Source organism: Brucella sp. NBRC 113783, from assembly GCF_040372265.1.
In the GTDB taxonomy this organism is placed as follows: Bacteria; Pseudomonadota; Alphaproteobacteria; order Rhizobiales; family Rhizobiaceae; genus Brucella; species Brucella teleogrylli.
This window is the reverse complement of the sequence record NZ_BAABRX010000001.1, coordinates 169,535-225,897: the sequence shown is the minus strand read 5'-3', so window position 1 is coordinate 225,897 and position 56,363 is coordinate 169,535. Positions and strand designations below refer to the sequence as shown.

Here is a 56,363-nt window from a genome sequence, read left to right as displayed (position 1 = left end):
CGATGGCAAGGCCGAGCCCGGCACCGCGCTTGCGCCCGCCATTCGGATAGGATTGGAAACGCTTGAAGACAGTATCCAGAACTTCCGGCGGCATGCCGTGGCCATCGTCATGGACAGAGAAGACCACTTCAGACCCTTCGCGCGCCACCTGCAAGGTGACGGTCGAACCTTCCGGCGCGTAATTGGTCGCGTTGGACAGAAGGTTGAAAAGCACCTGACGTACGCGATTGGCGTCTGCCTTGAAGACATCCACATCATCGGCAATATCGACATCGAGGCCGATATCATGGTCGCGCAAGCGCTCGCTCACGCGGGAAGCAGCTGCGGAAATCGCCTCCACCACCGAAACATCGCCGATTTCCAGTTCCATGATGCCGGCATCGACGGTCGCGAGATCGAGAATATCGTTCACAATGGTCAGCAGAACCGACGACGACGTGCTGATATGCTCCAGATATTCCACCTGACGCTCGTTGAGCGAGCCAAAGGACGGGGTCTGCAGCAGTTCGGTAAAGCCGATGATGTTGGTCAGCGGCGAACGCAGCTCGTAGGAGACGTGCTGCACGAAATCGTTCTTGATCTGGTCGGCCAGTTCCAGCGCTTCGTTCTTTTCCTTCAGGGCACGTTCAACGCGCACCGTATCGGTCACATCGATGAAGGTAAGCATGGTCTGCCCCTTGGGCAGCGGCACCACCGCGAAGGACAGGATCACACCGTCATCCAGCTCCACCTGCCCCATGCGACCATCACGCTGGTCGAGGAAGCCGGTCACGGAGGACACGAAATCGTCCCAGAGACCGTCTCCGCCACGCTCACGGCAAAGCTTTGAAATCGTTGATATATGCGTGCCCACCACGACCATGGCGGCAGGTAGTGACCACAGGTCCGCGAAGGACGGATTGGACAGGCGCATGCGGCCATCGGACCCGAACACCGCCACGGCCTCGGCCAGATGATCCAGCGTTTCGCCCTGAACCTTGATCAGTGTGTTGTAGCGGCCTTCGAGTTCGAACTTTTCCGTCATGTTCTCGAAGAACCAGGTCACGCCGCCTTGCGGATGCGGATTGGCGACCACGCGCATGGTGCGCGTATCGGGCAGATGCCACATATGTTCCTGCGGCTCGACGGCGCGATAGGCAGACAGTAAACCGTCCTTCCACTTGCGCCATTCCGGCTGTTCCGGCAGCTTGCCTTCGGACCGCAGCCGGTCGAAGAGCAAGGTGTTGCTCGGCTGGGTTTCGAGCCAGGCCGTGTCAAGCGACCAGAGTTTCGCAAATGCCTGATTGAAGAACTGGAGCTTCATTTCCGGATCGAAAATCGCCACTGCGGTCGAGAGCTGATCCAGCGTTTCAGCATGGCTTTTCAGCGTGCGGCTCAGTTCCTCACGCACCTGCTCGACTTCGCTCAGATCGAAGCCAAGACCAGCGGAACCGCCCTCGGCGCTCACATCGGTCACATCGAAAATCCGGCGGTCGCCGCGCACCACTGTCGGCAATTGCTCATGCAGAACCGGCTCGGCAAAACGGTCGCGCTCCAGACGAATCCGCGCCTGCGCACCGAAAAGCTCGCGACCTTCCGCGATCGTCTGGCTGGTATCGGGCATATCGACAGCGCGCGCATAGGCCTGATTGACCCATTCGATGCGGCCATTGCCATCGCGAACCCAGACAGGTTGCTCGATGCGCTCCAGCAGGCGGCGCAGGAGTTCGATCCGGTCCGACAATTCGCGATTTTGCGCCTGAAGCGCTGCGCGCTCCGCCTGAACGCCCTGCAGGCTGAAAAAGCGGGCGACAGCCAGACCGCCGGAGGTACGGCCATAAACATCAAGCAGCGTGCCATTATTGGTTTCGACCGTCAGATCGAAGGTGCGCGCATGTTCGCGCAGCGACGCGACGGCGCGCTCCAGCGCCGTCACCGATTGCGGGCGCAGCCAGCGACCGAAAGCCAGAAATGCCGAGCGATCCTGCGGCGCGCCGCTTTCATCCGGCAATTGCCCGACCACATCGGCCCGCATCGTATGACCGTCCCAGACGACGATGCGCTGATCCTTGAGATTGAGAAGCGCTTCATTGCGCTGCGCCGTAAGGCTCAGATCAGAGAGTTTGGAACGCAGTTCCTTGTTTTCACTCGCAGCGCGGGCGCGCTCGCGAATGAGCCAGCCTGCGGAAAGCAGCGCCGCGCCCATGGCGCCGACAAACATGGAAAACTGAATGACTTCGAAGGCGCCGACGCTGCCGCCGCCAAAAGGCAGTTCGATGCGCGCGCCATCAGCGCCCTGCGCAAAAGCGGGCATGGCGGCAAGAACGGCGGAAACTGACACGGTCGCCTTCAAGACGACCTGCCGAAGCGGCTTTGCAACACAGGCGAGAGCAACCGTCAAGCTCTTGCCTCTTCCGATTGTGGAATTGCCCCGGGTTGTGCCCGATAAGCCGACTTCTGGCATGTTTCCCTTTTCTCCGCCACCCGACTGTGCTTCCGCAAACGGACGCACACCCGCATTTCAATTTCAACACATCAACCGACCGTCGGGCACCGCCATAGTGCCGATAGCCGAACGTGTTTCAGGGACGAAGCGACCAGCCGCTTCCCGCCGAAACCGGCAAAAAACGCACCACGCGAACACCCGCCAAAACACATTGTTTCTTCGCATTCCCGAACATCAAAACCGCAATACACTTTTGCCGGGAATGCTTTTGATTCGTCTTCACAATACCCTTCCGACGAATCCAGGTGAAGCGTGTCGCGCGCAAAAAGAAAGACTGGACAGCCTGTCAACTGTCCAGTCTCAACATGTAGTAGAATGCTTAACCGATGGTTAATATCTGTAGTGCTCGGACTTGTACGGGCCCTGTGGAGTGACGCCGATATAGGCTGCCTGTTCCTCAGAAAGCACAGTCAGCTTCGCACCCAGCTTGTCGAGATGCAGGCGCGCGACCTTCTCGTCGAGATGCTTCGGCAGAACATAGACTTCGTTCTTGTAGGCTTCCGGACGCGTGTAAAGCTCGATCTGGGCCAGCACCTGGTTGGTGAAGGAGGCCGACATCACGAAGCTCGGATGGCCGGTCGCGTTGCCGAGATTGAGCAGGCGGCCTTCCGAAAGAAGGATCAGGCGCTTGCCATCCGGGAACTCGATCAGATCGACCTGCGGCTTCACATTGGTCCACTTCAGGTTGCGCAGAGCGGCAATCTGAATTTCGTTGTCGAAGTGGCCGATATTGCCGACGATGCACATGTCTTTCATCTTGCGCATGTCGTCCAGCGTGATGACGTCCTTGTTGCCGGTCGTGGTGATCACGATATCGGCGGTCGGAGCGGCATCGCTGAGCGTCACGACTTCAAAGCCATCCATGGCGGCCTGAAGGGCGCAGATCGGATCGACTTCCGTCACCTTGACGCGGGCACCGGCACCGGCCAGCGACTGGGCGGAGCCTTTGCCGACATCGCCGTAACCGCAGACGACGGCGACCTTGCCAGCCATCATCACGTCGGTGCCGCGACGAATGCCGTCGACCAGCGATTCCTTGCAGCCATACTTGTTGTCGAACTTCGACTTGGTGACGCTGTCATTGACGTTGATGGCTGGGAAGGGCAGGAGGCCCTTCTTCTGCAACTGGTACAGACGGTTGACGCCGGTGGTGGTTTCTTCCGTCACGCCCTTGATGGCATCGCGCTGCTTTGTGAAGAAGCCCGGCGTTGCAGCCATGCGCTTCTTGATCTGCGCGAAGAGAACTTCCTCTTCTTCCGAACCGGGGTTCGACAGAACGTCTTCACCCGCTTCAGCGCGCGCGCCGATGAGGATGTACATGGTGGCGTCGCCGCCATCGTCGAGGATCATGTTGGACGGCTGGCCATCCGGCCACTGGAAGATCTGGTCGGTGTAGGTCCAGTATTCTTCAAGGGTTTCGCCCTTGATGGCGAAAACCGGCGTGCCGGTGGCGGCAATCGCAGCGGCGGCATGGTCCTGCGTCGAGAAGATGTTGCACGATGCCCAGCGCACATCGGCGCCAAGGGCCTTGAGCGTCTCGATCAGAACGGCGGTCTGAATGGTCATGTGCAGCGAACCGGAAATGCGTGCGCCCTTCAGCGGTTGCGTCTTGCCGAATTCCGCGCGCGCAGCCATCAGGCCCGGCATTTCGGTTTCGGCAATGTCGAGTTCCTTGCGGCCCCAGTCGGCCAGGCTCAGATCCTTGACGACGAAATCTTGGCTTGCGGTCATCGCGTGCTCCAATCAAAAACAATTCCAACACGGCAATGAACCCGGTTCGGAATGGCGTTGTAGACATGGTTTGGGAGCGGAATATCGTCGATAAAAGCCGCTCCGGCTGCCGCTTTGACTAGCAGATCGCGGGTCGAAGCACAACTTCATATAAACAAATCTTTATACGTGCATATCGGCAGATCTTGAAACCGCTATACACGGAGTTCAATCGTGAGCCATAAATCCCCCACGCAAGGCAACGATTAAACCAATTAATATCCCGCTCTCAAATCCCTCAAGAAAATATAACAGCTATCCTCAGGAACCATTTGGTGATCCTATCAAATTATAATTTCGTATTATTTAATGTTATGGAGATAAAATGAAAAAAACTGTCTTTATGTTATTAATTCTTGCAATGGCATCGCACATCGATACTCTCCCTTCCCAAGCACAAGATAAAGGAATCTCTGCTTGGGCAAACAACGTTTACAATGACAGCGTCATCGATATTTATATTAGCAAGGCAAAAAATCCATATGGGAAAGCTAACTTAATAGAGGCGCACAGTAAAGAAAACACTGGTCTTAGTGAGCCTCCAGACGGAATTACTTACATAAGAAATAGCAACAAGGAAACATTATACAGAATTGTACAGCATGGTGAGGAACCATACACTCTATCATCAGTCATCTGGAAATCGGGAAAACCTTATAAAACATTAGAGTGCTACTCGATAATCAAAAATAAACATAACGAATATGGATATGACCTGAGATATAAAAACAGCGGTTACCTGCAATTTGAAAGAATCGATTTAGTCACCGCAACTCTCATTGCTCCCACGGACGAGCGCTGCACAGCTAACTTCCAACGTCTTTTGGTAACAAAATAGGAAGCGGGTCCTATCAGCACTCCTCGCCGAACTTGTCGGCAATCAGCGTCTGCAGGGCGTCGAGCACCGTCTCGGCCTGTTCGCCCGAAGCGCTGACCTCGATGCAGCAGCCGGGCGAGGCGGCCAGCATCATCAGCCCCATGATCGAGGTGCCGCCGACCGTCATGCCGTCCTTGGAAACGCGGACATGCGCGTCATAGCCGTCGACCAGCTGGACGAATTTGGCGGAGGCGCGGGCGTGCAGCCCGCGCTTGTTGACGATCTCAAGCGACCGGGAAATTGCAGTTTCGGGATCGTATTCGCCAGTAAGGGTGACGCTGGACCGCATATTTACTTTCCTGTCAGAACCTGACTTGCGACGTTGATATATTTACGCCCCGCGTCCTGCGCCTCGCGAAGCGCAGTCTTGATGTCGCCGCCGATCCGCACGCTTGAAAGCTTGATCAGCATCGGCAGATTGACGCCTGCGATGACTTCAATCTTGCCTTCCTGCATGACCGAGATGGCCAGATTGGAGGGAGTTCCACCGAACATGTCGGTCAGGATGATGACGCCGCTGCCATTTTCGGCGCGTTCGACAGCTTCGACGATATCGCGTCGACGCTGCTCCATGTCATCTTCCGCACCGATGCATACGGTTTCGAAATTATCTTGCGGGCCTACCACATGCTCAACGGCATGAAGAAACTCTTCGGCCAGCCTTCCGTGCGTAACAAGCACGAGTCCGATCATACTATAAAAGCTCCCGTCGCGCGCCCGCCGCATCACCCCGCCAGATGATCAGATGGCACCTGCTTTGTTCCAGTACGATCACTCCAAAAAACCTGTCTCGTTTTAAGGATCGTACTGTAGCCGGAACCATGCCGGCGAGTTGTGCATCTTGGCAGGGCAAATCCTTATAGCAAGTGAAAAATCTCCACCCCGCCTTGAAAAAAGCAAAATGCCGCAGCGGTGTGAAATCTTCACAGAATCGAAACCATCGCCGGTCAGCGATTCTCCGGCGACCACCGTTCGTAGAACAAAGTCGCCTCTATCGCCCGCGACAGCGCGTTGGAATCGCCATTCGACGACAGTGACGGTAGAAGCAGACGCGGCAGTTCGATCCCTTCAAAGCTCCAGATTCCGCCGCCTGGATAACGCTCCTCTTCTTCACGGGCCACAAGCAGGATCACCAGATCAAGCGTGGCGCTGGCGACGAAAGGCACCTTGAACAGGCCAGCGCCGCGAATCTCCACACCGCCCGCAAGGGCAACTGGCGCGCTGGCGATCAGGTGATTGTCTTCGGCGCGCAGCATCGTGCGATCATCGCTGACGAGGGCCGCCTGTTCGCTGCGGAGCGATGCGCGCTCCACCAGCGTCAGCGCCAGTTCGGTCTTGCCCGCGCCCGAGCGGCCCATGATCATCACGCCCTTTCCGCGCAATTGCACGGTGGTGGCGTGGAGGCCGCTCCTGGCTTCTTCCGGGGTCATGTGCTGGCCGGAAGATCGACGATGAAACGGGCGCCCCTGAATTGATCGGGCTTTGCAGGATCGACAATGTTTTCCGCCGTCAGCGTACCGCCATGGGCTTCGATGATCTGACGGCTGATCGACAGGCCGAGGCCAGAATTCTGGCCGAACGCCTCCGATGCCGGGCGATCCGTATAGAAACGCTCGAAAATCCGCTCGATATTCTCGATGGGGATGCCCGGTCCGTTATCCTCGACGAGAACGCGCAGGCGGCTGCCTTCGCCCTGCAACGTCACCACGATGCGCCCCGTATCGTCGGGCACGAAGGAGCGCGCATTTTCAATGAGATTGCTCACCACCTGCCCAAGCCGCAGGTCATGGCCCGCGACGTAGAAGGCCTTTTTACCCGCTGGCAGCTTGCCAGTATTGAAGACGATCTCGGTGCCAACCTTGTTGCGGCGCACTTCGCGCGCGGCAGTGACAAGATTGGTGAGCAGCGTCTTCATATCCACGCGGTCGATATGTTCGCGCGCCAGTTCCGCGTCGAGGCGCGAAGCGTCGGAAATATCGGTGATCAGGCGATCAAGACGGCGCACATCATGCTGAATGATGTCGAGCAGGCGCTTGCGCGATTCCTCCGACTTGGCGAGCGGCAAGGTCTCCACCGCGCTGCGTAGCGAGGTGAGGGGGTTCTTCAGCTCGTGGCTGACATCGGCGGCGAAGCTCTCAATGGCTTCGATGCGGGTGTAAAGCGCGTCGGTCATATCGCGGATGGAGGTGGACAGATGTCCCACCTCATCCTGTCGCTCCGAGAAATCTGGAATTTCAACGCGGTTCTTGACGCCATGACGCACGCGATCCGCCGCAGCCGACAATTTGCGCAGCGGGCTTGCTATGGTCGATGCGAGGAACAGCGACAGGATCACCATGACCAGCGACACGACACCGAACACGCGGAAGACGGCCATGCGCTCGCCCTCTACGATCTTGTCGATATCGTCGCCTTCGGTCGAAAGCAGCAAGACGCCGAGAATCGCGCGCGAACGCTGGACCGGCACGGCCACAGAGACCACCAGTTCGCCCTTTTCGGTGCGGCGCTGCGCCGTTTGTGGAGAACCAGAAAGCGCCTTGACGATCTCGGGGAAGGCGAGACCATTGCCGCCCGGCTGTTCCTGATAAACGGGCAAGCCGCCACCATAGAAGAAGCCGGTGAACCAGCGGCTGAAACGCTCCCACAGCCCCGGCGTTTCGCCCTCGATCGGTGGCAGAGGGTAGCTCAACACCGGGCTGGAGGACGGGAAACTCGGCGAATAGAGCGCGCGCGAATCCAGCAGCATATTGGCGTAGCGGTCATAGATACGCGCCCGCGTGCTGGTCGGCGAAATCAACCGGCGCAACAGGGGCGAAACCTTTTCAGGATTGATCGGGAATTCCCAATTATCGGGAGAATCGGGCGAGGGGGTCAGGCTTTGCCCGGCTTGCAGTTCTAGAAGCTTTTCCGGATCGACCATCAGCGAGTTGGTATCGACCGTTGCCGAGGCCGAAATCGCCGCAGCGATGATCTTGCCCTGGGTCAGAAGGCTTTCCACCTTCGCGTCGATCAGCCCCTCGCGGAACTGGTTCATATAGAGAATGCCGGAAACCAGAACGCCAAGCGCCGCAAGGTTGAGAAACAGAATGCGGCGCGTCAGGCTTGAGAAGAGATATTGACCGAGAAACTTGCGAAAGGGCGCAAACAGACGGCGCCAGAACACCGAGCGCTGCCGCCGTGCCCTGCGCTCGCGCAAGTTTGCTTGCAAACTCGTTTTCTGGCCTGCAAGGCCTTCGTTCTGGGTCTCTGCGACCATCTCGCTTTTGTTACTCGTTGGAGCGCATCCCGAAAAATGTGAAACGCATTTCGGATAAGATGTGCGTCAAATATTCCAAACCAATGCCGGGCTATCGCACCCGGCATTGGTAATCCTATGCATCAAGCCTCGCGGAAGCGATAGCCGACGCCATAGAGCGTTTCGATCATCTCGAAGTCGTCGTCAACCACCTTGAACTTCTTGCGAAGGCGCTTGATGTGGCTGTCGATGGTGCGATCGTCCACATAGACCTGCTCATCATAGGCCGCATCCATCAAGGCGTCACGGCTTTTCACAACGCCGGGACGCTGCGCGAGCGAGTGCAGGATGAGGAATTCGGTGACCGTCAGCGTAACGGGTTCACCCTTCCAGGTGCAGGTATGACGTTCCTGATCCATGACCAGCTGACCGCGTTCCAGCGATTTGGACGGCTGGCCCGCAGGCTTTGCCGTACCGTCGCGGGCAGCGACGCGGCGCAGAACTGCCTTGACGCGCTCCACCAGCAGACGCTGCGAGAACGGCTTGGTGATGAAATCGTCGGCGCCCATCTTGAGACCGAACAGCTCGTCGATCTCGTCGTCCTTCGAGGTCAGGAAGATAACCGGGAGATCGGATTTCTGGCGCAGGCGGCGCAGAAGCTCCATACCGTCCATACGCGGCATCTTGATATCGAAGATCGCAAGATTTGGCGGGCGCGCCATCAGACCATCAAGTGCGGAAGCGCCATCGGTGTAGGTTTCAACCCGATAGCCTTCCGACTCCAGCGCAATGGAAACGGAGGTCAGAATGTTACGGTCATCGTCGACCAGCGCAATTGTCTGCGTTGCCGAGGCTTCCTTCATGCGGACCTTTCTCCTTCATGTTTTGCCAGGGCATCACCCTTTGGGGCTCTGCCATCTGGCATTCCACCCGGAACAACCGGCTGGTGGGGCGGTTCGATCATCGAGCGCCTGATTTGCACGTCGATCTTATTATAGTGATGCAGCTTGTGCAGTACAAATTAGGTACAAAATGTGGCAGCCCTGAAAGAAGCCGTGAAAGGCGCCGTCTCGAATCATTCTTTGGTTAACGCTCGTAAAGATTGTATTCCACAAAAAATACACGCGAAAACGCAATAGTTAAACGATTTAAAAAAAATTCAAAATTTTTAAATCGATTAAATATTTGAATTGCCACAATTAATCTGTTTCTGACTGCCATTCCTCCGAGAACGGAAAAACGGAGGGCAGATAAATTTGTCAAACCAAGATGGCGGAGACACCATGAGAGAGACCGGCATTCACAATACGGCCGCTTCCATTGCCACTTCGGGACTGAAGGAACTCTCCGCAGTCTTTTATAACCTCGGACCGGCTCGGCTCTATGAGGAAACCGTCCGCCGTGGCGAAGCCGAACTGACGGCACAGGGCGCGCTCGTTGCCCGCACCGGCCAGCACACGGGCCGTTCGCCGAAGGACAAATTCGTAGTCCGCGACGCCAATACCGAAGATCAGGTCTGGTGGGACAACAACAAGCCGATCACGCCGGAAGCCTTCGAGCTTCTCTACGCCGATTTCATCGAGCATGCGAAGGGCAAGGAGCTTTTCGTACAGGATCTCATCGGCGGTGCTGACGCCGACAACAAGATCAACGCCCGCGTTGTGACCGAATATGCCTGGCATTCGCTGTTTATCCGCAACCTGCTGATCCGTCCGGCCCAGGAAGAGCTTGCTTCCTATGTGCCGGAAATGACGATCATTGATCTGCCGTCCTTCAAGGCCGATCCGGAACGCTATGGCGTGCGCACCGAGACGGTGATCGCGGTCGATCTGACCCGCAAGATCGTGCTGATCGGCGGCACCTCCTATGCCGGTGAAATGAAGAAGTCGGTCTTCACCGCGCTCAACTATATTCTGCCTGCCAAGGGCGTGATGCCGATGCATTGCTCGGCCAATGAAGGCCCGGATGGCGACACCGCCGTCTTCTTCGGCCTGTCCGGCACCGGCAAGACCACGCTTTCCGCCGACCCGACGCGCACGCTGATCGGCGACGACGAGCATGGCTGGGGTGAACACGGCATCTTCAATTTCGAAGGCGGCTGCTATGCCAAGACCATCCGTCTTTCCGCCGAAGCAGAGCCGGAAATCTATGCCACGACGCAGCGTTTCGGCACTGTGCTGGAAAATGTCGTGCTCGACGCCAATCGCCAGCCGGATTTCGACGATGGTTCGCTGACCGAAAACACCCGTTGCGCCTATCCGCTCGACTTCATCCCGAATGCATCGAAGACGGGCAAGGGCGGCCAGCCGAAGAACATCATTATGCTCACCGCCGATGCTTTCGGCGTGATGCCTCCCATCGCCAAGCTCACGCCTGCACAGGCCATGTACCACTTCCTGTCCGGTTACACGGCAAAGGTCGCAGGCACTGAAAAGGGCGTCACCGAACCGGAAGCAACCTTCTCGACCTGCTTCGGCGCACCGTTCATGCCGCGTCATCCGTCGGAATACGGCAATCTGCTGCGCAAGCTGATCGCCGAACACAAGGTCGATTGCTGGCTCGTCAACACCGGCTGGACCGGCGGCGCCTATGGCACCGGCAAGCGCATGCCGATCAAGGCAACCCGCGCGCTTCTCGCTGCCGCCCTCGATGGCTCGCTGAACGACGCCGAATTCCGCATCGATCCGAATTTCGGCTTCGCCGTTCCGGTTGAAGTGCCGGGCGTGGATACGTCCATTCTCGATCCGCGCTCCACCTGGGCCGATAAGGCCGCCTATGACGCGCAGGCCAAAAAGCTGGTCGATATGTTCGTCACCAACTTCGAAAAGTTCGAACGTCACGTCGATCACGAGGTCAAGGACGCAGCACCGGCAATCCGTATCGCTGCGGAATAAGCTCAGAAATACTGAGGAGGAAGAAAGCCCGGCCCGCGTGCTGGGTTTTCTTTTGCCCTCAATCCAGCCCCGCACTTTGGCGCGCGTGATTTTTCTCGCATGCCCTTACCCCAAAACCGCTTCGCACTTTTGAGGAGCATGCGCGTGCCGGGTTTTCTTTTGTCCAACCGAAGCGAAGCGTGTATGCGTTCTCTCATGGAAGAGAACCGGAACATCATCCGCATCACCAATCGCCTGACGATCCGCGAGGACGATCTGGAGGAAAGCTTCATTCGCGCCTCCGGTCCCGGTGGGCAGAACGTCAACAAGGTTTCGACGGCGGTGCAGCTGCGCTTTCATGCGGCGCGATCGGGATTGCCGGAAGATATTCTCACGCGCCTCTTCAAGCTGGCCGGTCAGAAAGGCACCAAGGACGGTGACATTCTTATCGAGGCCAATCGCTTCCGCACGCAGGAGCGCAATCGCGAAGATGCCCGCGAGCGGCTGATCGCCCTGATTGCCAAGGCCGCCGAGCCGCCACCTCCGCCGCGCAAGAAGACCAGGCCGACCAAAGGCTCCGTCGAGCGACGCCTGAAGGCGAAATCAGGCCGCGCGGATATCAAAAAAGGGCGCGGCAAGGTTTCCTTCGACTGAAACACCGTCTAAAAAGGGCGGGCTCCCGATTTTTCTTAGCATTTTTCTTACTTCGACCTCTTCGAAAGGGCGCGAAGCCTTTGCATCGTTTCAAATCCGTACGTCACCCTGACCCGCATATTCGTGATCGGATTATCCACTTACCTAGGTGTCAAACCGACGCAAATATGCAATTTGATCTATGATATTCTCATGCTTGCTATCGTATACATCCATAATTTGCAGATACTTATCCCCGGCTCCCGTTGGTTCGTATTGCATCTGATCATGATTTCCATCATTATAATCAAATGGGCTGACTTTACTGAATTTTACTGCATCGGAAGAATTCCAGTAATCCTGGAATATGTATATGTAATTATCTTGATTCTTTCCACATTTTAGTGTTATTTTTTTATAATTTTCGGATTTTTTACCAATCCACGGTATCCCAATTGAACATTTATGAATAAGCTCCGCATGACATGTCATATTTTTATCTTTATCTTCGCCATCCTCAAGGTATACGTCATATGAAGACAAATTATCTACTTGAACAATTGTTGTTACGCGAGCCATGATGCCATCCTTAAATTAATACATAATAATTCACTTATAAATATTCAATTCTAATTGAATATAATCAAGATACTTGCATTCATAAATAAATAAAACTGTCAATTTTTCTGGTATATCCGTTTTACATATTCTAACCATATTCTCTAAAAAAGCATTCCGACGCAATGCGGATTTGGAAAACCCACATGAGGATTAAATTGGTCACAGCATGATTTTGGCTTTTCAGCGCGAGTCTTCGAGACAAGCGTGCAATTCGGGCATGGCGCAAGTCATCATCGACAAGTCGGCGACGAAATCGTCGAACTCGTCCGCACCAATCTCCGATGTGGCCGGGTTTCCCCGGCCTCTTTTCATATCTTTACTGAGTGCGACCTCTACGATCAGATGATCGCTGCCCTTGCGCAGGATCAGATCGGCGGGTGGGTTGGTAGGATATTCTCGTTGAGATTGTGCAGATTGATATTCCGCCGCTGCCCTTCGGCAATGGAGCGCGGCACATCTTCCGAAAGCTGCAAATAGCGATGGACGAAGGACTGCGGATCGCGGAAAGCTGTTTCGCGCGCCGCATCATGTTCGAGAAATTCGCCGCCGGAACCGGTGGCGACCAGCGCGATATCGTGGCGGCGGCAAAGCTCCCCATCGCCGTGGTCAATGGGCGCGACGAGCCTTTCGTCGAACTCGACTTCGTGTCGAACGTCCGCTTCGGCAATCTCTGGGAGGGGAAAACCCACGTTATCGACAATGCCGGTCACGCACCTTTTCGTGAAATGCCAGCGGTTTTCGACGCCTATCTGGCACGTTTCATTACCGATTGCACGGCATAGAGCCGTTTTCACCGCGCTTGATGCATTCTTTTCGGCGGCGTTGCGCGGCGCCGCCGAAATTAGCTGCTACCATCTCCTCATTGACGCCCTAGTTTGAAGGCGGGAGTTTCAACGAGGTGATATTATGAGCATGACTGTTGCAGACCTTTTGGCCGAAACCCTCGCACAAGCCGGAGTCCGGCGCATATGGGGTGTGACCGGCGATAGTCTGAACGGGCTGAACGACAGCCTGCGCCGCCTTGGCAAGATTGACTGGATGCATGTCCGTCACGAAGAAACTGCCGCTTTCGCCGCAGGCGCGGAAGCAGCCGTAACCGGCGAGCTCGCCGTCTGTGCTGGCAGTTGCGGCCCCGGCAATCTTCACCTCATCAACGGCCTTTTCGACTGCCAGCGCAATCGCACACCCGTTCTGGCGATTGCCGCCCATATTCCATCGTCGGAAATCGGCCTCGACTATTTTCAGGAGACACATCCGCAGGAACTGTTTCGCGAATGCAGCCATTTCGTCGAACTGGTGACCAATCCCGCCCAGATGCCGGAAGTCCTGCACCGCGCCATGCGCGCCGCAGTGGGGCAACAGGGTGTGGCCGTCATCGTCCTGCCGGGGGACATCGCGCTGAAACAGATCGACGAACCGTCCGCAAAAGCCTGGGTCCATGTGGCGCGACCACGGATCATTCCGTCCGATAAAGATATCGGGCAGCTTGCCGATCTTTTGAACGGCTCGGAAAAAATCACGATCCTCGCGGGGAGCGGCTGCGCCGGAGCACATGATTCCGTGGTGGCGCTTGCTGACCGTCTGGCTGCGCCTGTCGTTCACGCACTGCGCGGCAAGGAACATGTCGAATGGGACAATCCGAACGATGTCGGCATGACCGGCCTGATCGGATTTTCATCCGGCTACCACGCCATGCTGAACTGCGACACACTTCTGATGCTGGGCACGAGTTTTCCGTATCGGAATTTCTATCCTGAAAAAGCGAAAATCGTTCAGATCGACCATGATCCATCGCAGCTCGGCCGTCGCGCGCCAATCACGCTTGGCATCGTCAGTGACGTGAAGGAAGCCGCCAATGCGCTGTTACCCAAACTGAAATCGAACCGCAGCGCGACATTCCTGAATTCCGCCAAGGCGCATTATGTGAAAGCGCGCAAGGATCTCGACGATCTTGCCCAGCCCTCAAAGGCGGGCCAGCCGATCCATCCGCAATATCTCACGCGTCTGATCAACGAGATTGCGAAAGACGACGCCATTTTTACCGCCGATGTCGGGACGCCGACCGTCTGGGCGGCGCGCTATCTCACGATGAATGGCAAGCGCCGTCTGCTTGGCTCGTTCAATCAAGGCTCCATGGCCAATGCCATGCTGCAATCGCTTGGCGCGCAGGCCGCAGCACCGGACAGGCAGGTCATCTCCCTGTCCGGCGACGGTGGCTTCACCATGATGATGGGCGATTTTCTATCCCTCACGCAGCTGAAACTGCCAGTGAAGATCGTCGTCTATAATAATGGCTCGCTCGGCTTTGTCGCCATGGAAATGAAAGCGGGCGGCTATCTCAGCACCGGCACCGATCTGGACAATCCAAACTTTGCCGCCATGGCGGAAGCCATCGGCATCAAGGGTATCCGGGTGGAAGAATCCGCCGACCTGCCGGGCGCGTTGCAACAGGCGTTCGATCACAAGGGCCCGGTTCTGGTCGATGTCGTCACGGCCAAGCAGGAGTTGGTCATGCCGCCGAAGATCAAGGCCGAGCAAGCGAAGGGTTTCAGCCTCTATATGCTGAAAGCCATTATCAACGGGCGCGGCGATGAAATCGCCGAACTCGCCCGCACCAATCTGGGACGCTGATCAAAATGCCAAGGCCGGGTTCCCCGGCCTCTTTTCATATCTTCCTGAGCGCGACCTCTTCGATCAGATGGTCGCTGCCCTTGCGCAGGATCAGATCGGCGCGCGGGCGGGTCGGCAGGATATTCTCATTGAGATTGCGCAGATTGATATTCTGCCACAGCCCTTCGCCGATGGAGCGGGCCGCATCTTCCGAAAGCTGCGAATAGCGATGGAAGAAGGACTGCGGATCGCGGAAAGCCGTTTCGCGCAGGCGCATGAAACGGTCGATATACCACTTGTGGATCAGTTCCGGATCGGCATCTATATAGATTGAGAAGTCGAAGAAATCCGACACGAAGGGCACCATCTTGCCGTCTTCCGGCAGATCGCGCACCTGAAGGACATTGATGCCCTCGAAAATAAGAATGTCCGGCTTGTCGACCACTTGGTAATCGTTCGGCAGCACGTCATAGCTCAGATGCGAATAAAGCGGCGCGCGCACACGGCTCATGCCCGCCTTGATCGCCGACAAAAAGCGCAGAACCGCGCCGATGTCATAGCTTTCCGGAAAGCCCTTGCGCTCCATCATGTTCTGCTCGCGCAGAACCGCGTTGGGATAGAGGAAACCGTCCGTCGTCACCAGATCGACCTTCGGGCTGGAAGGCCAGCGGGCGAGCAGTTCCTTCAGGATACGCGCCGTGGTGGACTTGCCAACCGCGACCGAACCGGCAACGCCGATGATGAAGGGCGTCTTGAAGGATTCCTCCATATTGAGGAATTGCTGGCGCTGGCGAAACAGCAACTGGCTTGCCTCGACATGGGCATAAAGCAGTCGCGACAGCGACAAATAGATGCGGCGGACCTCATCGAGATCAATGGGGTCGCCGAGCGAACGCAACCGCTTGACTTCTTCATAGGTCAGGGTGAGGGGGGTATCCGCGCGAAAACCGGCCCATTCCTCTGCCGAGAAAAAGCGGTAGGGCGAATATCTGGAAGGGGTGAGCTGATCCACTTTTTCCCACATGAACTGTCGTCTCTCTAGAGCATTTCCAGCAAAAGTGCGAAGCGGTTTTGCGCAGGATAATGCGTAAAAACAAATAGATAGATCGGCTCCACGATTCCGTTTTAACCGGAACTGCTCTGGCCTTCTATTCAGCGCGATCCTTTGCAGGATCACGCCTTCGGGCGAGCAGCCTTTTCCTCAAGGCCGGTCTGGCCCGTGCGGCGGTCGAGTTCCTGCAGAACATCTTCCAGCGGAACACCAGCGATTTTCCAGACCACCATCAGGTGATAAAGCAGATCGGCGCTTTCGGAAACCACGCCCGCGCGGTCGCCGGAAACAGCGGCAATCACCGTTTCCACGGCTTCTTCGCCGAGCTTTTGCGATGCCTTGGTCTGACCTTTGGCGACAAGGCTTGCCGTATAGGACGATCCATCGGTCACGCTGGCGCGTTCCGCCACGATGCGTTCAAGGTCTGCGAGCGTAAACTGGTTCATCGGGGTTCCTCCCGTCATGTATATTCTTGTTAGCGAACCGGATCGAGCCGCATCGGAATTCCGGCTTCGGCCATATAGCGTTTCGCTTCCCCGATCGAATAAGTGCCGAAGTGGAAAATTGAAGCGGCCAGCACGGCCGTCGCATGACCGTCGCGGATACCGGCCACCATGTGATCCAGATTACCGACACCGCCGGAAGCGATCACCGGCACGCGCACGCTGTCGGCCACTGCGCGGGTCAGCGCCACATCGTAACCCGCCTTGGTGCCGTCACGGTCCATCGAGGTGAGCAGGATTTCGCCTGCACCCAGATCGACCACCTTACGGGCGAATTCCACCGCATCGATGCCGGTCGTCTGGCGACCGCCATGGGTAAAAATTTCCCAGCGGTCCGCTTCGCCTTCGCCCGAAACCTTCTTGGCGTCGATGGCAACGACGATGCACTGGTTGCCGAACTTGTCCGCCGCCTCGGCGACGAATTCCGGGTTTTTCACCGCCGCCGTGTTGATCGACACCTTGTCGGCACCAGCCAGAAGCAGTTTGCGAATATCGGCAACCTGACGCACACCGCCACCGACGGTCAGCGGCATGAAGCACTGTTCCGCCGTGCGGGCCACCACATCGAAAATTGTCTCGCGATTGTCCGAAGACGCCGTGATGTCGAGGAAGCACAATTCGTCTGCGCCCGCTGCATCATAAGCGCGGGCGGCTTCCACCGGATCGCCCGCATCGATCAGATCGACAAAGTTGACGCCTTTGACGACGCGACCGTCCTTCACATCGAGACAGGGAATTACACGTGCCTTGAGTGTCATAGTGTGGCCCTCAACAATGACAGTGCTTCCGCCGGATCGATGCGACCGTCATAAAGCGCACGGCCCGAAATCGCGCCTTCGAGCTTGCGCGCATCCGGCGCGGCCAGACGCTTGATGTCGTCTATCGAAGCAAGACCGCCCGATGCGATCACCGGAATGGATACCGCTTCGGCGAGCGCCAATGTCGAATCCCAGTTAATTCCGGCCAGAACGCCGTCGCGGTCGATATCCGTATAGATGATGGCGGCAACGCCTGCGCCCTCGAACTTCTTCGCCAGTTCGATCACGCCAAGTTGTGAGGCTTCGGCCCAGCCTTCAACGGCGACCTTGCCGCCCTTGGCGTCGATACCGACAGCGACCTGTCCCGGAAACGCCTTGCAGGCTTCGATCACCAGCGCCGGGTCCCGCACGGCAACCGTGCCGAGGATAACGCGACGCAGTCCCTTGGACAGCCAGTTCTCGATATGCTGCAAGGTGCGAATGCCGCCACCCAGCTGCACCGGATTTTTGGTGGCCTTGAGGATTGCCTCGACCGCTGCGCCATTGACGCTTTCGCCTGCGAAAGCGCCATTGAGATCGACCACATGCAGCCATTCAAAGCCCTGATCTTCAAAGGCCTTGGCTTGCGCAGCCGGGTCGGTGTTGTAGACGGTGGCCTGATCCATGTCGCCGAGCTTCAGGCGCACACATTGACCGTCTTTCAAATCGATGGCGGGAAAAAGGATCATGTCTTCAAGGCTTCCATTTCAGGAAATTGGCAATGAGCGAAAGGCCGAGCAGCTGGCTCTTTTCCGGGTGGAACTGGGTTCCCACCATATTGTCGCGACCGACAGCGGCGGTAACATCGCCACCGTAATCCGTCACGGCCAGAACCTCGTCCGCCTTCTTCGCGTCGAACATATAGGAATGGACGAAATAGGCGTGCAACCCGTTCTCGCCGGTCTTAATGCCGTCGAAAATCGGATGCGCCTGATGCGATTGTTTCACGTGAATCCGATTCCAGCCGATCTGCGGAATCTTCAGTGTCGGATCAGATGGCGTCATTTCGCGTACATCACCCGCGATCCAGCCCAGACCTTCGGTCACGGTCTTTTCCAATCCGCGCTCGGACATGAGCTGCATGCCGACGCAGATGCCGAGAAACGGATGGCCCTTCTGGATGACAACCTCATCGAGCGCTTCAACCATGCCCGACACGGCGTGGAGACCGGCACGGCAATCGGCATAAGCGCCAACGCCCGGCAGCACTACGCGGTCGGCAGAGGCCACCCGTGCGGCATCCGCCGTCAGTTCGATTTCGGCATTTATGCCGCTTTCGCGGGCGGCGCGCTCAAAGGCCTTGGTGGCCGAGCGAAGATTGCCGGAACCATAATCGATTATCGCAACACGCATTTTCAGTTTTCTCCGCGATGACCCACGAAGCCGATCGTGGAGCCAGTAGAGGAATAAGTGGGACGCAGGGACGCCTTGTCCCATCGATGGGCAGAAACCGGCTCCGATGCAGGGACAGGCTTTTCCGCGAGAGTGGTTTCAGCCGCCGCACGCCCGAAGAAATAGCGGATTTCCGCCTCGTCGAGATCGCTGGCGTCGATTGCCGCCCGTTCGATATAGCCCTGACGCTTCAGTTTCGCGATTTTCCAGTTCGCACCTTCAAAGGCGACGAACAGAGAAACGATCAGCGTCAGCAGAGGAACCGCCTCGGCAATGCCGAAGTAACTCCCGGCAAAACCGAGCAGAGCCGTGACACCGAGAATGGCGAAAGCCTCGAACCAGAGGCGTTGCGCCAGAAGCCAGACAAAGGGCAGAACCAGCGCCAGAACATGGAAACCGTCACGCACGAACACGGAATGTTCAACGCTCGTCCCGCCGCGCTTCTTTTTGAAAGACGCTTCGGTCGGTTCCAGAATGACGAACTGGGCCATGAATTATCCCTTCAGCGACCCCTTGGTGGAGGGGATTGCATCCTTCTGGCGCGGATCGGTTTCCAGCGCCGTGCGCAGAACCCGGGCCACCGCCTTGAAGATCGACTCGGCGATATGGTGATTATTGGCGCCATAATGATTGTTGATATGCAGCGTAATACCTGCATTCATCGCAAAGGCCTGGAAGAATTCGCGCACAAGCTCGGTATCGAAGGTGCCGATCTTGGCCGTCGTGAAGTTGACATTCCACACCAGAAAAGCGCGACCGGACACATCGACCGCAGCCCCGGTCAGCGTGTCATCCATGGCGAGATTAAGCGAGGCATAGCGCACGATGCCGCGACGCTCGCCGAGGGCCTTGGCGACGGCCTGACCGAGCGCGATGCCGGTATCCTCAACCGTGTGATGATCGTCGATATGCAAGTCGCCCTTGGCCATGACGCGCATATCAATGAGCGAATGTCGCGAAAGCTGCTCGAGCATATGATCGAAGAAGCCGACACCGGTGGTGATGTCGAACTTGCCGACGCCATCCAGATCGACAGAAACGGCAATGCTCGTCTCTTTCGTGGAGCGTTCGATACTTGCCTTGCGGGTGCTTTCAGCGGTCATAAGCGGTCCTCATTGGGTACTGGACGCGTTCTAGAACAGCTTGCCCGCTTTGCCAAATGCTTTCGGCAATCCGGCAAGCAGCAATTCGGCATTTGCAATTCAGTATTTGCAATTCAGGGGGCTGTTCTTAAATATCCACATTGAAACGCGATTCATCCGGCAAAATCACCGGCTGGCGCGGTTCACCCTCAGATGAAGGGGCTTGTGGGATCGCCGTCCGGGATTGCATGAGCCGCCAAAGGAGCATCCATGATCGAACACAATCCCACAACGATTTACGGCACGACCATCGTGACCGTCCGCAAGAACGGCAAGGTCGTGATTGCAGGCGACGGCCAGGTCTCGCTCGGCAATACCGTCATGAAGGGCAATGCGCGCAAGGTTCGCCGCATCGGCAAGGGCAATGTCATTGCCGGTTTCGCTGGTGCCACCGCCGACGCCTTCACCCTTCTCGAACGCCTTGAAGCCAAGCTGGAACAATATCCCGACCAGCTGATGCGCGCTTCTGTCGAACTCGCCAAGGACTGGCGCACCGACCGCTATCTGCGCAAGCTCGAAGCAATGATGCTTGTCGCCGACAGCAAGGTGACGCTGGCGCTTACCGGCACCGGCGATGTGCTTGAACCGGAACATGGCGTGATGGCCATCGGTTCGGGCGGCAATTATGCGCTGGCTGCGGCCCGTGCGCTGATCGACACCGACAAGTCGGCCGAAGAGATCGCCCGCAAGGCCATGGAGATCGCAGCCGATATCTGCATCTACACCAACCACAATATCCTCGTGGAAAGCCTGGACGCAGAATGAGTTCGCTTGCGCAGGTCACCAAACCGAGTGCACAACGCTGGGGCCTGGGCGTCCTGATCGTCATTGCCATTGTTGCGGTGCAAGCCATCTGGCTGCATCTCGACGGGCGGATTGCCATGTGCGAATGCGGCACCATAAAATTATGGTCGGGTTCGCTGAAATCGGAGAATTCGCAGCATATTGCCGACTGGTATACGCTGTCGCATATCATCCATGGCTTTCTTTTTTACTGGCTGTTCACGGTTATCGCGCCCAAAGCCCCGCTCGGCTTGAGACTTGCGGCTGCGGTCGGCATCGAAGCGGTATGGGAACTGGTCGAAAACTCGAATTTCATCATCGAGCGCTATCGCGCCAATACGTCCTCCGTGGACTATTTCGGCGACAGCATCGTGAATTCAGTTTCCGATACGCTCGCCGCCGCGCTCGGCTTTCTGATCGCAGCAAAGCTGCCAACCAAAATCACCGTCGCCATCGCGCTCTTCTTTGAAATTCTGGCGCTGATCGTCATTCGCGACAATCTTACGCTCAACGTGATCATGCTGCTGCATCCGTTTGAGTTCATCAGGCAGTGGCAAAGTGGGTTGTAAAATGAGTAACTTCTCCCCCCGTGAAATCGTTTCGGAGCTTGATCGCTTCATCATCGGCCAGAACGACGCCAAGCGCGCCGTGGCCATCGCCTTGCGCAATCGCTGGCGCCGCCAGCAGCTCGAAGGGCAGATGCGCGAAGAGGTCATGCCGAAGAACATTCTCATGATCGGACCGACCGGCGTGGGCAAGACGGAAATCTCGCGCCGTCTCGCCAAGCTTGCAGGCGCACCTTTCGTCAAGGTCGAAGCCACCAAGTTCACCGAAGTCGGCTATGTCGGCCGCGACGTCGAACAGATCATCCGTGACCTCGTTGAAGTCGCCATCGGGCTCGTGCGTGAAAAACGCCGCGAAGACGTGAAGGCCAAGGCGCATCTGAACGCCGAGGAACGCGTTCTCGAAGCTCTGGTCGGCAAGACGGCAAGCCCTGCCACCCGCGACAGCTTCCGCAAGAAGCTGCGCAACGGCGAGCTGGACGACAAGGAAATCGAAATCGAGGTCGCCGATACCGGATCGAACTCGAATTTCGAGATCCCGGGAATGCCGGGTGCCAATATCGGCGTGCTCAACCTGTCGGACATGCTGGGCAAGGCGATGGGCGGGCGCACCAAGACGCGCAAGACCACGGTGAAGGATTCCTATGCGATCCTCGTCAATGATGAATCCGACAAACTGCTCGATCAGGACCAGATCGTGCAGGAAGCGCTGCGCGTCACCGAAGACGAAGGCATCGTGTTCATCGACGAGATCGACAAGATCGCCTCCCGCGAAGGCGGGGGTGGGGCTGGCGTTTCACGCGAAGGCGTGCAGCGCGATCTGCTGCCGCTCGTCGAAGGCACCACGGTTGCGACCAAATACGGGCCGGTGAAGACGGACCATATCCTCTTCATCACCTCCGGCGCGTTCCACGTGTCGAAGCCGTCCGATCTTCTGCCGGAATTGCAGGGCCGCCTGCCGATCCGCGTCGAGCTTTCCGCTCTGACGCGCGAAGACTTCCGCCGTATCCTCACAGAAACGGAGGCAAGCCTGATTAAGCAGTATATTTCGCTGATGCAGACGGAAGAAGTGACGCTGTCCTTTACCGACGACGCCATTGACGCTCTGGCCGATATCGCGGTCGATCTCAATGCGACGGTCGAAAATATCGGCGCGCGTCGCTTGCAGACGGTGATGGAAAAGGTTCTGGACGAGATTTCGTTCACCGCTCCGGACAAGACCGGCGCGACCTTCACCGTCGACGCCAATTACGTGAAGGACAAGGTGGGCGCTCTGTCGAAGAACACCGACCTGTCGCGCTTCATTCTGTAAACCGCGACAATAAAGTGACCGGAAAGCCACGGCCCTAGTCGCTTTCATGCTTCTAAAAAGAAACCCCTCGACTTGCGTCGGGGGGTTTTCTATTTTGCCCGCGAATTGACGATCCATTTACCATATTGGGACTGCTTCCGCACAATGATGAGCAACAGTACACTGAACCGCATTGCTGGCTTTTGTTTCCGCGCCATGTCCAATGCAAAACCGGTTTCCGCTGTTGCTGGCGCTGCCTTGGCCTTCATGCTTGCAAGCCAGAGCGCCTATGCGGTGACGGTCGTGCCGCCCGGCAACCGCAATGCAGAGCAGCCGCCCATTCCCGGCGCTTCGGCCAAGCGCACGCGGGAACTCAGTACCACCTATGAGAAGAAGTACCAGAAGATCTATAATCTTCTGAAGAAGGACGCCTCGCTGCGCTCGAAAATCCGGTCGACCGCCGCAGCCTATGGCATCGATCCCATTCATATCGTTGGCGCGATTGTTGGCGAACACACCTATAATGTCGATGTCTATGACCGGCTTCAGACCTATTATGTGAAAGCCATGTCCTATGTGAATCAGGGCGTGAGCTTCGGCTATAATGGCGAAAGCATCGGGCAATTCATCAAGCGGCCTGAATTTGCCGACTGCCTGAAGTTCAAGGATAGCTATTCGCTGTGGTCCTGCCGGGAAAATGTCTGGAACAAGACTTTTCGCGGCAAATCGGTGGGCGGGAACTCTTATCCCAACAATCGGTTCAGCGCCGTGTTCTTCCAGCCCTTCTATGCCGGGCAGACATTTGGCCTTGGCCAGATCAACCCGCTGACCGCCTTGCAGATGTCCGACATGGTGAACCGCGTTTCCGGCCTGCCGAAACTCGATGCCGAAGACGGCAGCGTCGTCTACAAGACCATCATGGACCCGGACCTGACGCTGCCTTACATCGCGGCGACACTGAAACAGTCGATCAATTCCTATCGCCAGATTGCCGGTTTCGACATTTCCAAAAATCCGGGTCTCACCGCCACGCTCTATAATACCGGCGGCGCCGATGCCCGCGCCCGTGCGCTGGCAAATGAGAATGCTGGGCGCTCCGACCCGCAATTGCCGCAGGAAAATTACTATGGCTGGCTGGTCAATACCAAGCTGGATGAACTGAAGGCGCTGTTCTGACAGGAAGTCGCATTCAGGCCTTCGGTATGATGCCCCGGCGGCGCTTGCGCGCCGTCTCTATATCATCGCTCAGGCGTTTGATGGTTTCCTTGTCGATGATGCGGATATTGCGCGCCAGAAGATTGGCAAGCTCCGTTGCCTGCGGCGACAGGCCTGATGTATCGATCACCACGCGCGGATGCGAAACAGCCGCAAGGCTTTGCAGCTCTTCCGCTTCATCCCAGATGATATTGAAAAATGTGATGATGCGCTGGAGCAAATCCCAGGTCGGTTGACCGCGCCGTCCATGTTCCAGCGCCGAGAGATAGGCGGGTGAAACGCGCAGCGCCGCCGCCATTTCCTTCTGCGTCACGCCGCGCTCTTCGCGCAGTTCCCGCAATCGCTTTCCAAACGGGGTCATCGCTGCGGCCTGCCTCCGCTCAAACCGCCCAAGCCACCACCAAGCAGGTTCTGCTGGGTCTGGCGGCGCAACCGCACATAAAGCGCGCCGTGACCACCATGATGGCGCGCGGCGTCTTCATAGGCGCTGACCAGCAAACGGAACAGCGGCGTGGAGAACCAATGCGGCACGGCCTGACGCAAAATGCCCTCGCTGCCAAAAGACCGGCCTTTGCCGGTAATCACCATTACGTGGCGCAGACCGCGGGCATGAGCGCTGACCAGAAAGCTGTAGAGAAGCCCATGCGCCTCATTCTGGGTGAGGCCGTGAAGATCGATCCGCGCCTCGATATCGACCCGGCCTTTGGCGATCTTGCGATGGGTCGGCTTGTCCAGCGACTGGATTTGCATTTCACTGAGCGACGACAGGCCCTTTTTCGGCTTGTTTCCTTCATCGGCAGAGGTTTGCGGCATTTTCAGCGCCGGACGCTTTTCTTCTTCTGCCACCAGGGTCTTGAAATCGGGCAGCTCTTCCGCGACCGGTTTCTGCCGCGACAAGGGCTTCGCAGTCTTCGCAACCGTTTCCCAGAGAATGCGGTCTTCGGGCCGCAGATAATCCTTGCCGGATTTTTCGGTGTCGCGCGCCATGGTCACGCTCCCACCAGCTGGCGCGGCACGAGCGCGTAGAAATCCGCAGCGCTCTTGATGCCGCCCGCAATTTCGCCCGCTGCATCGCCGGAACCGGCGAACAGATCGCCGCGTGCCGGGCCGACAATGGCCGTACCGGTATCCTGTGCGATCATCAGGCGGGCGAAAGGCGCACCATCGAAAACAGTGACGGTCGGCGCATCGACATAAAACGGCGTGCCGAATGTATGCAGCAGCCGGTCAACAGCCAGCGACCGGCCCGCCGTCAGCGGAACCTTGGCGGCTGCAATCGGACCGGCATCGACATCGTCCACCGGCGCTTCCCGAAAGAAGATGTAGGACCGGTTCTGCCAGATCAGCGCATCCGCCTTGTCGGGATGATCCTTGAGCCAGCGGCGGATTGTCTGCATGGAAATATCGGCTGCGGGAATTTCGCCATTCGCCACCAGGATGCGCCCAATGCCCGTAAATGGATGCCCCGCCTTGGCGGCATAGGTGATGCGCATCATGCTGCCATCGTTGAGTTTCAGCCGGGCAGCGCCCTGAACATGGGCGAAAAATGCATCCACCCGGTCGGCAACGAAGGCAATCTCCAGTCCCCGCCCGGCGAGACTTCCCTGTTCGATCTGGCGGCGGTCGTCATATTCGACAAGCCCGGTATCTGTCTGGCGCGCAAAGGCGTAGGTCGGATCGAAACCTGCGGGACGGTTATCATCCGTCACCTTGACGAGATCGCCCGGTTTTCTCAGAAACGGCACCGTGAACCGTTCATCCGCAGTAAGGGATGCTTCGATTTCCGGCTCGTAAAAGCCGGTGACAAATCCCTGTTCCTGTTCGGGAACAATCTGGCATGGCACGAAATGCTGTTCGAAAAAGGCGCGGGCGGTGATCGTATCGGGATCATCCAGAAGCCGCGCTGCCGCAAAAACAGGTTCCAGCGCCTCAAAACTGATGCCGAGACTGCCGCTATGATAGGTGTTTTTAGCAGCGTAATCGGCGGAACGGCGGAAAGCGGCAAATGCCAGCGCCTGATCGTCCCGGTCCCAGCCGGGGCAATCGGAAAAACCCACCGGGCGGAAAATCCTCGCCAAGTCGCTCACAGCTACATCCGCTATCAAGTAAAAACAAAAAGGCCGCTGAAATCAGCGGCCCGATTCATAAGCCTTCTCTTAATCTTCCGCTTCGGTCGCGACAAGCTTCCAGTTCGGATCACGCGAGCGCGTATCGCGGGCAAAGGTCCACAGGTCCTTGATCTCGACCACATTTTCCAGATCGCCGTCGATCAGCGTGCCTTCCTTGTCGAGCGTCGCCGAAATCATCTGGCTGACGATATTCAGCGTCACATGCGCCTCCGAGCCCTTCATTTCAGCAGCCGCGATTTCCGCCTTTTCGATGCCCACGAAGGAAGAGCGCACGCTTTCGCCGCGCTGCTCGCGCTCCTCGATGGCCGAAACGAAGCCTTCATAGACTTCCTTCGACAGAAGATTCTTCAAAACCTTGCGATCGCCATCGGCAAAGGACATCACAATCATTTCATAAGCGATCTTCACGCCATCGACGAAACGGGCTGGTTCGAAGGTGGGATCGGCGGCGTAAATGGCCCGCAGACCGTCATTGATCGGCGTTCCCGCCGCAGCAATCTTGTCGATTGCCGTAAAGTCCTTCTCACCGGCACGGCGCGGCAGAGCCACGACATTGTCAGTATCCGACCCGGCGGGCGCGGCATTGTCGGCGCTTTTGGCCGATGTATAGGGATCGAAGGGCGGCTTTTCATTTCCAGTACGGCGGCCAAGAACATTCCTCAGCTGGAGAAAAATGATCACCGCTGCGATGAAGAAGAAGATTGTGCCGAAGTCGAAAAATTCCATGCCGCCTGCCATAGATTGAAGGAGAGGGCGTCAAATCCCTTCCAATCGTGAATTTCTGTTTCATACATATAGATCGGCAGGCGCAATCATTCAAATCCCGATCACGCGTACCTATTTGATATTTCATGTTAACAGTTTCATTTTCGTTCCGAACCTGAAAAAGCTACATTTGTCGCTATGTTCGCAACGTCAATCACACAACAAAAGGTCCTGACTCACGTGTCGTCTTCTTTCGCCCCTCTCGTCATGCTGGCAATGCCTTTCATCGAGATCGCCGGTTTTGTGATCGTCGGCAGCCATATCGGCGTATTCGCGACACTGGGTCTGGTGATCTTGAGCGCCATGCTGGGCTTTTTCCTGCTGCGTGTGCAGGGGATCGGCCTTCTCCAGCGCATCCGCACCGAAACGGCGGCAGGCCGCGTGCCGGATCGCGAAATGGTGCATGGCGCCATGCTGGTTCTGGCCGCGATCATGCTGATCGTGCCGGGCTTCGTGACCAGCACCATCGGCATTTTGCTGTTCATCCCGTTCATTCGCGATATCGTCTGGGAAAAATTCGTGCGTGGCCGCATGGTCGTCGCCACCTCGGCGCGCTATTCGGACGGCTATGGCCAGTATAAGCAACCGCGTGAAGATCGTGTCATCGATCTTGACCCCGAAGATTATACGACCAAGCCGAATGACAATTCGCCATGGAAAGGCGAGCGCAAAGACGGCTAACAGCAGCAATAGCTAACGTTAAAAGCCTTCCTTGCCTCATTCCCGTTCACATGCTAGCCAAGCATTCCAGTGGAGTTAATTTGACGTTTGAACGCCGTTCGACATAAGCGCAGCTTCAAACGTCAAATTTGAAAACTCCACTGAAGATTTAAAGTTGCTGGTGGTCTTTTGATTCCGACATTTGCCCAGCGGCTGTAGCACGGAAAGCAAATGTCGGAATCAGACCACCAGCCTTTTGGGGCAACGAGTTTAATTACCGAAAAGAAGGCATACCGATAATGAGCGATAAGGCCGCTGCGGGCGAAGTAAAGAATGGCAATGGCGCGACCGCCGAGCCGTCCCTCAACATTCTGGCGCAATATGTGAAGGATCTGTCCTTTGAAAGCCCGGGTGCGCCGCTGTCGCTGCGCCCGCGCGATAAGGCTCCTTCGATCAACATCAATGTCAACGTGAACGCCAATCCGCTTTCCGAAACGGATTTCGACGTCGTTCTGACGCTGGAAGCCAAGGCTATGGACGGCAAGGACGTTCTGTTCAACACGGAACTGGTCTATGGCGGCGTTTTCCGCATTGCTGGCATCCCGCAGGAACACATGCTGCCGCTGCTGTTCATCGAATGCCCGCGCCTGCTGTTCCCGTTCGCGCGCCAGATTATTTCTGACGCAACGCGCAATGGCGGCTACCCGCCGCTGATGATCGACCCAATCGATTTCGCGCAGATGTTCCAGCAGCGCATGGCCGAAGAACAGGCCAAGGCCGCCGTCAAAAGCTGAGCTCTACATACGGCTTGCAATAAAAACCCGGCTCAAGGCCGGGTTTTTTGTCATATTCATCCAAAAATTCAGGCCAAATATTTTTTCCAGATTGCCTTGTCACCCATACCCTCAATCAGTGCGGCATGGGCTGCACGTTCCGTTTCGCTGATGCGGGGAGCAAGCGGGGCAGGGCGCACCGCCAGCACAATGGCGGCGCTGCCATCGGCTGCATTATCCCTGTTTGCCCCACCATCCTGGCTGAGACCAAGCGCCGTCTGCTTGCCGCCGATCAGCTCGATATAGACTTCCGCCAGAATCTGGGAATCGAGCAAAGCGCCGTGCAGCGTGCGGTGCGAATTGTCGATGCCATAACGCTTGCACAGTGCGTCCAGCGAATTCGGCCCCATCGGATGTTTGCGGCGCGCCAGCGCCAGCGTATCCACAATGCGCTCCGCAGCGATTTCCGGTTTTCCAAGACGCGCGAGTTCGGCATTCATGAAGCCAAGGTCGAACATGGCATTGTGCGCGACCAGCTTGGCGCCGTCGAAGAATTCCAGAAACTCGTCCAGAATTTCAGCAAAAGTCGGCTTGTCCAGCAATTGCTCATTGCTGATGCCATGCACGGCCAGCGCTTCCGCATGCACCTGACGTCCCTGCGGATTGATGAATTTATGGAATGTGCGGCCTGTGGGAAACTTGTTGATCAGTTCCACGCCGCCAATTTCGATCACGCGATCCTCCAGCCTTTCCAGACCGGTGGTTTCGGTATCGAAAACGATCTCACGCATTGAAGAACCTCTCAAGGGATTATCTCGAACCTTATAGCACGACGAATGCGGCTATTCGGTCGCGACCGCCGGCTTTCCACTCAATTTCTCGATGACCGCTGTAATCTGCTGACGCAAATTGTCAAAACTGCCGCTGGTATCGAGCACGAAATCGGCACGGGCGCGCTTTTCGGCATCCGGGATCTGACGCGCGAGAATGGCGTCGAGCTTTTCTTCTGTCATGCCGGGCCGCGCCAGAACGCGGGCGCGCTGAATATCGGCAGGCGCAGAGACGACTACGATCCTGTCCACGCGCTTTTCGCCGCCGGTTTCAAAAAGCAGCGGAATATCGACCAGAGCGATGGCCGAGCCTTGCGCTTCCGCCTCACGCAGAAACGCTTCTTCTTCCTCGCGCACCAGCGGATGCACGATGGCTTCCAGCTTCTTCAGGGCATCCGGCTTGCCGATCACCGTAGCGGATAGTTTTTCACGGTCCACGGTGCCGTTCGTCACCGTTCCGGGAAAAGCCGCCTCGATCAGCGGCGCGGCACGGCCTGAATAAAGCCGGTGGACTGCATCGTCGGCGCTATAAACAGGAATACCCGCCTCGGCAAACATATTGGACGCCGTGGTCTTTCCCATGCCGATGGAGCCTGTCAGTCCGAGAATGATCATAGAGCGCCAGCCTTTGCCATATCCGCCAGAATATGCTCCCGCAGCGCCGCCGTCACCTCAGGCTTTTGGCCAAACCAGCGTTCGAAACCCGGGACTGCCTGATGCAACAACATGCCAAGCCCGTCCACGGTGTTCAGTCCGGCCTCTTCCGCAGCTTTCAGAAAGGGCGTTTTGAGCGGAACATAAACAATATCGGTCGCGATGACGCCTTCCGCTGCGACGCTCAGATCAAGCGGAAACCTGCCTTCGTCATCCTGATCGCCGCCATGACCGCTCATGCCGAGCGAGGTGGTGTTGACGATCAGCCCGGCATCAGCAACGCGTTGCTGCGCGGCATCCCAGCCGGAGGCCGAAACGGCAGCGCCGAAATGCGCGGCCAGTTCTTCTGCCCGGCTTGCCGTGCGATTAGCGATCCAGACCTTTGAAAAGCCGCGCGACAAAAGCGCGTGAACGACGGCGCGGCTTGCGCCGCCCGCACCCAGAACAAGCGCCGTTTCGGCGTTGTCCCAGCCCGGCGCATAATCGTCGAGATTGGCGGCGAAGCCATAGGCATCCGTATTGCCGCCGCGCAGCCTGCCGCCTTCAAACCACAGCGTGTTGACCGCGCCGATGGCCGTTGCGGCACCATCAAGGCTTTCCGCTGCCGCAAAAGCCGCTTCCTTATGCGGGATCGTGACATTGCCGCCCGCGAAACCATTGGCTGCAAGCGCTGCGGCGAAAGCCGCGAAATCTTCCGGTTTGACCTCGATCGGTTGGTAAGAACCGTCAATGCCGAGCGTTTCCAGCCAGAATCCGTGGATCAATGGGGAACGCGAATGTTTGATCGGAAAGCCGGTGACGAAAGCCTTCGGTCCCGCCACGGATGTCGTGTCAGCCATCGATAAGTTGTTCCTTGCGCAGTTCGGCAAGCAGCGGCAGCAGCGGCAGGCCGACAATCGTGAAATAATCGCCTTCGATTTTTTCGAAAAGCTGGATGCCCGGACCTTCCACCTGATAGGCGCCGACGCTGGAAAGCGCGCTGTCGCCAACCCGACCGAGATAGCGCCCGATAAAAGCCGGGCTCAATGCCCGCATTGTCATGCGCGCCACCGAAACGTGACGACATAGAGTCTCGCCGTCCTTCACCAGAACCACCGCGCTGTTGAGCTGGTGCGTCTTGCCGGAAAATTGCAGAAGCTGGCGACCCGCCGCTTCCATATCGGCGGGCTTGTGGAAAATATCTTCACCGAGCGAGAGAGTCTGGTCGCAGCCGATCACCACGGCGCCAGGATTTTTCTCGCTCACGTCCAGCGCCTTGGCTTCAGCCAGAACCTGCGCCACATCTTCCGGCGTAGCGCCCGTTTCATAAAGCGGGGCTTCGACGGCGCGCTCATCGATATCGGCACTTTCGTTCGAAAATTCGATACCTGCATTTTTCAACAGCGCAGAACGGAACGGGCTTTTGGAAGCAAGAATGAGCCTGGTTGTCATGACTGAAATCCTTCGTTCTTTCCAGATCGCAAAAGCGCCAATATGGCGGCTGCCGTTTCCTCGATGGAACGGCGCGATACATCGATGATCGGCCAGCTGTGCCGGTTGCAGATGTTACGCGCATAGGCCAATTCTTCAGAAATTGACACCCGGTCCGTATAAAGTCCCGTATCGAGCGACGGCACACTGCCAAGCGGGCGGTTCTGGCGGATTTGCGAAATCCGCTCGGCGGTCGCCACCAGCCCCACAATCAGCGGTCGCTTGGCCGTGAACAGCACTTCGGGAATAGGAATGCCCAATACGATTGGCACATTGGTCGCCTTCACGCCGCGATTGGCCAGATAAATACTGGTCGGCGTCTTGGACGTGCGCGAAATACCGACCAGAATGACGTCCGCCTCCTCGATATCGAGCGGCAATTGCCCGTCATCGTGCTCCATCGTGAAATTGAGCGCGTCGATCCGGCGGAAATAATCGGCATTGAGCACATGCTGCGCGCTGGCGCGGCGGTGTGCGGGCGCGCCGAGATAGGATTGAAACGTGGTCAGCACCGGTTCCAGCACAGACACGCTTGGAATACCCATTTCCGCACAGGACTGATCGATGATCGCAGCCAGTTTCTGATCCACAATCGTATAAAGCACAATGCCAGGTTCGGCGTCGATGCCTTCCAGAACCTTGCGCAACTGCTTCTCGGTGCGGATCAGTGGATAAATATGCTCGATGGCCCGCGCATTGGCATATTGCGCCGCCGCAGCGCGCCCGGCTGCAAGGAGAGTCTCTCCGGTCGCATCAGAAATCAGATGGAGATGAAAGTAGGAAAGCGGTCTGGTCACAGTTTTGTTGCCCTCCTGTTGACGGCTGTGCGTAAGCCCGAGGCTTCTTCCACAAGCCATGGCAGGCCGTGGAAAAATTGGCAAGTCATCCACAGCGGGCGAACATGTGAGAAGCCGCCATCAACATGTGTGGACAAGACTCGCAAAATCGGGAAACCTCTCAATAATTCCCAGCTTTTCCACAAAAGCTCATGAACTGCGTCAATTGGTAACCCTTTATATTAAAAGAGGGAATTGAGTTTTTTCCGTTTTCGGTCAGACTGGCGGCGAAAAATTGCACAGGATGCGTTGGCAATTTCTGAACTGTGGGGAAAACCGGAACAGACCTTAATCCCCGATTCCAACAGACTCTAAGAATCAAAAGATTCCTGAATCATCCTTTCTTTATGAGAACCGGACTGGATAACTTCAGACCAAAACCGGATCAGACAACCAACAGGGCGGAAAAAAATCAGATGAAGCGCAAAGTCTTGAGAGTGATCGACGGTGAAGCGGTCTTTCCACCTCCCATCTGGATGATGCGTCAGGCCGGTCGCTACCTTCCGGAATATCGCGAGACACGGAAGAAGGCAGGGAGCTTTCTCGATCTGTGTTATTCACCCGACCTGGCAGTCGAAGTGACGCTTCAGCCGATCCGCCGTTTTGGCTTTGATGCAGCCATTCTGTTTTCCGACATTCTGGTCATCCCTCACGCCCTTGGACGTGACCTTCGCTTTGAAGAAGGCAGGGGGCCTTTGATGACCCCGATCGACGCGGACGAGATATTCTGGCTTGAGACCGAAGGTGTCGCCAAACGGCTGGAGCCGGTCTACGAAACGGTTCGGCTACTGCGCGAGCAACTGCCCGACGAAACGACGCTGCTTGGCTTCTGTGGCGCGCCCTGGACCGTTGCGACCTATATGATCGCCGGTCACGGTACACCGGATCAAGCGCCAGCCCGCCTTTTCGCCTATCGTTTCCCGGAAGCCTTCGAAAAGCTTTTGAATGATCTGGCGGATGTGTCCGCCGAATATCTCATCGAACAGCTGGATGCAGGCGCGGACGCCGTACAGATTTTCGATTCCTGGTCTGGTGTTCTGGACGAAGATTGCTTTGAGCGGTTCTGCATCCAGCCGGTGGCGCGGATCGTTCAGAAAGTTCGCGCGGTCTATCCCGAAGCCCGCATTATCGGTTTCCCGAAGGGAGCCGGAATGCTTTATGCGGGCTACCGCGAAAAGACGGGCGTGGACGTGCTCGGCCTCGACTGGTCGGTTCCGCTCAATTTCGCCGCCGCCTTGCAGGAAGATGGCGCCATTCAGGGCAATCTCGATCCGTTGCGCGTTGTCGCGGGCGGTTCGGCACTCGATGAAGGTGTAGACGCGATCCTGGAACGTCTCGGGAAAGGTCCGCTGATCTTCAATCTCGGACATGGTATTACGCCGCAAGCGCCGGTCGAGAATGTCCAGCGCATGATTGATCGCATTCGTGGAGAAAAATCGTGAGCCAGCCGACCTCGAAGGGCAGCACCAAGGCCGCCTATATTCGCATGATCGCAGCGCTTGTCATCGTGGTGCTTGGCGTTTGGGCATTGTTTCACGTGAATCCAACCGATGCCTATCTCTGGGTAAAGGCGGTTCACGTCATTGCCGTCATTGCCTGGATGGCCGGAATGCTCTATCTGCCACGGCTTTTCGTCTATCACACAGCGGCCGAGCCGGGCTCAGAAGCTTCCGAGACTTTCAAGGTGATGGAAAAGCGACTGCTGCACTTCATCATCAATCCCGCCATGGCGGTGACCTGGATCGCCGGTATCTGGATGGCATGGGAGATTTTCCGCTTCCAGGGCGGGTGGCTGCACGCCAAGCTGCTGCTGGTCGTGCTGATGTCCGGCATGCATGGCTATCTTTCGAAAGCGACACGCCTTTTCGCGGAAGACAAGAACACGAAATCGGCAAAGCACTGGCGAATCGTTAACGAAGTGCCAACGGTGCTGATGGTCCTGATCGTCATTCTGGTGATCGTGAAGCCATTTTAATTGCGGTTTTAAATGAAAAAGAAACCCGTTTGGTCGGGTTTCTGCCATTTTCTCGTTGCAGAATTTTTGCGCAGTCACTACATGTGACTTGCTCTTCATATTGCAAATCGATATGAAGGAAACCTCTTCCCTTCCTGATCGCAGGCCTTCGATGCCGGTCAAGCCAACCAGCTGACCAACTTTCCGAACAACTGCATTTTCTCCTTATATTTCAAAAGAGTTCCTCATCCATGCAGGAAATGAAACTACAAGAACTAAAAAATAAAACACCGGTTGAGCTGCTTGCTTTTGCCGAAACCCTTGAAGTCGAAAATGCGAGCGCGATGCGCAAGCAGGAACTGATGTTCGCGATTCTCAAGAAGCTGGCTTCGCAGGATGTCGAGATCATCGGTGAGGGCGTTGTCGAAGTGCTGCAGGACGGTTTTGGCTTCCTGCGCTCCGCCGACGCCAATTATCTGCCAGGCCCCGACGATATTTATATTTCCCCTTCGCAGTTGCGCCGCTTCTCGCTGAAGACCGGCGATACGGTTGAAGGCCCGATCCGTGGCCCGAAGGAAGGCGAGCGTTATTTTGCGCTTCTCAAGGTCAATTCGATCAATTTCGAAGACCCGGAAAAGATTCGCCACAAGGTCCACTTCGACAATCTGACGCCGCTCTATCCCAATGAGCGCTTCAAGATGGAACTCGAAGTTCCAACCTCCAAGGATCTGTCGCCGCGCGTCATCGATCTGGTTGCGCCGCTCGGCAAGGGCCAGCGCGGCCTGATCGTCGCTCCGCCGCGTACCGGTAAGACCGTTCTGTTGCAGAATATCGCGCATTCGATCACCGCCAATCATCCGGAATGCTATCTGATCGTTCTTCTGATCGATGAACGTCCGGAAGAAGTGACCGATATGCAGCGTTCGGTGAAGGGCGAAGTCATTTCGTCAACCTTCGACGAACCGGCTGCGCGTCACGTTCAGGTTGCCGAAATGGTCATCGAAAAGGCCAAGCGCCTCGTGGAACATGGCCGCGATGTCGTGATCCTGCTTGACTCGATCACCCGTCTTGGCCGCGCTTACAACACTGTTGTTCCGTCGTCGGGTAAAGTCCTGACCGGTGGTGTGGACGCCAATGCGCTCCAGCGTCCGAAGCGTTTCTTCGGTGCTGCGCGTAACATCGAAGAAGGTGGTTCGCTTACCATCATCGCGACCGCGCTGATCGATACCGGCAGCCGTATGGACGAAGTGATCTTTGAAGAATTCAAGGGCACGGGTAACTCGGAAATCGTTCTCGACCGCAAGGTTGCAGACAAGCGTATCTTCCCGGCTTTGGACATTCTCAAGTCCGGTACGCGTAAGGAAGATCTGCTCGTCCCACGCGCCGATCTCCAGAAGATTTTTGTTCTCCGCCGTATCCTTGCGCCGATGGGCACGACCGATGCAATCGAGTTCCTCATCGACAAGCTCAAGCAGACCAAGAGCAATGGCGAGTTCTTCGATTCGATGAACACGTAAGCTCCTTGCAGCTTTGCTAATCAAAAGCCACGCTGGGTAGCCGGCGTGGCTTTTTTGGTGTTCATGCTCCGCCGGTGAGAAGAATGCGCAAGGCTTCGCCGTTTTCCACGGGTGGCAGGCACACATGGCCTTTGCAGAACCACGCGGAGGGCTTGTCCGCCTTGGCTGTGCCGCCTGTGGGCAGGTTGATCTCAGCATCCGCTGTGAAACTGACGATCTTATCCATACGCCGCGGATCAGGGTTTCGATTCGCTATCGTAACAAGCTCATCCTGTTGGGATTGCGCGGCGACAACGAGCGACAGCGGTTCGGCTGCCATACGCGCAGCATTCAATATGCCGATCTGTCCATATTGCTGCGCGAATGCGCGGCCCAGTGCCTGCTCAATCAACGTCTCATTGCTTTGATAAAGCGCCATATCGCCGGTCGCGAGGAAAAGCCGCGTCAGCGCTTCAATGATCTGGCTGGTCGCACTGGGGATCGCCTCGTCATAATCGCCATAGGCGTGAAGAATAACATCGTCGGCATCGAGTGCCGAGAGGCGATAATTGCCGGACGCGTCCCGGTGATGTGCGTCGAGCGCTTGCTTCAGCTTCTGCGCATCATCCACATAAGCGCGGTCAGCACTTGCTTCATAGAGCGCCAGCGCTGCATTGATCATGCCGGCATAGTCTGTCGAAAGGGCAGGGTAGACCAGCCGATCTTCCATACGACAATGCGCCATTTGTCCCGCACGAAACGGCGCCATGATGGCGTGATAGGCTTCGATGGCGAGCGTGGTCCAGTCCGGTTTTGAAAAGCTCCGCCCTGCCTCTGCGAGTGCCCGGATTGCCAGTGCGTTCCAGTCGGTGAGCGCCTTATCATCCCGTCCGGGGCGAATGCGTGTTTCACGCTGTGCGAAAAGCTTCGTCTTGGCATCCCGTATCAACGGCGGAACCGACCCTCCACCATCGACGTCATGCAGGCGGTTCAGAATAGTATGGCCTTCCCAGTTGCCACTCGGTGTAACGCCATAGAAGGTCTTGAAAGCTGCGCTGTCTCCTCCCAGAACGCGGTCGATCTCTGCTTCGCTCCAGACGTAGAATCTTCCTTCCTCGCCTTCGCTGTCGGCATCCAGACTGGATGTGAAACTGCCGTCCGGCAGGCGCATTTCACGAACCAGCCAATCGATAGTTTCTTCGATTCGGTTACGGAACAAGTCATCCTTGGTTTCCGCATAGGCATAATTAGCGTGACGGATCAGTTGGGCATTGTCGTAGAGCATCTTTTCAAAATGTGGCACCAGCCAGTCCGCATCCGTGCTGTAGCGACAAAGACCACCGCCGAGATGGTCGTAAATGCCACCTTGCAGCATGGTTTTTAGCGAGTGGATAAACTTGTCCCTGCTATCGCTGTCGCGATTATAAAGCCAGGATAGCCACAGAGCGTCCATGAAAGGGGCATTGGGAAATTTCGGAGCGCCGTCAATACCACCCCGGACGGGATCGAACATGGTCGCGATCCGTGTGGCGATCGCATCGAAACGGGAAACTTCGTTCTGGCTACCTTCGCTCTGCGCAGCGAGCCTGCCTTCCAAATGATTGAAGACCGCTTCGGCATTATGTTTAATTTTTTCTTTATTTCCCTGCCAGAGACCATTCACCGCGTTCAGTACGTCGACAAAGCCCGGCATGTTGTAGCGCGCATGTCGCGGAAAATAGGTGCCGCCCCAGAACGGCTTGCCGTCAGGGCGCAGAAACATGGTCAAGGGCCAGCCGCCCTGCTGTCCCATGGCGCCAAGCGCTGCCATATAGATCTGGTCGATATCCGGTCGCTCCTCGCGGTCTACCTTCACATTGACGAACAGGTCGTTCATGACTGCTGCAACATCGGCATCTTCAAAAGACTCGTGGGCCATGACATGACACCAGTGACAGGCGGCATAGCCGATTGAAAGCAGGATAGGGCGGTTCAATTCCCGCGCTGCGTCGAGGGCTTCCTTTCCCCAGGGCTGCCAGTGAACCGGGTTGTCCGCATGTTGGCGCAGATAGGCACTGGGTTCCGCAGACAGCCTGTTTCTGCTGATATCCGTCATGAGGCTTCCCTTTCAGCGTTTGAATGAATATGCACTGAGCTTAATTTCAATCCTCTTGGCAAGATTGATATAGGTCAGGAAACGCAATGAACGACACCGCCGTGCATCACGATACGATTTTCGCACTGTCCAGTGGAAGGCTCCCGTCCGGTGTTGCTGTCGTGCGTGCGTCCGGCCCCAAAGTTCGATTCATTATCGAAACGATTATCGGCGGCGAAATCAAACCGCGCTATGCGGCCTATAAGACATTCCGTTCCCGAAATGGAGATGCGATCGATCGCGGATTGGCGCTCTTTTTCCCTGGACCGCATAGTTTTACCGGCGAAGACTGCGTTGAATTTCATCTTCATGGCGGTATCGCCGTCGTAGAAAAGCTGTTGCAGGAACTGAGTGAACTTGCCGGATGCCGCATTGCAGAAGCGGGCGAATTTACGCGTCGGGCCTTTACCAACGGAAAGATGGACCTGACAATTGCCGAAGGTCTCGCCGATCTGATTGCCGCAGAGACCGAAGGCCAACGACGCCTTGCCTTGCAGGTCGCTTCCGGCGCGCAACGTCAACTCTATACGGAATGGCGACAACGGCTTGTCCGTGCGCGTGCCTTCATTGAAGCCGAACTCGACTTTGCGGATGAAAGCGATGTGCCGGGTTCTGTTTCTGATCAGGTATGGCGATCTTTGCAAGCGCTGCATAAGGAAATTGAGCTGCACATTGCCAGCGGCAAACGCGCAGCCATGCTTCGCGACGGATTGCATGTGGTAATTGCTGGCGCTCCAAATGCCGGTAAATCGAGCCTGTTGAATTTTCTCGCCGGGCGTGAAGTGGCCATCATTTCCGATGAAGCGGGCACCACGCGCGACCTTCTGGAAGTCAAACTCGATCTCAATGGCATCCCGGTTTATGTCACCGATACGGCGGGGCTACGCGAGACCGAAAGTGTGGTGGAAAAAATCGGCATTGAGAGAGCTCGTGAAAGAGCGTCGGAAGCAGACCTTATTCTTCTGCTTGAAGATATGAGCGATCCGATTGACGTGGCGCTGGACGAAGCCGATGCCGAGATTTGGCGGATTGGAACAAAGGCCGATCTGACTGGTGCCCAAACCGAACAATGGACATTTCAAATCTCCATCAAAGACGGTTCAGGATTGGAAGAGCTTCTAGCCAAACTCCTGACGTTTGCCGAAGAACGCATTGGTCAGATCAATGATGCTGTTCCCACACGACAGCGCCATATAAATTTGCTCCGCTCGACACTGAGCGAGATCGAAATCGCTGCCAGCCGGGATGATCTTCCGCTGGAACTGCGTGCCGAGAACATGCGCCGAGCCTCGCAATATCTGGGACGTATCACAGGCGATGTGGATGTCGAAGAAATTCTGGATGTGATCTTTTCGCAGTTCTGCATTGGCAAGTGATTCACGTGAAACATTGCCTCGCGAAGCACCGATAAAGCTCGTGGAATGTTTCACGTGAAACATCTGTGGAATCCGCTGATGCCGGTTGACTCCATCTGATCTTCATGAGTCAGCGACCTTGAACGCTTTAAATTGATCACTCGTCACGCTTTTATCCTTCCGTTTCAAACGCTTTCATGGCAAAAGCTGTCTCTTAATCCAAGGATGCGAGAAATGAGTTCGGCTGAGTCTACAGTCTTCGATGTTATTGTTGTCGGTGGCGGTCATGCGGGCTGCGAAGCTGCGTCGGCTGCTGCGCGCGCTGGCGCACGCACGGCATTGGTGACGCATCGCTTTGATACCATTGGCGTTATGTCCTGTAATCCGGCTATTGGTGGTCTGGGGAAGGGGCATCTTGTTCGCGAGATTGATGCGTTGGACGGTTTGATGGGTCGCGTTGCCGATAAGGCAGGCATCCAGTTCCGCCTACTGAACCGACGCAAGGGACCAGCCGTTCGCGGCCCTCGTACCCAAGCTGATCGCAAACTTTATCGTCTTGCAATGCAGGACATAATCAGTAAGCAAGAGAATTTGACTGTCGTTGAAGGTGGTGCCTTCGATATCAAAACCGAGAATGGTAACGTCACTGGTGTCGTGTTGTCAGATGGTCGGCTGTTGAACTGCGGCGCTGTCGTGCTGACGACCGGCACATTTTTGAACGGCCTCATTCACATCGGCGAGAAGAAGATACCGGCTGGGCGCATGGGTGAGAATCCGGCACTTGGGCTTTCGGATACTTTGAAGACGCTTGGCTTTGCATTGGGGCGCCTCAAAACTGGCACGCCACCGCGTCTTGATGGGCGGACTATCGATTGGGCAAACCTCGAAACCCAGTCTGCCGATGAGAACCCGGTCCCGTTCTCTTTGATGACAGATCGCATTACGACGCCGCAGATCGACTGCGGTATTACGCGCACGACGCCGGAAACCCACGCGATTATTCGCGCCAATCTGCATCGCTCAGCCATGTATTCCGGTTCAATTGAAGGTATCGGCCCGCGCTATTGCCCTTCGGTTGAAGACAAGATCGTCAAGTTCGGGGATCGCGACGGCCACCAGATATTCCTGGAGCCGGAAGGTCTGGATGACGATACCGTCTATCCGAATGGTATCTCGACCTCTTTGCCGGAGGATGTGCAGCTTGCAATCCTGAAGACCATACCCGGTCTTGAGAAGGCAGTGATGCTGCAGCCCGGCTATGCAATCGAGTATGACTTCATCGATCCGCGCGAGCTGAAGCGCAGTCTGGAAACGCGGCGCGTCAATGGTCTGTTCCTCGCTGGTCAGATCAATGGCACGACAGGATACGAGGAAGCGGGTGCCCAAGGTCTTCTGGCTGGCTTGAATGCGGCGCGGCGGGCAGGGGGCGATGAGCCGATCATCATCCAGCGCACCGAAGCCTATATCGGCGTGATGGTGGATGACCTCACGTCTCGCGGTGTCAGTGAGCCATATCGCATGTTCACATCACGCGCGGAATTCCGTCTTTCTTTGCGTGCGGATAATGCTGATCAGCGTTTGACGCCGCTGGCAGATCGTCTCGGTATATTAGGCGCAGAGCGCAAGAAGAGGTTTGATGAACGTCAGGAAGCATTGTCTGCCGCACGGGAATTGACACAGTCGCTGTCGATTACGCCAAATCTCGCAAGTCGTTATGATTTGCATCTCAATCACGACGGTGTTCGCCGCTCGGCCTATGATTTGTTGTCTTATCCTGATATTGACCTGGCGCGGTTGAATCCAATCTGGCCTGAACTCAAATCAATCGATCCGATCACGCGCGAAACGCTGGAAATTGAAGCGCAATATGCGGTCTATATGGAACGTCAGCAGACGGATATCGCTGTCATGGAACGTGAAGAGCGTTTGTTGATTCCCGCTGGTCTGGATATCGACGCGATTTCGGGCTTGTCCAATGAGTTGAAGCATAAGCTCAAGCAGCGTAAACCGGAAAAGATTGCCGAAGCGCAACGCGTCGACGGGATGACACCAGCTGCTTTGGCGCTGTTGATCGCACAAATCAAGAAGCATGGCTCGCGCCGACAGACCGCCACGGAACTGGCGGAAGGGAAGGGCGCGGCGTGAGTGCTATTATGAGTGCGGATCTTCGTTATGAAAGCCTTCGCCGGATCAGCCCCACTGTTTCACGTGAAACAGCGGATCGCCTGATTGCATTCGAAGAGCTGTTCCGAAAATGGTCAAAAGCGATCAATCTGGCCTCTCCATCGACATTGGCGGACCTTTGGAGCCGTCATATTCTCGATAGCGCGCAGGTTTTCCCGTTGGCGCCAAACGCTAAACGCTGGCTCGATATCGGCTCCGGTGGCGGATTTCCTGGCATCGTGACGGCCTGCTATCTGGCGGATCAACCCGATAGCCGTATCGATCTGGTGGAAAGTGCGGGCAAAAAGGCTGCTTTTCTGCGTACCGCTGCCGGTCATTTGAATGTTCCTGCTCATATTCATGCGGCTCGCATCGAGTCGATGTGGGAAAAAATCGAAACGCCGGACGTTGTTACCGCCCGCGCGCTCGCCTCATTGAATGATCTTTTCGGTTTGACGGAGCCCTGGCTCGTCAACGGCGCCAAGGCGCTTTTCCAAAAAGGTCGGGATTACCAGAGGGAAATCGATGAAAGCCGTGTCGGTTGGGATTTCGATCTGGTAAAACATCAAAGTGCTATCGATCAGACTTCGGTCATCCTCGAAATCAGCAACTTGCGACGCAAAGCAAATTGAATCCGAGAATTTGGCAGATCTGGAAAGCGGCAGGGCGACGGTAATGAACAAGATGTCCAGGATCATAACCATTGCAAACCAGAAAGGCGGCGTCGGTAAAACCACGACGGCGATCAATCTGGCCACGGCTTTGGCGGCAATAGGCGAAACGGTTCTCATCGTTGATCTCGATCCGCAGGGTAATGCCAGCACGGGGTTGGGGATTGACCGCCGCAACCGTCCGCTGTCTTCTTATGACGTGCTGACGCAAGAGGCGTCAGTGCCGGAAGCTGCGATGCAGACCGATGTGCCCAATCTTTTTATCGTGCCTTCGACGCTCGATCTGTTGGGTATCGAGATGGAAATCGCACAATCCGCAGACCGTACGCGCCGTCTGCGCGATTCTCTGCGCTTCGATTCCAGCGTTTCCGAACGGTTTTCCTATGTTCTGGTGGACTGCCCACCATCCCTGAACCTGTTGACGCTGAATGCCATGGCCGCTGCGGATTCCGTGCTTGTGCCGTTGCAGTGCGAGTTCTTCGCGCTGGAAGGCTTGAGCCAACTGTTGCAGACGGTCGATCAGGTGCGCTCGACCATCAATGCCGAGCTTTCCATCCAGGGCATCGTGCTGACGATGTTCGATAGCCGCAACAATCTGGCTTCCCAGGTGGTGGATGATGTCCGCGCCTTCATGGGCGAAAAGGTCTATCGCACTGTCATTCCGCGCAATGTGCGCGTATCGGAAGCCCCATCCCATGGCAAGCCGGCCATTCTCTATGATTTGAAATGCGCGGGAAGTCAGGCCTATTTGCAGCTTGCGTCGGAAGTTATCCAGCGTGAGCGGCAGCTGAAAGCCGCATAGAAAACTTATCGATTCGACTACGTAACAATTGCAGGAATTTGCCGAACGATGAACGACGATCCTTCAAAGAAGCGCCTTGGCCGCGGACTGGCCGCCCTGATTGGTGAGATCGACCGTCCGGTCGAAGAGCGTAAAGCGCCGGTTCCAATTGAACGCAATGTGCCGATCGAGTTCGTCACGCGCAATCCACGCAATCCGCGACGCATGTTCGCGGAAGCCGAGCTCGAAGATCTGGCCCAGTCGATCAAGGAACATGGCGTTGTCCAGCCAATCGTGGTGCGTCCCGCGCCCGGTCAGCCTGATCATTTCGAGCTGATCGCCGGCGAACGCCGCTGGCGCGCATCGCAGCGCGCAGGCGTCGATACGATCCCTGTTATCGTCCGCGATGTGGATGATCGCGTCGCTCTTGAGATCGCGATCATTGAAAACGTTCAGCGCGCAGACCTGAATGCAGTCGAAGAAGCGTTGGGATATCAACAGCTTATCGATAATCATGAGTATACGCAGAACGATCTGGCGCAGGTGATCGGCAAGAGCCGTAGCCATGTGGCCAATACGTTGCGCCTTCTCAAGCTGCCGCAACCAGTTCAGGATTTTATCGTTGATGGTGCGCTGTCTGCCGGACATGCGCGCAGTCTTATCACGATGGACAATCCGACGGTTCTGGCGGAGCGGATCGTCAAGGAAGGCTTGTCCGTCCGTCAGGTGGAAGCTCTTGCGCAGGCCGAAGCGCGGGGCGGGGCGGAACCGAAACCGGGCAAAGCTACGCCGGTGGAGAAAGATGCCGACACCAAGGCGCTGGAAAAGCTGCTTTCCGATGTGACCGGCATGAAGGTCGAGATCAACCATCGGGACCGGGGCGGCGAGGTGAAAATCCGCTACAGCTCTCTGGAGCAACTCGATGAAATCTGCCGCCGCCTTCAAAGCTGATTTGTTCGTTTGTGGAATACAAGAACCCCGGTATCTATACCGGGGTTTTTATTTGCAGATTGTTTCACGAGCAGGCAGTTAGCGCCGTGCGTTGCGCATAGCTTCCACACCGATAGCCATCAGGCATTGGCGGATGATCGGAATGGCAAGCGCGGAATTCTGACGGCTTTCCAGCACGGCACGCTGGAGACGCTCCAAAACGCGTGAAAGGCTTTCGCCGCTCCAGCGTCCGACAGCTGTTTCGATCAGCCTTTTACGATTGAAGAAGATGGGTGGCCTTGCACTCGCCACGACAATGGACGCGCTTTTGCGTTCGCTATCCATGATATAGCGCAGGCCCTGTATCTGCTGGAATTGCCGCATGGCTGTGTTCAGCACCAGAAAAGGCGCTGTGCCGGATTTCACGACACGGTCGAATGTGATTTCAAATCGCTGCAAATCACCGGCAATGACTGCATCCACGACCTCGTCTGTCGACAGGCCTGCAACATCGCCCACCGCTTCGCGCACATCGTCAATGTCGATACGCTCCTTGCCGCGCGCATAGAGGCAGAGCTTTTCCAGTTCGCCGCGGGTGGCAAGGCGGTCGCCGCCAAGGCTGGCGCGAAGCAGCTGACGTCCATCGAGGGTGATCTGCAGCTTCCATTCGGCCAGCACATCATCGATGACACCATCGATACCGCGCGCATCATCCGTATAGCAGGGCAGCGCCATGCCCGCCGAGGCGTTCTCGACGGCGCTGCGCAACCCTGCGCCCTTCTTCAAATCACCGGCTTCCACAAGGATGAAGGTTTCATGCGGCGGTTCGGTTGCCAAGAGCTTGACCGCATCGGCGAGTTTCTTCTGCCCGGTGGCGTTCTTGATCCAGATCAGCCGAGTGCCGCCGAACATCGAAATAGTGCGCGCTTCATCGGCGAGCTTCGAAGGATCTGCGTCGATCTCGTCGGCTTCCATGCGAATGACGGCAAAGGGATCGTCGAGCGGCAGCTTTGTCGCCTCGGCATAGCGGCGCGCTCGCTCACTCACCAGCCCTTTATCCGGGCCATAAAGAAGCACGACCGGAAACGAGCTGCTCGGTCTGCTCAGGAAACCATCGACTTCATTTGCTTTTTTCTGGGCCATAGTGGGTTCTTAGAACATTTCGGGCAGAAACAAAACAGCCGCCGGTCACGGGGTGAACGGCGGCTGTGAAAAGCGAATAGTGGACTATTATTCGATCAGCAGGGCATCGTCGTCGAGCGTCTGGCCGCGCACCTTGCGGAACATCTCGATCAGGTCTTCCACGCCCAGCGTCTTGCGCCTGTCGCCGGTAACATCGAGCAGAATCTTGCCGCCATGCAGCATGATGGTGCGGTCACCATAGTCGAGCGCCTGACGCATGGAATGGGTGACCATCAGCGCCGTCAGCTTGTTTTCGGTGATGAGCGTACGGGTCAGTTCCATGACGAATTCAGCCATGCCCGGATCGAGCGCTGCGGTATGTTCGTCGAGAAGCAGAACTTCCGAACCGGCCAGCGTTGCCATGATCAGCGAAAGCGCCTGACGCTGCCCGCCGGAGAGAAGTTCCATGCGGTCCTGCATCCGGTTTTCAAGGCCGAGATTGAGGCTCGCCACGCGCTCGCGAAACCATTCGCGACGATTGGAATTCAGCGCATGGGTGAAGCCGCGCTTCTTGCCACGCGATGCGGCAAGCGCGAGGTTTTCCTCAATGGTCAGGGTGCCGCAGCTGCCAGCCAGCGGGTCCTGAAACACGCGTGCGACGAGACCGGCGCGTTCGGCGGTGGATTTGCGGGTCACATCCTTGCCACTGATCACCACCTTGCCGCCGGTCGGGATGACATCGCCCGCAAGCACACCGAGAAGGGTGGATTTGCCAGCGCCATTCGAGCCGATAACGGTGACAAAGGAACCGCGATCCATGGTCAGGTTGATTTTGTTCAGAACCTGCTTTTCCAGCGGGGTGCCGCGACCGAAGACGACATCGAGATTGGATACTTCGATCATGCGGATGCTCCCCCGCGGCGCATGCGCGGCAATATCAGGGCGAATGTAACGAGAAGCGCGGTGGCGATGTTGAGATCGGACGCCTGCAGGCCGAATGTGTTGCCGTTCGAAAGTGCAAGCTGGATGGCGATGCGGTAGATGACGGAGCCGAGCACGCAACCGATCAGGATCACCAGCAGGTTGCGCGTGCGCAGGATGGTTTCACCGATGATGACCGCTGCGAGACCAACGACGATGGTGCCAACGCCCGAGGTGACGTCCGCAAAACCGTTCGTCTGGGCGAAAAGCGACCCGCCAAGCGCGACGAGCGCGTTGGACAGCGCCATGCCGATATAGATTTGGCGATCCGTCTGTACGCCTTGCGCGCGCGCCATTTTCGGATTGGCGCCGGTCGCACGCATGGCAAGGCCCATATCGCTTTCCAGAAAGCGCCAGACGATGAAGACCGCGATGGCCACCAGCACGAAAAGAAAAGCCGGGCGAACGTAATATTCCGGGATACCGTGGCCGAAGAAGGGGCTGAGCATCGTGTCCTGATTGATGAGCGCGATATTCGGCCGACCCATCACACGCAGGTTCACCGAAAACAGCGCGATCATCGTCAGAATGGAAGCGAGCAGATTGAGAATCTTGAAGCGGACATTCAGCGTGGCGGTCACGAGACCGGCTATCGCGCCAGCAACCATGGCGATTGCGGCGGCGAGCCATGGGTTGAGGCCTGCGAGGATCAGAACGCCGGTTACAGCTGCACCGAGCGGGAATGAACCGTCTACCGTCAAGTCGGGAAAGTCGAGGACGCGAAACGCCAGATAGACGCCAATGGCGACAAACGCGAAAACGAGGCCTAATTCGACCGCACCCCAGAAGGCGATCTGACTCACAACGACATTCCTTGTACTTTGCCGCAATCGGCAAGGATGAAGCCGGTTTTCCGGCATAAGACCATCCGCAAGCCTGCGGGCATCGAGGCTTCGTGCCTCCGATTGCCCAAAAGGCTTTCACCAATCGCGACCGGTTTTGGTTTGAGTGTATCCGGCGGGCGAGGCCCGTACGGATCGTTTCCCGGCTAGATCATTTGTTCCCGTTATTATTCCAGTGGGATTACAACTCTCGTAATCCCGAGCGCAAGCCCAAACCGCGCCAAAGGCCCGCAAATGCGGCTTTATGTGCGGCTCACGCAACATTCGTGCGGTATTGCCTCACCTTGGGTATTGTTTGGAACTCCTTTGGCCTTTGTCCAAAAAGAAGAAGGGCGAGAGTTTTCACTCTCGCCCTCTTTTTCTGCGGTCTGATCGATGATCAGTCGATCTTGCTGGTAGCGCGGTCGATCACGGCCTTCGGGATTTCCACGCCCATCTTCTTGGCGGCGCCGAGATTGATGACGAGATCAGTGCCCTTTGCGATTTCAACCGAAATGTCGCCCGGCTTTTCGCCCTTCAGGATGCGTGCAACCACAGCGCCGGTCTGCTTGCCGACGTCGTAATAGTTGAAGCCGAGGGCGGCCATCGCACCACGCTTGACGGAATCCGTATCGGCGGTGAAGAGCGGCAGCTTGCTTTCCTCGGCAACACCGACAGCGCTTTCGAGGGCCGATACGATGGTGTTGTCGGTCGGCACATACATGGCATCGGCGCGGCCGACGAGAGCCTGCGCAGCGCCCTTGACTTCAGCCGACTTGGTGGCGGCGGATTCAACGATTTCGATGCCGTCAGCGGCAGCAGCTTCCTTCAGCGCAGCCAGAAGCGAGACCGAATTGGTTTCGCCGGAATTGTAGAGATAGCCGAGCTTCTTGATGTTCGGCATCACTTCCTTGATGAGCTTGATATGTTCGGCCACCGGCGACATGTCGGAGAGGCCGGTTACATTGCCGCCCGGCTTTTCCATGCTTTTGACGAGCTGTGCGCCGACCGGATCTGATACGGCGGTGAACACAACCGGTATGTCGCGCGTGGAAGAAACCACGGCCTGAGCCGAAGGGGTGGAGATCGGAACGATCACATCCGGGCCTTCGCCGACGAACTGACGTGCGATCTGTGCGGCGGTTGCCGGGTTGCCCTGTGCGGACTGATAGACGAATTTGAGATTTTCGCCTTCCTTGAAACCGGCTTCGGCCAAAGCATCCTTGACGCCGTCACGGGCAGCGTCGAGCGCCGGATGTTCGACGATGGCGGTCACGGCGACGGTAACGTCTTTTGCCTGGGCCGAAGTGGCAATGGCCGTTGCGGCCAGCAATGCCAGAAGTACAGAACGCATGAAAATCTCCCCTAATTGGTTTCTATGCTGTTGATTGCTTAATCAAGTTGATAGCCGAAATCAATCAGCACGGGAACCGGACAGATTGCATGGGGGAATGCGGGTCGCTTCATGAAGCGGCTGTCAGGCTTGTTCCACCCCATGGGTTTCCAAAAGCGACTTCATGCGTTTCACGGCAAGCTCCGGCCTGTCGAGCACATTGGCCTTGTCCGCCAGCTGAAAAATGTCGGCATAATGGACAATGCCGCGCGCCGACTGCATTCCGGCTGGCATGGTGAAATGCGTCTGGTGGCCGTTGAGCCATGCGAGAAACACGATGCCCGCCTTGTAATACTGGGTCGGCGCTTCGAAAATCTTGCGCGATAGCGGGACGGTCGGCTCTATGATGGCGCGGAAACGGGCGCTGTCGCCTTGGGCAAGCGCTGCCAATGCGCTGGAGGCCTGTGGCGCGACCGCATCGAAAATGCCGAGCAAGGCATGGCTGTGCCGGTTGCCGTCGCCTTCGATCAGCGGCGCATAGTTGAAATCATCGCCTGTGAAACAGAGCACGCCTTCCGGCAACCGGTCTCGTAATGCCAGTTCGTAACGTTCTTCGAGTAGCGAAATCTTGATGCCTTCCACCTTGTCGCGGTTGGCTTCGATGATGCCGATGACCGTATCCAGCGCATCCTCAAAATTTGAGGCTCCCCAGTAGCCTTTGAGCTGCGGATCGAACATGTCGCCCAGCCAGTGCAGCACAACTTTCTCGCGGGCATTGGAGAGAATGTGCCCATAAACCTTCGCATAGTCGTCGGACGAGCGGGCGATACGGGCAAGGGCGCGGCTTGCCATCAGGATGAAGCGCCCGCCGTGTTTCTCGATGAAACCAGCCTGTGTTTCGTAGGCCTTGATGATGTCATCAAGGCTCTTGGCATCCGCCGGATCGAGATGGTCGGTGCCAGCACCGCAGGCGAGATCGGTACCCGCTACGGTCTTGCTTTCAGCCAGCGAGCGGCGGATCAGCTCCTGCGCGCCCGCCCAGTTGAGGCCCATGCCGCGCTGCGATGTGTCCATCGCTTCGGCGATCCTGAAACCGAGACTCCAGAGATGATGCCGAAAAGCCATGGTCGCATCCCAGTCGAGCGCGGGATTGCTCCAGGGCGTCGTATCTTTTCGCGGGTCGGAGACAACATGCGCTGCCGCATAGGCGATGCGATTGAATTGCGGGGGAGCGGACGGTCTTTCGGTCGGCGTTCCGACAAGCCGATATGGAAGCAGGGTTCCACCGGCCTTCGGCAAGGTCAGCATAGTGTCGAATGCAACGCCCATCATCGTCCTCCCATGAACCTCAGTCTTGATAATTTAGAACGTTCCAAATGGCAAGGAATAAGCCTATTTCAAACAGATATAGCCCATTATTTTGAGAATTCTGCCTAAAAAGGGCCAAACAACAAGGCGATATCATGGCAATATTACGGCTAAATTTATCTAATTGACAATTTTGGAACGTTCCAATTAACTTAGCGGCAGAAGTCGAGGAAAGCCATGAACAAGAGCAGCGTTACGGTCATCGATATTGCACGCGAGGCAGGCGTGTCCAAATCGACCGTGTCGCTCGTGCTGCGTGACAGTCCGCTGGTTCACGCTGAAACGCGGGTCAAGGTACAGGCGGCAATCGAAAAGCTCGGTTATGTCTATAACCGCAGCGCCGCAAATCTGCGTCAGGCGAAGTCGAAGATCATCGGGCTGGTCGTCAATGATCTGACCAACAGTTTTTTCGCTGAACTGGCGGTGGGCATAGACCGCGTGATGCAGTCGGCGGGCTATGTGCAGTTTTTGGCCAATACCGGCGAAAGCATCGACCGCCAGCGCGAGGTGATCGCCTCTATGCGCGAACATGGCATTGCCGGGCTGATCGTTTCACCAGCACGCGGTACGGAATCAGGCGATCTGAAGCCGCTGGCGAAAAGCGGCCTGCCGGTCGAGCAGATGGTGCGCGATGTGCCGGGTTCCGGTGTTTCGTCCATTCTGTCCGACAATCGCGGCGGTGTCGCGAAGGCCGTCGAGCATCTGGTTGGTCTGGGTCACAGGAACATCGCCTTCATGGGCGGTTATGCGGATACCGCGGTGTTTTCGGAGCGTGTTTCCGGATATCGCGCTGGTCTGGAGCAGGCGGGTCTCGCCTTTGACGAAGCGCTGATCTTTAAATCGGCGCCGTCGCGGGCGGGCGGCGTGGAAGCTGTGGAGCGCATGTTGCTGCTCGGTGCAAAGCCAACGGCCACGGTGTGTTTCAATGATGCGGTGGCGTTTGGTGTTTGTGACGGCCTGCGCGCCGCGCATCTGGAACCGGGTCGCGATTTCGGCGTGGTCGGCTTTGACGATGTGATCGAAGCAAAGACGGCGGTGCCCGCATTAACAACGGTGTCGGTCGATCCGCAGGGGATGGGCGAACGGGCGGCACAGCTTCTGTTGAAGCAGATCAACTCGGAACGGGTGGAGGCGGAGGCGCAGCGTTTGGCGGTGCGTCTTGCGGTGCGCGCAAGCTGTGGTGCGCAGACCAAAAAGGAGGAAAAACACCAATGGCAAAGTGGGGCCTTATAGGCGCAAGCACGATTGCGAAGGAATGGGTGATCGGAGCCATTCGCGCGACCGGCGGCGAAGTCGTTTCGGTTTACAGCACCAATGCCGCGCGCGGCGAAACCTATGCGCGCGAAAACGGGATTGCCCGCTCGGTGACAAGCCTTGATGCGCTGCTGGCCGATCCGGAAATCGAAGCGGTCTATATCTCCACCACCAATGAACTGCATCGAGATCAGGCGATTGCCGCAGCAAAGGCCGGCAAGCACATTCTGTGCGAAAAGCCGCTGGCGCTGACCCTTGGCGACGCCCATGCCATGCTGAAAGCCGTGCGCGAGGCAGGCGTGGTGGCAGGCACCAACCATCATTTGCGCAATGCCGCCAGCCACCGCGCCATGCGCGATGCCATCGCAGAAGGCCGGATCGGCAAGGTGCTTGGGGCGCGGGTTTTCCATGCGGTTTATCTGCCGCCACATTTGCAGGGCTGGCGCATTGAACGACCAGATGCCGGTGGCGGCGTCATCCTCGATATCACCGTGCATGATGCCGACACGCTGCGTTTTGTGCTGGGCGAAAACCCGGTCGAAGCCTTGGCTTTCAGCCAGCAGGGGGGCCTCAGCGGCGCTGGGCTGGAAGACGGTGTGATGGGGGTGCTACGCTTCTCCTCCGGCGCGATTGCCCAGTTCCACGATGCTTTCACCACCAAATATGCCGAAACGGGCTTTGAAGTGCATGGCAGCGAAGGCTCGCTGGTGGCGCGCAATGTGATGACGCAAAAGCCGATGGGAACCGTCATTCTGCGTAACAAGGATGGCGAGCACGAATTGCCGCTCGACCAGAAAAATCTCTACGAAACCGCCTTGCAGGCATTCCACAACGCGATTGCGGGCAAGGGCCAGCCTTCTGCAACACTCGAAGACGGCATCTGGTCGCTCGCCACCGGGCTTGCGGTCGCGGAAGCCGCCAAGACTGGCAAGGCAACCGCCGTTCAATCTGGACTCTGAACACCATGAACAAGCATATTTCGGCTGCGAAAGCGGCTGCACTCATCCCCGACAATGCTGTCGTTTCGGTCTCCTCATCGAGCGGTCTTGGCTGTCCCGACCTGACGCTGAAAGCGATTGGCGAGCGGTTCGACGAAACCGGCCATCCCAAGAACATCACCACGCTGCATCCAATTGCGGCAGGCGATATGAGCGGCATCAAGGGCGTCGATTACATCGCCAAGCCCGGTTTGTTGAAGAAGATCATCGGAGGTTCCTATCCGTCCGGCCCGTCGAGTGCCGAACCGCCGCTGATCTGGCAGATGATCACCAATAATGAGATTCCGGCCTATAATGTCCCATCCGGCATTTTGTTCGACATGCACCGTGAAGCGGCGGCCAAGCGCCCCGGCGTGCTGACCAAGGTAGGGCTCGATACATTCGTCGATCCCAAGCGTCAGGGTACGGCGATGAATGACAAGGCTACACAAGAGCCGGTGGTGAAACATGTCAGCTTCGAAGGCGAGGACTGGCTCTATTTTCCGGCCATCATCCCGCAGGTGGCGATCATTCGCGCGACGACGGCGGATGAACGCGGCAACCTCACCTATGAGCATGAAGGCGCTTATCTCGGCGGTCTCGATCAGGCGCTGGCCGCGCGCAACAATGGCGGCATCGTCATTGCGCAGGTGAAGCGCATCGCCAAGGAAGGCACGCTGAAGCCGCATGACGTTCGCGTGCCGGGCGTTCTGGTCGATTATATCGTTGTCGATCCCGACCAGAAGCAGACCACGCAGACGCTCTACGACCCGGCGATTTCGGGCGAGATTTTCCGCCCGCTGGATACATTCCGTCTCGCCGAATTCAATATTCAAAAAGCGATTGCACGGCGTGTCGCGCAGGAATTGCAGGCGGGCAGCGCGGTCAATCTCGGCTTCGGCATTTCCGCCAATGTGCCACGCATTTTGCTGGAAGAAGGCCTGCACGGTGCCGTGACCTGGGTGATCGAGCAGGGTGCTGTCGGCGGCGTGCCGCTTCTGGACTTCGCTTTCGGCTGCGCGTCCAATGCCGATGCCTATATGCCGTCACCCTATCAGTTCACCTATTTTCAGGGTGCCGGTTTTGATGCCTCGCTGCTCTCGTTCCTTGAGATCGGGCGCGACGGTTCGGTCAATGTGTCGAAACTTTCATTCCGTCCGCATGTCACGGCGGGAGCGGGCGGCTTTGTCGACATTACCGCACGCGCCAGGAAGATCGTCTTTTCCGGCATGTTCAATGCGGGTGCGAAATTGTCGGTCGCTGACGGTAAGCTGGTGATCGAAAAAGAAGGCAAGCTCAAAAAACTGGTCAATGAGGTCGAGCATGTCACCTTCTCAGGCCCCCGCAGCGTCGCGCAGGGACAGGACATTACCTACGTCACCGAACGGGCGGTGATGAAGCTGACGCCGGAAGGTATCGTGCTCACCGAGATTGCGCCGGGTGTCGATTTGCAGGCGCATATTCTAGATCAATCCGAATTTCCGCTGATCGTTTCCGACCAGCTCAAGACCATGGATGAAGCGCTGTTCCGCGAGGAGCCAATTGGACTTGAATTGCCGCAAAAACCGGCGCGAAAGCTGGAGGCGTGACATGGCTGATCGGATAGAAATTTCGACCGAGAACCACATCGCGGTCATGACCATCAGGCGGCCCGAAAAGCTCAATGCGTTTGATATTGAGCTTTTGCAGGAACTCTCTGCCGCCTGCGACCGTGTGGAGGCCGATCGCAGCGTGCGCGTTGCGATCCTGACCGGCGAGGGAAAAGCCTTTTCAGCAGGCGGCGACATCAAGGCCTGGGGCGGCATGGAACCGCAGGAATTCGGCCATGCCTGGGTGCGCTATGGTCATCGGGTGTTCGAGCGGCTTGCGACTTTGCGTGTGCCGCTGATCGCGGCGATGAACGGCCATGCTTTGGGCGGCGGTCTGGAACTGGCAGGCGCCGCCGATATCCGCATTGTCGAAAAACAGGCGAAGATCGGTCTGCCGGAAACATCGCTGGGCATGATCCCCGGCTGGTCGGGCACGCAGCGTCTTGTACACCGCTTCGGCGCGCAGATCGTGCGGCGCATGGTGCTGGGCGGCGAGATGTTCACGGCTGAGGAAGCGCTCTCGCACGGGTTGGTCGATGCCGTTGTGGAAACGGGCGCAGCCTTGCAGGCGGCGCAGGATTATGCGGCGCGGGTGGCACAACGCGGACCGGCTGCACTGGAAATTTCCAAACTGATGCTGTCCGTCGCCAATGGCGAGGACAACGGAACCGCCGTCGAGGCGCTGGGTTCCATCCTTGTCGCCAAGACCGGCGATCTGAAGGAAGGTGTGCGCTCGTTCAGCGAAAAGCGCGAAGCAAATTTTAAAGGAGAATGGTGATGAGCGTTATTGTAAAGCCGCAACCGCTGGCCGGACTGGCCGTCCGCGAATTCTCCATGCTGATCGATGGCAAATGGGTGGGCAGCCAGAGCGGCCAGACCATTGAGCGCGTGGCCCCCGGCCATGGTGTCACGGTGAGCCGTTATCCGGCGGGTAACAAGGCCGATGTGGAGCGCGCCGTAGCAAGCGCACGCAAGGCTTTCGATGACGGGCGCTGGTCGTCTAAGACTGCTTCGCAGCGCTCGCTGGTTCTGCTGAAGGCTGCCGAGCTGATCGAGGCGCGGGCCGAAGAGCTTGCCTATCTCGATGCGATTGAAGCTGGAAAGCCGATCAGTCAGGTGCGCGGCGAGATCGCCGGTTCCGTCGATATCTGGCGCTACGCGGCAGCGCTTGCGCGTGATCTGCACGGCGAAAGCTATAACACGCTGGGCGATGGTACTTTGGGTGTCGTGCTGCGTGAGGCGATTGGTGTTGTCTCCATTATCACGCCGTGGAACTTTCCGTTCCTGATCGTCGGACAGAAGCTTCCTTTCGCGTTGGCTGCAGGCTGCACAGCGGTCGTCAAGCCGTCGGAACTCACCTCCGGCTCGACGCTGGTGCTCGGTGAAATTCTGGCCGAGGCGGGCGTGCCGGATGGCGTCGTCAACATCGTCACCGGAACGGGTGCGGATGTCGGCCAGCATATGAGCACGCATTCGGATGTGGACATGGTGTCTTTTACTGGTTCCACTGGCGTCGGCAAGCTGACCATGGCCAATGCCGCTCAGACCCTGAAAAAAGTGTCGCTGGAGCTTGGCGGCAAGAACCCGCAAATCCTGTTCCCGGATGCGGATATGGATGCCTTCATCGACGCGGCGGTGTTCGGCGCATGGTTCAATGCGGGCGAATGCTGCAATGCCGGTTCGCGGCTGATCGTGCATCGCTCGATTGTCGATGAGATTGTCGAGCGCGTCGCCGATCTGTCGAAAAAGGTCATTGTCGGCGATCCGCTCGATGTCAGCACACAGGTGGGCGCGATTATCACGCCGCAGCATCTGAGCAAGGTTGGCGCCTATGTCGATCAGGCCAGAAAGGCCGGTGCGGCGCTGGCGCATGGCGGCGAAGTTCTGGATCTCGGCCTCGGCCAATATATGGGGCCAACCATTCTGTCCGGTGTGAAGGCCGACATGGCCGTGGCGCGTGAAGAAGTGTTCGGGCCGGTTCTGTCGGTATTGTCCTTCGACAGCGTGGATGACGCAATCTCGATTGCCAATGCGGTCGATTACGGTCTTTCGGCAGGCGTGTGGAGCCGCGATTTCGATACCTGCATGACCATCGGCCGCAAGGTGCGTGCTGGCACAGTCTGGATGAACACTTTCATGGACGGCACGCCGGAACTGCCTTTCGGCGGCTATCGCCAGTCGGGTCTGGGCCGTGAGCTGGGCCGTCATGCGGTTGAGGATTATACCGAAACCAAGACGCTCAACATGCATATCGGTGCGCGGACGGCCATGTGGATGCCACAGGCAAAATAGGAGGAGACGGCTTTGGGAGGACAGCCGGATATCGTCATCATCGGATCGGGTATCGGCGGCGCGACGATGGCTGCCGGTCTTGCTGCGTCGGGTGCCGAAATTCTCATCCTTGAGGCGGGGGAGCATTTGCCGGACAGGCCGGAAAACCGTGACCCGCGCGCTATTTTCCAACAGGGCTTCTTTCGTCCGAAAGAGTTCTGGTACGAGACGAACGGTACGCCGTTCAATCCCGGCAATTATTACAATGTCGGCGGCAATTCCAAATTCTTTGGCGCGGTGCTGATCCGCTACCGCCGCGAGGATTTTGCAGAAATGGCGCATCTGGAGGGCGTCTCGCCCGCCTGGCCCTTTTCCTATGAAGAACTGGAGCCGTGGTATAGCCGCGCCGAACAGCTGTTTCAGGTGCGGGGTGAACTGGGCGGTGATCCGACCGAGCCAGATCATTCAAAGTCTTATCCCTATCCGGCGATCCGCGACGAACCAGCCATTGCCGATGTGCGGGCGCGGTTGAAGCAAGCCGGATTGCATCCGGCATCGCTGCCGCTGGGGGTCGATATCGACCGTTGGCTGGCAAAGGCCAAAACGCCGTGGGATGCGCATCCGAATAGCAATGACGGCAAGATGGATGCGGAAACCTGTCCGCTCGCGGTTGCCCTCAAGCATCCCAATGTCCGGCTCGAAACTTCCGCACGGGTGACACGGCTGGAACCCGGGCCGGATGGCAAGACCATTGCCACCGTGCATTATGTGAAGAACGGAGAGGCGCTGGTCCTGCGCCCGAAGCTGGTCATTCTGTCCGCCGGTGCGGTGCAATCGGCGGCGCTCTTGTTGAGGTCAGGACTGGCCAATCGCTCCGATCAGGTGGGGCGCAATTTCATGAACCACAATGCGAGCGCCGTAATCGCTTTCGATCCGCGCTATCGTAATGACAGCATCTACCAGAAGACCTTTGGCTTCAACGATTACTATCTGTCGGACGGGGCGGGCGGGCCGCCGCTCGGCAATGTGCAACTGCTGGGGCGCATCTCGGGTGCGATCCTCAAATCCAGTATGCCACGAGTGCCGGAATGGCTGTTGAACCGGGTTGCCGGACACACGATCGATTTCTACGCCATGAGCGAAGATCTGCCGTCGCCGGAAAGCCGCGTGACGGTGGATGGCGACCGCATTGTCCTGCATTGGGT

General features: G+C 57.1%; 54 protein-coding genes and 1 pseudogene (2 of these 55 running past the window's edge). 24 read left to right on the top strand and 31 right to left on the bottom strand.

What is annotated here, in order from left to right:
* Window positions 1-2,443: the 5' portion of a sensor histidine kinase gene (locus tag ABWW11_RS01070; protein WP_109370049.1), read on the bottom strand. Its footprint begins 122 nt before the window's first position; 2,443 of the gene's 2,565 nt are visible here — the first part of the coding sequence; the start codon lies at window positions 2,441-2,443; the stop codon falls past the left edge of the window.
* A gap of 372 nt (window positions 2,444-2,815) precedes the next feature.
* Window positions 2,816-4,216: an adenosylhomocysteinase gene (ahcY, locus tag ABWW11_RS01065; RefSeq protein WP_109370048.1), complete on the bottom strand. Its 1,401-nt coding sequence runs from the start codon at window positions 4,214-4,216 to the stop codon at window positions 2,816-2,818.
* A 364-nt stretch (window positions 4,217-4,580) separates the two neighbouring features.
* Here ahcY and ABWW11_RS01060 point away from each other — a divergent pair, with 364 nt between their 5' ends.
* Complete coding sequence (locus tag ABWW11_RS01060; protein WP_319080798.1) at window positions 4,581-5,093, top strand: hypothetical protein; 513 nt, start codon at window positions 4,581-4,583, stop codon at window positions 5,091-5,093.
* Window positions 5,094-5,106: 13 nt separating this feature from the next.
* Here the strand turns inward: ABWW11_RS01060 and ABWW11_RS01055 are convergent, their stop codons facing one another.
* The 5 genes from ABWW11_RS01055 to ABWW11_RS01035 all read right to left on the bottom strand — a co-directional run bounded on the left by ABWW11_RS01055 (window position 5,107) and on the right by ABWW11_RS01035 (window position 9,230).
* Entirely contained in the window at window positions 5,107-5,421 is a 315-nt protein-coding gene (locus tag ABWW11_RS01055; protein WP_109370046.1) for an HPr family phosphocarrier protein, read from the bottom strand.
* A gap of 2 nt (window positions 5,422-5,423) precedes the next feature.
* A complete protein-coding gene (locus ABWW11_RS01050) occupies window positions 5,424-5,825 on the bottom strand; it encodes a PTS sugar transporter subunit IIA (RefSeq protein ID WP_109370045.1) in 402 nt (133 codons plus the stop codon).
* Window positions 5,826-6,079: 254 nt separating this feature from the next.
* Entirely contained in the window at window positions 6,080-6,562 is a 483-nt protein-coding gene (locus tag ABWW11_RS01045) for an HPr kinase/phosphorylase (RefSeq protein WP_319080799.1), read from the bottom strand.
* On the bottom strand, window positions 6,559-8,388 hold the full coding sequence (locus ABWW11_RS01040; RefSeq protein WP_109370043.1) for a sensor histidine kinase: 1,830 nt from the start codon (window positions 8,386-8,388) through the stop codon (window positions 6,559-6,561). Before ABWW11_RS01040 ends, ABWW11_RS01045 begins: the two co-directional genes overlap by 4 nt.
* A 122-nt stretch (window positions 8,389-8,510) precedes the next feature.
* Entirely contained in the window at window positions 8,511-9,230 is a 720-nt protein-coding gene (locus ABWW11_RS01035) for a response regulator transcription factor (RefSeq protein ID WP_078337648.1), read from the bottom strand.
* A gap of 420 nt (window positions 9,231-9,650) precedes the next feature.
* On the opposite strand from ABWW11_RS01035, the gene ABWW11_RS01030 reads away from it, so the two are divergent.
* Entirely contained in the window at window positions 9,651-11,261 is a 1,611-nt protein-coding gene (locus ABWW11_RS01030; RefSeq protein ID WP_109370042.1) for a phosphoenolpyruvate carboxykinase, read from the top strand.
* 183 nt (window positions 11,262-11,444) lie between these two features.
* A complete protein-coding gene (arfB, locus tag ABWW11_RS01025) occupies window positions 11,445-11,894 on the top strand; it encodes an alternative ribosome rescue aminoacyl-tRNA hydrolase ArfB (protein WP_171317018.1) in 450 nt (149 codons plus the stop codon).
* A gap of 144 nt (window positions 11,895-12,038) precedes the next feature.
* Here arfB and ABWW11_RS01020 read toward each other — a convergent pair whose 3' ends face one another.
* Together ABWW11_RS01020 and ABWW11_RS01015 are read right to left on the bottom strand one after the other, a co-directional pair.
* Entirely contained in the window at window positions 12,039-12,452 is a 414-nt protein-coding gene (locus ABWW11_RS01020) for a hypothetical protein (RefSeq protein ID WP_109370041.1), read from the bottom strand.
* Window positions 12,453-12,809: 357 nt separating this feature from the next.
* Window positions 12,810-13,012: pseudogene (locus ABWW11_RS01015) on the bottom strand (type I pantothenate kinase); the annotation flags it as partial.
* A gap of 388 nt (window positions 13,013-13,400) precedes the next feature.
* On the opposite strand from ABWW11_RS01015, the gene poxB reads away from it, so the two are divergent.
* Window positions 13,401-15,125, top strand: a complete 1,725-nt coding sequence (gene poxB, locus ABWW11_RS01005) for a ubiquinone-dependent pyruvate dehydrogenase (protein WP_319080800.1) — start codon at window positions 13,401-13,403, stop codon at window positions 15,123-15,125.
* A gap of 34 nt (window positions 15,126-15,159) precedes the next feature.
* Here the strand turns inward: poxB and coaA are convergent, their stop codons facing one another.
* The 7 genes from coaA to hisB form a co-directional block, all read right to left on the bottom strand.
* The gene (coaA, locus tag ABWW11_RS01000; protein WP_109370038.1) at window positions 15,160-16,128 is read right to left on the bottom strand and encodes a type I pantothenate kinase; all 969 of its coding nucleotides are present in this window, start codon (window positions 16,126-16,128) and stop codon (window positions 15,160-15,162) included.
* A gap of 149 nt (window positions 16,129-16,277) precedes the next feature.
* Window positions 16,278-16,601, bottom strand: coding sequence for a phosphoribosyl-ATP diphosphatase (locus ABWW11_RS00995; protein WP_109370037.1), 324 nt, complete (start codon window positions 16,599-16,601; stop codon window positions 16,278-16,280).
* A 29-nt stretch (window positions 16,602-16,630) separates the two neighbouring features.
* Entirely contained in the window at window positions 16,631-17,416 is a 786-nt protein-coding gene (gene hisF, locus ABWW11_RS00990; RefSeq protein WP_078337642.1) for an imidazole glycerol phosphate synthase subunit HisF, read from the bottom strand.
* Window positions 17,413-18,144 (bottom strand): 1-(5-phosphoribosyl)-5-[(5-phosphoribosylamino)methylideneamino]imidazole-4-carboxamide isomerase, encoded by a 732-nt coding sequence (hisA, locus tag ABWW11_RS00985; protein ID WP_319080872.1) that lies wholly within the window; start codon window positions 18,142-18,144, stop codon window positions 17,413-17,415. Before hisA ends, hisF begins: the two co-directional genes overlap by 4 nt.
* A gap of 4 nt (window positions 18,145-18,148) precedes the next feature.
* On the bottom strand, window positions 18,149-18,808 hold the full coding sequence (gene hisH, locus ABWW11_RS00980; RefSeq protein ID WP_109370035.1) for an imidazole glycerol phosphate synthase subunit HisH: 660 nt from the start codon (window positions 18,806-18,808) through the stop codon (window positions 18,149-18,151).
* 2 nt (window positions 18,809-18,810) lie between these two features.
* A complete protein-coding gene (locus ABWW11_RS00975) occupies window positions 18,811-19,338 on the bottom strand; it encodes a DUF2628 domain-containing protein (RefSeq protein ID WP_109370034.1) in 528 nt (175 codons plus the stop codon).
* A 3-nt stretch (window positions 19,339-19,341) separates the two neighbouring features.
* On the bottom strand, window positions 19,342-19,950 hold the full coding sequence (gene hisB / locus ABWW11_RS00970; RefSeq protein WP_109370033.1) for an imidazoleglycerol-phosphate dehydratase HisB: 609 nt from the start codon (window positions 19,948-19,950) through the stop codon (window positions 19,342-19,344).
* A gap of 249 nt (window positions 19,951-20,199) precedes the next feature.
* Between hisB and hslV the strand changes: the two genes are divergently transcribed.
* The 4 genes from hslV to ABWW11_RS00950 all read left to right on the top strand — a co-directional run bounded on the left by hslV (window position 20,200) and on the right by ABWW11_RS00950 (window position 23,802).
* Complete coding sequence (gene hslV / locus ABWW11_RS00965) at window positions 20,200-20,754, top strand: ATP-dependent protease subunit HslV (protein ID WP_078337637.1); 555 nt, start codon at window positions 20,200-20,202, stop codon at window positions 20,752-20,754.
* Complete coding sequence (locus ABWW11_RS00960; RefSeq protein ID WP_109370032.1) at window positions 20,751-21,341, top strand: DUF2585 domain-containing protein; 591 nt, start codon at window positions 20,751-20,753, stop codon at window positions 21,339-21,341. The genes hslV and ABWW11_RS00960 overlap by 4 nt, the downstream gene beginning before the upstream one ends.
* A gap of 1 nt (window position 21,342) precedes the next feature.
* The gene (gene hslU, locus ABWW11_RS00955; RefSeq protein WP_109370031.1) at window positions 21,343-22,647 is read left to right on the top strand and encodes an ATP-dependent protease ATPase subunit HslU; all 1,305 of its coding nucleotides are present in this window, start codon (window positions 21,343-21,345) and stop codon (window positions 22,645-22,647) included.
* A 147-nt stretch (window positions 22,648-22,794) separates the two neighbouring features.
* Window positions 22,795-23,802, top strand: coding sequence for a DUF1402 family protein (locus tag ABWW11_RS00950; RefSeq protein WP_109370030.1), 1,008 nt, complete (start codon window positions 22,795-22,797; stop codon window positions 23,800-23,802).
* A 13-nt stretch (window positions 23,803-23,815) separates the two neighbouring features.
* On the opposite strand, the gene ABWW11_RS00945 is transcribed toward ABWW11_RS00950, so the two are convergent.
* The 4 genes from ABWW11_RS00945 to ABWW11_RS00930 all read right to left on the bottom strand — a co-directional run bounded on the left by ABWW11_RS00945 (window position 23,816) and on the right by ABWW11_RS00930 (window position 26,696).
* Entirely contained in the window at window positions 23,816-24,202 is a 387-nt protein-coding gene (locus ABWW11_RS00945) for a helix-turn-helix domain-containing protein (protein WP_109370029.1), read from the bottom strand.
* A complete protein-coding gene (locus ABWW11_RS00940; protein WP_109370028.1) occupies window positions 24,199-24,828 on the bottom strand; it encodes a Smr/MutS family protein in 630 nt (209 codons plus the stop codon). The genes ABWW11_RS00945 and ABWW11_RS00940 overlap by 4 nt, the downstream gene beginning before the upstream one ends.
* Window positions 24,829-24,830: 2 nt before the next feature.
* The gene (gene mltA, locus ABWW11_RS00935) at window positions 24,831-25,928 is read right to left on the bottom strand and encodes a murein transglycosylase A (RefSeq protein ID WP_109370027.1); all 1,098 of its coding nucleotides are present in this window, start codon (window positions 25,926-25,928) and stop codon (window positions 24,831-24,833) included.
* 69 nt (window positions 25,929-25,997) lie between these two features.
* Complete coding sequence (locus ABWW11_RS00930) at window positions 25,998-26,696, bottom strand: Tim44/TimA family putative adaptor protein (protein ID WP_109370338.1); 699 nt, start codon at window positions 26,694-26,696, stop codon at window positions 25,998-26,000.
* Between the two features lie 219 nt (window positions 26,697-26,915).
* Here ABWW11_RS00930 and ABWW11_RS00925 point away from each other — a divergent pair, with 219 nt between their 5' ends.
* Both ABWW11_RS00925 and secB read left to right on the top strand, forming a co-directional pair.
* Window positions 26,916-27,416, top strand: coding sequence for an FxsA family protein (locus ABWW11_RS00925; protein ID WP_109370337.1), 501 nt, complete (start codon window positions 26,916-26,918; stop codon window positions 27,414-27,416).
* A gap of 278 nt (window positions 27,417-27,694) precedes the next feature.
* Window positions 27,695-28,189, top strand: a complete 495-nt coding sequence (gene secB / locus ABWW11_RS00920) for a protein-export chaperone SecB (RefSeq protein ID WP_109370026.1) — start codon at window positions 27,695-27,697, stop codon at window positions 28,187-28,189.
* A gap of 68 nt (window positions 28,190-28,257) precedes the next feature.
* Here secB and dnaQ read toward each other — a convergent pair whose 3' ends face one another.
* The 5 genes from dnaQ to ABWW11_RS00895 are packed head-to-tail and all read right to left on the bottom strand — an operon-like array spanning window position 28,258 to window position 31,919.
* Window positions 28,258-28,959 carry a DNA polymerase III subunit epsilon gene (gene dnaQ / locus ABWW11_RS00915; RefSeq protein ID WP_109370025.1) on the bottom strand — a complete coding sequence of 234 codons (702 nt, stop codon included), beginning with the start codon at window positions 28,957-28,959 and terminating at the stop codon, window positions 28,258-28,260.
* 51 nt (window positions 28,960-29,010) lie between these two features.
* Window positions 29,011-29,613, bottom strand: a complete 603-nt coding sequence (gene coaE / locus ABWW11_RS00910) for a dephospho-CoA kinase (protein WP_109370024.1) — start codon at window positions 29,611-29,613, stop codon at window positions 29,011-29,013.
* Window positions 29,610-30,491: a shikimate dehydrogenase gene (locus tag ABWW11_RS00905; RefSeq protein WP_109370023.1), complete on the bottom strand. Its 882-nt coding sequence runs from the start codon at window positions 30,489-30,491 to the stop codon at window positions 29,610-29,612. The genes coaE and ABWW11_RS00905 overlap by 4 nt, the downstream gene beginning before the upstream one ends.
* Complete coding sequence (locus ABWW11_RS00900; RefSeq protein WP_319080873.1) at window positions 30,484-31,083, bottom strand: Maf-like protein; 600 nt, start codon at window positions 31,081-31,083, stop codon at window positions 30,484-30,486. The genes ABWW11_RS00905 and ABWW11_RS00900 overlap by 8 nt, the downstream gene beginning before the upstream one ends.
* The gene (locus tag ABWW11_RS00895; protein ID WP_109370021.1) at window positions 31,080-31,919 is read right to left on the bottom strand and encodes a pyruvate, water dikinase regulatory protein; all 840 of its coding nucleotides are present in this window, start codon (window positions 31,917-31,919) and stop codon (window positions 31,080-31,082) included. The genes ABWW11_RS00900 and ABWW11_RS00895 overlap by 4 nt, the downstream gene beginning before the upstream one ends.
* 455 nt (window positions 31,920-32,374) lie before the next feature.
* Between ABWW11_RS00895 and hemE the strand changes: the two genes are divergently transcribed.
* The 3 genes from hemE to rho all read left to right on the top strand — a co-directional run bounded on the left by hemE (window position 32,375) and on the right by rho (window position 35,429).
* Window positions 32,375-33,400, top strand: a complete 1,026-nt coding sequence (hemE, locus tag ABWW11_RS00890) for a uroporphyrinogen decarboxylase (RefSeq protein WP_109370020.1) — start codon at window positions 32,375-32,377, stop codon at window positions 33,398-33,400.
* A 44-nt stretch (window positions 33,401-33,444) separates the two neighbouring features.
* Window positions 33,445-33,933 (top strand): protoporphyrinogen oxidase HemJ, encoded by a 489-nt coding sequence (gene hemJ, locus ABWW11_RS00885; RefSeq protein WP_109370335.1) that lies wholly within the window; start codon window positions 33,445-33,447, stop codon window positions 33,931-33,933.
* A gap of 230 nt (window positions 33,934-34,163) precedes the next feature.
* Entirely contained in the window at window positions 34,164-35,429 is a 1,266-nt protein-coding gene (gene rho, locus ABWW11_RS00880) for a transcription termination factor Rho (protein WP_319080874.1), read from the top strand.
* 61 nt (window positions 35,430-35,490) lie between these two features.
* On the opposite strand, the gene ABWW11_RS00875 is transcribed toward rho, so the two are convergent.
* A complete protein-coding gene (locus ABWW11_RS00875) occupies window positions 35,491-37,503 on the bottom strand; it encodes a thioredoxin domain-containing protein (protein WP_124915137.1) in 2,013 nt (670 codons plus the stop codon).
* Between the two features lie 86 nt (window positions 37,504-37,589).
* On the opposite strand from ABWW11_RS00875, the gene mnmE reads away from it, so the two are divergent.
* The 5 genes from mnmE (at window position 37,590) to ABWW11_RS00850 (ending at window position 43,463) form a co-directional block, all read left to right on the top strand.
* A complete protein-coding gene (mnmE, locus tag ABWW11_RS00870; protein ID WP_109370017.1) occupies window positions 37,590-38,918 on the top strand; it encodes a tRNA uridine-5-carboxymethylaminomethyl(34) synthesis GTPase MnmE in 1,329 nt (442 codons plus the stop codon).
* A 213-nt stretch (window positions 38,919-39,131) separates the two neighbouring features.
* Complete coding sequence (gene mnmG, locus ABWW11_RS00865) at window positions 39,132-41,042, top strand: tRNA uridine-5-carboxymethylaminomethyl(34) synthesis enzyme MnmG (protein WP_109370016.1); 1,911 nt, start codon at window positions 39,132-39,134, stop codon at window positions 41,040-41,042.
* 8 nt (window positions 41,043-41,050) lie between these two features.
* Window positions 41,051-41,692 carry a 16S rRNA (guanine(527)-N(7))-methyltransferase RsmG gene (rsmG, locus tag ABWW11_RS00860; RefSeq protein WP_109370015.1) on the top strand — a complete coding sequence of 214 codons (642 nt, stop codon included), beginning with the start codon at window positions 41,051-41,053 and terminating at the stop codon, window positions 41,690-41,692.
* 43 nt (window positions 41,693-41,735) lie between these two features.
* Complete coding sequence (locus ABWW11_RS00855; RefSeq protein ID WP_109370014.1) at window positions 41,736-42,533, top strand: ParA family protein; 798 nt, start codon at window positions 41,736-41,738, stop codon at window positions 42,531-42,533.
* Window positions 42,534-42,581: 48 nt separating this feature from the next.
* Window positions 42,582-43,463: a ParB/RepB/Spo0J family partition protein gene (locus ABWW11_RS00850; protein WP_109370013.1), complete on the top strand. Its 882-nt coding sequence runs from the start codon at window positions 42,582-42,584 to the stop codon at window positions 43,461-43,463.
* 78 nt (window positions 43,464-43,541) lie between these two features.
* On the opposite strand, the gene holA is transcribed toward ABWW11_RS00850, so the two are convergent.
* The 5 genes from holA to ABWW11_RS00825 form a co-directional block, all read right to left on the bottom strand.
* A complete protein-coding gene (gene holA, locus ABWW11_RS00845; RefSeq protein ID WP_109370012.1) occupies window positions 43,542-44,585 on the bottom strand; it encodes a DNA polymerase III subunit delta in 1,044 nt (347 codons plus the stop codon).
* 87 nt (window positions 44,586-44,672) lie between these two features.
* On the bottom strand, window positions 44,673-45,467 hold the full coding sequence (locus ABWW11_RS00840) for an ABC transporter ATP-binding protein (RefSeq protein ID WP_109370011.1): 795 nt from the start codon (window positions 45,465-45,467) through the stop codon (window positions 44,673-44,675).
* Complete coding sequence (locus tag ABWW11_RS00835) at window positions 45,464-46,348, bottom strand: ABC transporter permease (protein WP_109370010.1); 885 nt, start codon at window positions 46,346-46,348, stop codon at window positions 45,464-45,466. Before ABWW11_RS00835 ends, ABWW11_RS00840 begins: the two co-directional genes overlap by 4 nt.
* A 418-nt stretch (window positions 46,349-46,766) precedes the next feature.
* Window positions 46,767-47,720 (bottom strand): ABC transporter substrate-binding protein, encoded by a 954-nt coding sequence (locus ABWW11_RS00830; RefSeq protein ID WP_109370009.1) that lies wholly within the window; start codon window positions 47,718-47,720, stop codon window positions 46,767-46,769.
* Between the two features lie 123 nt (window positions 47,721-47,843).
* Entirely contained in the window at window positions 47,844-49,028 is a 1,185-nt protein-coding gene (locus tag ABWW11_RS00825; RefSeq protein ID WP_109370008.1) for a dihydrodipicolinate synthase family protein, read from the bottom strand.
* 216 nt (window positions 49,029-49,244) lie between these two features.
* Between ABWW11_RS00825 and ABWW11_RS00820 the strand changes: the two genes are divergently transcribed.
* The 6 genes in view from ABWW11_RS00820 to ABWW11_RS00795 are tightly spaced (at most 12 nt apart) and all read left to right on the top strand, a layout consistent with a single transcriptional unit that may run on beyond the window.
* Window positions 49,245-50,300, top strand: a complete 1,056-nt coding sequence (locus ABWW11_RS00820; protein WP_319080875.1) for a LacI family DNA-binding transcriptional regulator — start codon at window positions 49,245-49,247, stop codon at window positions 50,298-50,300.
* Window positions 50,279-51,280 (top strand): Gfo/Idh/MocA family protein, encoded by a 1,002-nt coding sequence (locus ABWW11_RS00815; protein ID WP_109370006.1) that lies wholly within the window; start codon window positions 50,279-50,281, stop codon window positions 51,278-51,280. Before ABWW11_RS00820 ends, ABWW11_RS00815 begins: the two co-directional genes overlap by 22 nt.
* 5 nt (window positions 51,281-51,285) lie before the next feature.
* On the top strand, window positions 51,286-52,887 hold the full coding sequence (locus tag ABWW11_RS00810) for an acyl CoA:acetate/3-ketoacid CoA transferase (protein ID WP_109370005.1): 1,602 nt from the start codon (window positions 51,286-51,288) through the stop codon (window positions 52,885-52,887).
* A 1-nt stretch (window position 52,888) separates the two neighbouring features.
* Window positions 52,889-53,665, top strand: a complete 777-nt coding sequence (locus tag ABWW11_RS00805) for an enoyl-CoA hydratase/isomerase family protein (protein WP_109370004.1) — start codon at window positions 52,889-52,891, stop codon at window positions 53,663-53,665.
* Window positions 53,659-55,179: an aldehyde dehydrogenase family protein gene (locus ABWW11_RS00800; RefSeq protein WP_124915135.1), complete on the top strand. Its 1,521-nt coding sequence runs from the start codon at window positions 53,659-53,661 to the stop codon at window positions 55,177-55,179. The genes ABWW11_RS00805 and ABWW11_RS00800 overlap by 7 nt, the downstream gene beginning before the upstream one ends.
* Window positions 55,180-55,191: 12 nt before the next feature.
* Window positions 55,192-56,363, top strand: the 5' portion of a protein-coding gene (locus ABWW11_RS00795) for a GMC oxidoreductase (protein WP_109370002.1). Its footprint extends 313 nt past the window's final position; only the first 1,172 of its 1,485 coding nucleotides appear in the window; its start codon is at window positions 55,192-55,194; its stop codon lies beyond the right edge, outside the window.

What these genes read in the sequence shown, in the direction of transcription:
- ahcY (WP_109370048.1), bottom strand. Translation starts at nt 4,216, where the DNA reads ATGACCGCAAGCCAAGATTTCGTCGTCAAGGATCTGAGCCTGGCCGAC.
- ABWW11_RS01060 (WP_319080798.1), top strand. Translation starts at nt 4,581, where the DNA reads ATGAAAAAAACTGTCTTTATGTTATTAATTCTTGCAATGGCATCGCAC.
- ABWW11_RS01055 (WP_109370046.1), bottom strand. Translation starts at nt 5,421, where the DNA reads ATGCGGTCCAGCGTCACCCTTACTGGCGAATACGATCCCGAAACTGCA.
- ABWW11_RS01050 (WP_109370045.1), bottom strand. Translation starts at nt 5,825, where the DNA reads ATGATCGGACTCGTGCTTGTTACGCACGGAAGGCTGGCCGAAGAGTTT.
- ABWW11_RS01045 (WP_319080799.1), bottom strand. Translation starts at nt 6,562, where the DNA reads ATGACCCCGGAAGAAGCCAGGAGCGGCCTCCACGCCACCACCGTGCAA.
- ABWW11_RS01040 (WP_109370043.1), bottom strand. Translation starts at nt 8,388, where the DNA reads ATGGTCGCAGAGACCCAGAACGAAGGCCTTGCAGGCCAGAAAACGAGT.
- ABWW11_RS01035 (WP_078337648.1), bottom strand. Translation starts at nt 9,230, where the DNA reads ATGAAGGAAGCCTCGGCAACGCAGACAATTGCGCTGGTCGACGATGAC.
- ABWW11_RS01030 (WP_109370042.1), top strand. Translation starts at nt 9,651, where the DNA reads ATGAGAGAGACCGGCATTCACAATACGGCCGCTTCCATTGCCACTTCG.
- arfB (WP_171317018.1), top strand. Translation starts at nt 11,445, where the DNA reads ATGCGTTCTCTCATGGAAGAGAACCGGAACATCATCCGCATCACCAAT.
- ABWW11_RS01020 (WP_109370041.1), bottom strand. Translation starts at nt 12,452, where the DNA reads ATGGCTCGCGTAACAACAATTGTTCAAGTAGATAATTTGTCTTCATAT.
- poxB (WP_319080800.1), top strand. Translation starts at nt 13,401, where the DNA reads ATGAGCATGACTGTTGCAGACCTTTTGGCCGAAACCCTCGCACAAGCC.
- coaA (WP_109370038.1), bottom strand. Translation starts at nt 16,128, where the DNA reads ATGTGGGAAAAAGTGGATCAGCTCACCCCTTCCAGATATTCGCCCTAC.
- ABWW11_RS00995 (WP_109370037.1), bottom strand. Translation starts at nt 16,601, where the DNA reads ATGAACCAGTTTACGCTCGCAGACCTTGAACGCATCGTGGCGGAACGC.
- hisF (WP_078337642.1), bottom strand. Translation starts at nt 17,416, where the DNA reads ATGACACTCAAGGCACGTGTAATTCCCTGTCTCGATGTGAAGGACGGT.
- hisA (WP_319080872.1), bottom strand. Translation starts at nt 18,144, where the DNA reads ATGATCCTTTTTCCCGCCATCGATTTGAAAGACGGTCAATGTGTGCGC.
- hisH (WP_109370035.1), bottom strand. Translation starts at nt 18,808, where the DNA reads ATGCGTGTTGCGATAATCGATTATGGTTCCGGCAATCTTCGCTCGGCC.
- ABWW11_RS00975 (WP_109370034.1), bottom strand. Translation starts at nt 19,338, where the DNA reads ATGGCCCAGTTCGTCATTCTGGAACCGACCGAAGCGTCTTTCAAAAAG.
- hisB (WP_109370033.1), bottom strand. Translation starts at nt 19,950, where the DNA reads ATGACCGCTGAAAGCACCCGCAAGGCAAGTATCGAACGCTCCACGAAA.
- hslV (WP_078337637.1), top strand. Translation starts at nt 20,200, where the DNA reads ATGATCGAACACAATCCCACAACGATTTACGGCACGACCATCGTGACC.
- ABWW11_RS00960 (WP_109370032.1), top strand. Translation starts at nt 20,751, where the DNA reads ATGAGTTCGCTTGCGCAGGTCACCAAACCGAGTGCACAACGCTGGGGC.
- hslU (WP_109370031.1), top strand. Translation starts at nt 21,343, where the DNA reads ATGAGTAACTTCTCCCCCCGTGAAATCGTTTCGGAGCTTGATCGCTTC.
- ABWW11_RS00950 (WP_109370030.1), top strand. Translation starts at nt 22,795, where the DNA reads ATGAGCAACAGTACACTGAACCGCATTGCTGGCTTTTGTTTCCGCGCC.
- ABWW11_RS00945 (WP_109370029.1), bottom strand. Translation starts at nt 24,202, where the DNA reads ATGACCCCGTTTGGAAAGCGATTGCGGGAACTGCGCGAAGAGCGCGGC.
- ABWW11_RS00940 (WP_109370028.1), bottom strand. Translation starts at nt 24,828, where the DNA reads ATGGCGCGCGACACCGAAAAATCCGGCAAGGATTATCTGCGGCCCGAA.
- ABWW11_RS00930 (WP_109370338.1), bottom strand. Translation starts at nt 26,696, where the DNA reads ATGGAATTTTTCGACTTCGGCACAATCTTCTTCTTCATCGCAGCGGTG.
- secB (WP_109370026.1), top strand. Translation starts at nt 27,695, where the DNA reads ATGAGCGATAAGGCCGCTGCGGGCGAAGTAAAGAATGGCAATGGCGCG.
- dnaQ (WP_109370025.1), bottom strand. Translation starts at nt 28,959, where the DNA reads ATGCGTGAGATCGTTTTCGATACCGAAACCACCGGTCTGGAAAGGCTG.
- coaE (WP_109370024.1), bottom strand. Translation starts at nt 29,613, where the DNA reads ATGATCATTCTCGGACTGACAGGCTCCATCGGCATGGGAAAGACCACG.
- ABWW11_RS00905 (WP_109370023.1), bottom strand. Translation starts at nt 30,491, where the DNA reads ATGGCTGACACGACATCCGTGGCGGGACCGAAGGCTTTCGTCACCGGC.
- ABWW11_RS00900 (WP_319080873.1), bottom strand. Translation starts at nt 31,083, where the DNA reads ATGACAACCAGGCTCATTCTTGCTTCCAAAAGCCCGTTCCGTTCTGCG.
- hemE (WP_109370020.1), top strand. Translation starts at nt 32,375, where the DNA reads ATGAAGCGCAAAGTCTTGAGAGTGATCGACGGTGAAGCGGTCTTTCCA.
- hemJ (WP_109370335.1), top strand. Translation starts at nt 33,445, where the DNA reads ATGATCGCAGCGCTTGTCATCGTGGTGCTTGGCGTTTGGGCATTGTTT.
- rho (WP_319080874.1), top strand. Translation starts at nt 34,164, where the DNA reads ATGCAGGAAATGAAACTACAAGAACTAAAAAATAAAACACCGGTTGAG.
- ABWW11_RS00875 (WP_124915137.1), bottom strand. Translation starts at nt 37,503, where the DNA reads ATGACGGATATCAGCAGAAACAGGCTGTCTGCGGAACCCAGTGCCTAT.
- mnmE (WP_109370017.1), top strand. Translation starts at nt 37,590, where the DNA reads ATGAACGACACCGCCGTGCATCACGATACGATTTTCGCACTGTCCAGT.
- mnmG (WP_109370016.1), top strand. Translation starts at nt 39,132, where the DNA reads ATGAGTTCGGCTGAGTCTACAGTCTTCGATGTTATTGTTGTCGGTGGC.
- rsmG (WP_109370015.1), top strand. Translation starts at nt 41,051, where the DNA reads ATGAGTGCGGATCTTCGTTATGAAAGCCTTCGCCGGATCAGCCCCACT.
- ABWW11_RS00855 (WP_109370014.1), top strand. Translation starts at nt 41,736, where the DNA reads ATGAACAAGATGTCCAGGATCATAACCATTGCAAACCAGAAAGGCGGC.
- ABWW11_RS00850 (WP_109370013.1), top strand. Translation starts at nt 42,582, where the DNA reads ATGAACGACGATCCTTCAAAGAAGCGCCTTGGCCGCGGACTGGCCGCC.
- holA (WP_109370012.1), bottom strand. Translation starts at nt 44,585, where the DNA reads ATGGCCCAGAAAAAAGCAAATGAAGTCGATGGTTTCCTGAGCAGACCG.
- ABWW11_RS00840 (WP_109370011.1), bottom strand. Translation starts at nt 45,467, where the DNA reads ATGATCGAAGTATCCAATCTCGATGTCGTCTTCGGTCGCGGCACCCCG.
- ABWW11_RS00830 (WP_109370009.1), bottom strand. Translation starts at nt 47,720, where the DNA reads ATGCGTTCTGTACTTCTGGCATTGCTGGCCGCAACGGCCATTGCCACT.
- ABWW11_RS00825 (WP_109370008.1), bottom strand. Translation starts at nt 49,028, where the DNA reads ATGGGCGTTGCATTCGACACTATGCTGACCTTGCCGAAGGCCGGTGGA.
- ABWW11_RS00820 (WP_319080875.1), top strand. Translation starts at nt 49,245, where the DNA reads ATGAACAAGAGCAGCGTTACGGTCATCGATATTGCACGCGAGGCAGGC.
- ABWW11_RS00815 (WP_109370006.1), top strand. Translation starts at nt 50,279, where the DNA reads ATGGCAAAGTGGGGCCTTATAGGCGCAAGCACGATTGCGAAGGAATGG.
- ABWW11_RS00810 (WP_109370005.1), top strand. Translation starts at nt 51,286, where the DNA reads ATGAACAAGCATATTTCGGCTGCGAAAGCGGCTGCACTCATCCCCGAC.
- ABWW11_RS00805 (WP_109370004.1), top strand. Translation starts at nt 52,889, where the DNA reads ATGGCTGATCGGATAGAAATTTCGACCGAGAACCACATCGCGGTCATG.
- ABWW11_RS00800 (WP_124915135.1), top strand. Translation starts at nt 53,659, where the DNA reads ATGGTGATGAGCGTTATTGTAAAGCCGCAACCGCTGGCCGGACTGGCC.